General features: G+C 71.6%; 53 protein-coding genes (2 of these 53 only partly in view). 16 read left to right on the top strand and 37 right to left on the bottom strand.

Translation table 11 applies throughout. From position 1 onward, the window contains the following. The 20 genes from ACGFZS_RS25735 to ACGFZS_RS25640 all read right to left on the bottom strand — a co-directional run. Positions 1–761, bottom strand: partial view of a hypothetical protein gene (locus tag ACGFZS_RS25735; protein ID WP_393797133.1) — the 5' portion only. It extends 1,852 nt beyond the left edge of the window; only the first 761 of its 2,613 coding nucleotides appear in the window; it begins with the start codon at positions 759–761; its stop codon lies beyond the left edge, outside the window. A 12-nt stretch (positions 762–773) separates the two neighbouring features. Next, on the bottom strand, positions 774–3,044 hold the full coding sequence (locus ACGFZS_RS25730; protein ID WP_393797132.1) for a DUF6519 domain-containing protein: 2,271 nt from the start codon (positions 3,042–3,044) through the stop codon (positions 774–776). After that, positions 3,037–5,127 (bottom strand): hypothetical protein, encoded by a 2,091-nt coding sequence (locus tag ACGFZS_RS25725; protein ID WP_393797131.1) that lies wholly within the window; start codon positions 5,125–5,127, stop codon positions 3,037–3,039. The genes ACGFZS_RS25730 and ACGFZS_RS25725 overlap by 8 nt, the downstream gene beginning before the upstream one ends. A 2-nt stretch (positions 5,128–5,129) precedes the next feature. Continuing rightward, a complete protein-coding gene (locus ACGFZS_RS25720; RefSeq protein ID WP_393797130.1) occupies positions 5,130–6,692 on the bottom strand; it encodes a baseplate J/gp47 family protein in 1,563 nt (520 codons plus the stop codon). Between the two features lie 10 nt (positions 6,693–6,702). Further along, positions 6,703–7,062, bottom strand: coding sequence for a GPW/gp25 family protein (locus ACGFZS_RS25715; protein ID WP_393659548.1), 360 nt, complete (start codon positions 7,060–7,062; stop codon positions 6,703–6,705). A 12-nt stretch (positions 7,063–7,074) separates the two neighbouring features. After that, positions 7,075–7,584, bottom strand: a complete 510-nt coding sequence (locus tag ACGFZS_RS25710) for a hypothetical protein (protein ID WP_393797129.1) — start codon at positions 7,582–7,584, stop codon at positions 7,075–7,077. Positions 7,585–7,587: 3 nt separating this feature from the next. Continuing rightward, positions 7,588–8,235: a phage baseplate assembly protein V gene (locus ACGFZS_RS25705; protein WP_393797128.1), complete on the bottom strand. Its 648-nt coding sequence runs from the start codon at positions 8,233–8,235 to the stop codon at positions 7,588–7,590. Further along, on the bottom strand, positions 8,232–9,329 hold the full coding sequence (locus ACGFZS_RS25700; protein ID WP_393797127.1) for a phage late control D family protein: 1,098 nt from the start codon (positions 9,327–9,329) through the stop codon (positions 8,232–8,234). The genes ACGFZS_RS25705 and ACGFZS_RS25700 overlap by 4 nt, the downstream gene beginning before the upstream one ends. Positions 9,330–9,340: 11 nt before the next feature. Beyond that, complete coding sequence (locus tag ACGFZS_RS25695) at positions 9,341–9,901, bottom strand: hypothetical protein (RefSeq protein ID WP_393797126.1); 561 nt, start codon at positions 9,899–9,901, stop codon at positions 9,341–9,343. A gap of 6 nt (positions 9,902–9,907) precedes the next feature. Continuing rightward, positions 9,908–10,627 carry a hypothetical protein gene (locus ACGFZS_RS25690; protein ID WP_393659538.1) on the bottom strand — a complete coding sequence of 240 codons (720 nt, stop codon included), beginning with the start codon at positions 10,625–10,627 and terminating at the stop codon, positions 9,908–9,910. Continuing rightward, complete coding sequence (locus ACGFZS_RS25685) at positions 10,624–12,765, bottom strand: ATP-binding protein (RefSeq protein WP_393797125.1); 2,142 nt, start codon at positions 12,763–12,765, stop codon at positions 10,624–10,626. Before ACGFZS_RS25685 ends, ACGFZS_RS25690 begins: the two co-directional genes overlap by 4 nt. After that, positions 12,762–13,601 (bottom strand): DUF4255 domain-containing protein, encoded by an 840-nt coding sequence (locus tag ACGFZS_RS25680; protein ID WP_393797124.1) that lies wholly within the window; start codon positions 13,599–13,601, stop codon positions 12,762–12,764. The genes ACGFZS_RS25685 and ACGFZS_RS25680 overlap by 4 nt, the downstream gene beginning before the upstream one ends. Further along, positions 13,598–15,283 carry a hypothetical protein gene (locus ACGFZS_RS25675; protein WP_393797123.1) on the bottom strand — a complete coding sequence of 562 codons (1,686 nt, stop codon included), beginning with the start codon at positions 15,281–15,283 and terminating at the stop codon, positions 13,598–13,600. Before ACGFZS_RS25675 ends, ACGFZS_RS25680 begins: the two co-directional genes overlap by 4 nt. Further along, the gene (locus ACGFZS_RS25670) at positions 15,273–16,145 is read right to left on the bottom strand and encodes a hypothetical protein (RefSeq protein WP_393797122.1); all 873 of its coding nucleotides are present in this window, start codon (positions 16,143–16,145) and stop codon (positions 15,273–15,275) included. The genes ACGFZS_RS25675 and ACGFZS_RS25670 overlap by 11 nt, the downstream gene beginning before the upstream one ends. 10 nt (positions 16,146–16,155) lie before the next feature. Beyond that, positions 16,156–16,656, bottom strand: coding sequence for a phage tail protein (locus ACGFZS_RS25665; RefSeq protein WP_393659528.1), 501 nt, complete (start codon positions 16,654–16,656; stop codon positions 16,156–16,158). Positions 16,657–16,687: 31 nt separating this feature from the next. Further along, positions 16,688–18,628 (bottom strand): phage tail sheath family protein, encoded by a 1,941-nt coding sequence (locus tag ACGFZS_RS25660; protein ID WP_393797121.1) that lies wholly within the window; start codon positions 18,626–18,628, stop codon positions 16,688–16,690. A gap of 46 nt (positions 18,629–18,674) precedes the next feature. Further along, positions 18,675–18,956 (bottom strand): hypothetical protein, encoded by a 282-nt coding sequence (locus tag ACGFZS_RS25655; protein ID WP_393797120.1) that lies wholly within the window; start codon positions 18,954–18,956, stop codon positions 18,675–18,677. A 39-nt stretch (positions 18,957–18,995) separates the two neighbouring features. Further along, the gene (locus ACGFZS_RS25650) at positions 18,996–19,370 is read right to left on the bottom strand and encodes a hypothetical protein (RefSeq protein ID WP_393797119.1); all 375 of its coding nucleotides are present in this window, start codon (positions 19,368–19,370) and stop codon (positions 18,996–18,998) included. A gap of 161 nt (positions 19,371–19,531) precedes the next feature. Further along, the gene (locus ACGFZS_RS25645; RefSeq protein WP_393797118.1) at positions 19,532–20,926 is read right to left on the bottom strand and encodes a DUF4157 domain-containing protein; all 1,395 of its coding nucleotides are present in this window, start codon (positions 20,924–20,926) and stop codon (positions 19,532–19,534) included. 217 nt (positions 20,927–21,143) lie between these two features. After that, positions 21,144–21,881 (bottom strand): LuxR C-terminal-related transcriptional regulator, encoded by a 738-nt coding sequence (locus tag ACGFZS_RS25640; RefSeq protein WP_393797117.1) that lies wholly within the window; start codon positions 21,879–21,881, stop codon positions 21,144–21,146. Positions 21,882–22,247: 366 nt separating this feature from the next. Here ACGFZS_RS25640 and ACGFZS_RS25635 point away from each other — a divergent pair, with 366 nt between their 5' ends. The 5 genes from ACGFZS_RS25635 to ACGFZS_RS25615 all read left to right on the top strand — a co-directional run bounded on the left by ACGFZS_RS25635 (position 22,248) and on the right by ACGFZS_RS25615 (position 26,465). Continuing rightward, positions 22,248–23,033, top strand: a complete 786-nt coding sequence (locus ACGFZS_RS25635; RefSeq protein WP_393797116.1) for a BTAD domain-containing putative transcriptional regulator — start codon at positions 22,248–22,250, stop codon at positions 23,031–23,033. A 34-nt stretch (positions 23,034–23,067) separates the two neighbouring features. Further along, complete coding sequence (locus tag ACGFZS_RS25630) at positions 23,068–24,156, top strand: glycoside hydrolase family 25 protein (RefSeq protein ID WP_393797115.1); 1,089 nt, start codon at positions 23,068–23,070, stop codon at positions 24,154–24,156. A 142-nt stretch (positions 24,157–24,298) separates the two neighbouring features. After that, the gene (locus tag ACGFZS_RS25625) at positions 24,299–25,363 is read left to right on the top strand and encodes a Rieske 2Fe-2S domain-containing protein (RefSeq protein ID WP_393797114.1); all 1,065 of its coding nucleotides are present in this window, start codon (positions 24,299–24,301) and stop codon (positions 25,361–25,363) included. Continuing rightward, entirely contained in the window at positions 25,360–25,530 is a 171-nt protein-coding gene (locus ACGFZS_RS25620; protein ID WP_165939260.1) for a hypothetical protein, read from the top strand. Before ACGFZS_RS25625 ends, ACGFZS_RS25620 begins: the two co-directional genes overlap by 4 nt. Then, on the top strand, positions 25,527–26,465 hold the full coding sequence (locus ACGFZS_RS25615; protein ID WP_393797113.1) for a PDR/VanB family oxidoreductase: 939 nt from the start codon (positions 25,527–25,529) through the stop codon (positions 26,463–26,465). Before ACGFZS_RS25620 ends, ACGFZS_RS25615 begins: the two co-directional genes overlap by 4 nt. Here the strand turns inward: ACGFZS_RS25615 and ACGFZS_RS25610 are convergent. Further along, a complete protein-coding gene (locus ACGFZS_RS25610; RefSeq protein ID WP_393797112.1) occupies positions 26,416–27,120 on the bottom strand; it encodes a helix-turn-helix domain-containing protein in 705 nt (234 codons plus the stop codon). The two genes, ACGFZS_RS25615 and ACGFZS_RS25610, sit on opposite strands and share 50 nt — an antisense overlap. Positions 27,121–27,319: 199 nt before the next feature. Here ACGFZS_RS25610 and ACGFZS_RS25605 point away from each other — a divergent pair, with 199 nt between their 5' ends. Genes ACGFZS_RS25605 through ACGFZS_RS25590 form a run of 4 tightly spaced genes read left to right on the top strand, consistent with a single transcriptional unit; the run spans position 27,320 to position 30,671 of the window. After that, positions 27,320–28,285 carry an ABC transporter substrate-binding protein gene (locus ACGFZS_RS25605; protein ID WP_393797111.1) on the top strand — a complete coding sequence of 322 codons (966 nt, stop codon included), beginning with the start codon at positions 27,320–27,322 and terminating at the stop codon, positions 28,283–28,285. Next, entirely contained in the window at positions 28,282–29,055 is a 774-nt protein-coding gene (locus ACGFZS_RS25600; RefSeq protein ID WP_393546322.1) for an ABC transporter permease, read from the top strand. Before ACGFZS_RS25605 ends, ACGFZS_RS25600 begins: the two co-directional genes overlap by 4 nt. Further along, on the top strand, positions 29,052–29,828 hold the full coding sequence (locus ACGFZS_RS25595) for an ABC transporter permease (RefSeq protein WP_393797110.1): 777 nt from the start codon (positions 29,052–29,054) through the stop codon (positions 29,826–29,828). Before ACGFZS_RS25600 ends, ACGFZS_RS25595 begins: the two co-directional genes overlap by 4 nt. Positions 29,829–29,852: 24 nt before the next feature. Further along, positions 29,853–30,671 (top strand): ABC transporter ATP-binding protein, encoded by an 819-nt coding sequence (locus ACGFZS_RS25590; protein ID WP_393797109.1) that lies wholly within the window; start codon positions 29,853–29,855, stop codon positions 30,669–30,671. Here ACGFZS_RS25590 and ACGFZS_RS25585 read toward each other — a convergent pair. The 9 genes from ACGFZS_RS25585 to ACGFZS_RS25545 all read right to left on the bottom strand — a co-directional run bounded on the left by ACGFZS_RS25585 (position 30,648) and on the right by ACGFZS_RS25545 (position 40,708). After that, positions 30,648–32,291: a glycoside hydrolase family 13 protein gene (locus ACGFZS_RS25585; protein WP_393797108.1), complete on the bottom strand. Its 1,644-nt coding sequence runs from the start codon at positions 32,289–32,291 to the stop codon at positions 30,648–30,650. The two genes, ACGFZS_RS25590 and ACGFZS_RS25585, sit on opposite strands and share 24 nt — an antisense overlap. 31 nt (positions 32,292–32,322) lie before the next feature. After that, positions 32,323–33,204, bottom strand: coding sequence for a carbohydrate ABC transporter permease (locus tag ACGFZS_RS25580; protein ID WP_393797107.1), 882 nt, complete (start codon positions 33,202–33,204; stop codon positions 32,323–32,325). After that, positions 33,201–34,157: a carbohydrate ABC transporter permease gene (locus ACGFZS_RS25575; RefSeq protein ID WP_393797106.1), complete on the bottom strand. Its 957-nt coding sequence runs from the start codon at positions 34,155–34,157 to the stop codon at positions 33,201–33,203. Before ACGFZS_RS25575 ends, ACGFZS_RS25580 begins: the two co-directional genes overlap by 4 nt. A 5-nt stretch (positions 34,158–34,162) precedes the next feature. Next, positions 34,163–35,512 (bottom strand): ABC transporter substrate-binding protein, encoded by a 1,350-nt coding sequence (locus tag ACGFZS_RS25570; protein ID WP_393797105.1) that lies wholly within the window; start codon positions 35,510–35,512, stop codon positions 34,163–34,165. A 149-nt stretch (positions 35,513–35,661) separates the two neighbouring features. Beyond that, entirely contained in the window at positions 35,662–36,657 is a 996-nt protein-coding gene (locus tag ACGFZS_RS25565; RefSeq protein ID WP_393546336.1) for a LacI family DNA-binding transcriptional regulator, read from the bottom strand. A gap of 76 nt (positions 36,658–36,733) precedes the next feature. After that, positions 36,734–37,549 (bottom strand): ABC transporter permease, encoded by an 816-nt coding sequence (locus tag ACGFZS_RS25560; RefSeq protein WP_393797104.1) that lies wholly within the window; start codon positions 37,547–37,549, stop codon positions 36,734–36,736. Between the two features lie 18 nt (positions 37,550–37,567). Next, the gene (locus ACGFZS_RS25555; RefSeq protein ID WP_393797103.1) at positions 37,568–38,431 is read right to left on the bottom strand and encodes an ABC transporter permease; all 864 of its coding nucleotides are present in this window, start codon (positions 38,429–38,431) and stop codon (positions 37,568–37,570) included. A 3-nt stretch (positions 38,432–38,434) separates the two neighbouring features. Then, positions 38,435–39,625: an ABC transporter substrate-binding protein gene (locus tag ACGFZS_RS25550; protein ID WP_393797102.1), complete on the bottom strand. Its 1,191-nt coding sequence runs from the start codon at positions 39,623–39,625 to the stop codon at positions 38,435–38,437. A 51-nt stretch (positions 39,626–39,676) separates the two neighbouring features. Further along, a complete protein-coding gene (locus tag ACGFZS_RS25545; protein WP_393797101.1) occupies positions 39,677–40,708 on the bottom strand; it encodes an ABC transporter ATP-binding protein in 1,032 nt (343 codons plus the stop codon). 123 nt (positions 40,709–40,831) lie between these two features. Here ACGFZS_RS25545 and ACGFZS_RS25540 point away from each other — a divergent pair, with 123 nt between their 5' ends. Both ACGFZS_RS25540 and ACGFZS_RS25535 read left to right on the top strand, forming a co-directional pair. Further along, positions 40,832–41,572 carry a FadR/GntR family transcriptional regulator gene (locus tag ACGFZS_RS25540; RefSeq protein ID WP_393797100.1) on the top strand — a complete coding sequence of 247 codons (741 nt, stop codon included), beginning with the start codon at positions 40,832–40,834 and terminating at the stop codon, positions 41,570–41,572. A 38-nt stretch (positions 41,573–41,610) separates the two neighbouring features. After that, positions 41,611–42,390 (top strand): cache domain-containing protein, encoded by a 780-nt coding sequence (locus ACGFZS_RS25535; protein ID WP_393797099.1) that lies wholly within the window; start codon positions 41,611–41,613, stop codon positions 42,388–42,390. 75 nt (positions 42,391–42,465) lie between these two features. Here the strand turns inward: ACGFZS_RS25535 and ACGFZS_RS25530 are convergent, their stop codons facing one another. Then, positions 42,466–43,137 carry a hypothetical protein gene (locus ACGFZS_RS25530; protein WP_393797098.1) on the bottom strand — a complete coding sequence of 224 codons (672 nt, stop codon included), beginning with the start codon at positions 43,135–43,137 and terminating at the stop codon, positions 42,466–42,468. A 248-nt stretch (positions 43,138–43,385) separates the two neighbouring features. Between ACGFZS_RS25530 and ACGFZS_RS25525 the strand changes: the two genes are divergently transcribed. Continuing rightward, the gene (locus ACGFZS_RS25525) at positions 43,386–44,042 is read left to right on the top strand and encodes a helix-turn-helix transcriptional regulator (RefSeq protein ID WP_355713835.1); all 657 of its coding nucleotides are present in this window, start codon (positions 43,386–43,388) and stop codon (positions 44,040–44,042) included. A gap of 36 nt (positions 44,043–44,078) precedes the next feature. Further along, positions 44,079–44,669 (top strand): M48 family metalloprotease, encoded by a 591-nt coding sequence (locus ACGFZS_RS25520; RefSeq protein WP_393797370.1) that lies wholly within the window; start codon positions 44,079–44,081, stop codon positions 44,667–44,669. A gap of 35 nt (positions 44,670–44,704) precedes the next feature. Here the strand turns inward: ACGFZS_RS25520 and ACGFZS_RS25515 are convergent, their stop codons facing one another. Next, the gene (locus ACGFZS_RS25515; protein WP_393797369.1) at positions 44,705–45,664 is read right to left on the bottom strand and encodes an alpha/beta fold hydrolase; all 960 of its coding nucleotides are present in this window, start codon (positions 45,662–45,664) and stop codon (positions 44,705–44,707) included. Between the two features lie 313 nt (positions 45,665–45,977). Between ACGFZS_RS25515 and ACGFZS_RS25510 the strand changes: the two genes are divergently transcribed. Continuing rightward, positions 45,978–46,205, top strand: a complete 228-nt coding sequence (locus tag ACGFZS_RS25510; RefSeq protein ID WP_365688046.1) for a hypothetical protein — start codon at positions 45,978–45,980, stop codon at positions 46,203–46,205. 16 nt (positions 46,206–46,221) lie between these two features. Here ACGFZS_RS25510 and ACGFZS_RS25505 read toward each other — a convergent pair whose 3' ends face one another. Together ACGFZS_RS25505 and ACGFZS_RS25500 are read right to left on the bottom strand one after the other, a co-directional pair. After that, positions 46,222–46,902 carry a 4'-phosphopantetheinyl transferase gene (locus ACGFZS_RS25505; protein ID WP_393797097.1) on the bottom strand — a complete coding sequence of 227 codons (681 nt, stop codon included), beginning with the start codon at positions 46,900–46,902 and terminating at the stop codon, positions 46,222–46,224. Further along, the gene (locus ACGFZS_RS25500; protein ID WP_359213859.1) at positions 46,850–47,755 is read right to left on the bottom strand and encodes a metallophosphoesterase; all 906 of its coding nucleotides are present in this window, start codon (positions 47,753–47,755) and stop codon (positions 46,850–46,852) included. The genes ACGFZS_RS25505 and ACGFZS_RS25500 overlap by 53 nt, the downstream gene beginning before the upstream one ends. Positions 47,756–48,109: 354 nt before the next feature. On the opposite strand from ACGFZS_RS25500, the gene ACGFZS_RS25495 reads away from it, so the two are divergent. Next, positions 48,110–49,231, top strand: coding sequence for an ATP-grasp domain-containing protein (locus ACGFZS_RS25495; protein ID WP_393797096.1), 1,122 nt, complete (start codon positions 48,110–48,112; stop codon positions 49,229–49,231). Between the two features lie 199 nt (positions 49,232–49,430). Next, complete coding sequence (locus ACGFZS_RS25490; RefSeq protein WP_393797095.1) at positions 49,431–51,110, top strand: carbohydrate binding domain-containing protein; 1,680 nt, start codon at positions 49,431–49,433, stop codon at positions 51,108–51,110. 30 nt (positions 51,111–51,140) lie between these two features. Here ACGFZS_RS25490 and ACGFZS_RS25485 read toward each other — a convergent pair whose 3' ends face one another. The 3 genes from ACGFZS_RS25485 to ACGFZS_RS25475 all read right to left on the bottom strand — a co-directional run. Beyond that, positions 51,141–52,016, bottom strand: coding sequence for a sulfotransferase family protein (locus tag ACGFZS_RS25485; RefSeq protein WP_393797094.1), 876 nt, complete (start codon positions 52,014–52,016; stop codon positions 51,141–51,143). Positions 52,017–52,208: 192 nt separating this feature from the next. After that, a complete protein-coding gene (locus ACGFZS_RS25480; RefSeq protein ID WP_393797093.1) occupies positions 52,209–53,459 on the bottom strand; it encodes an alpha-L-fucosidase in 1,251 nt (416 codons plus the stop codon). A 4-nt stretch (positions 53,460–53,463) separates the two neighbouring features. Further along, positions 53,464–56,165: the 3' portion of an alpha-mannosidase gene (locus ACGFZS_RS25475; RefSeq protein ID WP_393797092.1), read on the bottom strand. It continues 343 nt past the right edge of the window; 2,702 of the gene's 3,045 nt are visible here — the last part of the coding sequence; its start codon lies beyond the right edge, outside the window; the stop codon is at positions 53,464–53,466.

Here is a 56,165-nt window from a genome sequence, read left to right as displayed (position 1 = left end):
GTCGCGGGGGTGCTCCCGTTGTGCAGGAGACCCGTGTAGAGGCCCGCCGCGTCGGTCAGCCTGGTGGTGACGGTGAAGGCCAGGGGCACCGGCTCGTAGACCCCAGGGGTGTTGATCTTCAGGGACGGGCCGGCGGTCGTGGTGTCGGTGGTGATCTCCAGGATCGGGGCCGCGCCGGTGTACGCCCAGTCGTAGTGAGGTGTGAAGGCGAGCGCGGTCGGGACGGTTCCGGCGAACGTGTTGCCGCTCACGGCGCCGTGCGCGTTGAGTTCGACGTCCTTCTGCAGCTCCAGCGCGTCGGCCGGCACGGTCAGCTCGGCCACCGGGCAGACGGCCAGCCAGTTGACGTCCATGGCGTCGGTGGACCTGCTGATGGACCAGTTCGCCGGGACGTCCGCCGAAGCCCGCAGTTCCCAGCGTTCGTCGGGCGTGGAGCCGGTCCCCAGGTTCTCCGTGACGGTCACGGAGTAGGTGACGACACCGTCCCTGACGTCGGGATCGGAGGTGCTGACGGAGTAGTGGGAGACGTTGCCGCCGGCCGGGAGCGGCACGGGTGCGCTGCGCCCGCCCGCGGGAGCGGAGTCGATGTGGACCAGGGACACGGACAGCCCGGGCAGGCCGTCCGGGTGGCTCAGGGTGAAGAAGCTCTCCGACTCCTGCGCGTTGATGCCCCGTTTGAAGACGGTGACGAACGCCGAGGAGTCGGTGACGGAGTAGGACGGCCGGTTCGCCTCGACCGGCTTGACGCTGGGTGATGGCATGCGGGATTCCCCCTAGATGGCGGTGATGATCTGTTTGGCGTAGATGTCCGAGTCCGCGCCCCGGGTGTTGACCCAGAGCAGCCACAGGCCCAGGTCGGGCACGAGGAAGGGATGCGGACTGAGGTTGGGCTGGGCCTGGGTGGAGGTGACCAGCCGTTGGGCGGCGAGCCAGTTGCCGCCGATCGGGTTCCGGCGGCGCAGCAGCAGATCCGTGCCGCCGCCCACCGCCGACCGGTTGGCGATCAGGTACACCGTGCCGTCCGCGTCGCGTACGGCGGCGGGCTGGCCGTCGCTGCCGTCGGAGTCCGGCACCCGGGTCGAACTCCACGTCCCGTTGTTGGCCGAGTTGCCCGAGACGACGATCAGCCCGGTGTCGTCCTCGTAGAAGACGAGGACCTCGTTGCCGCTGAGCGCGAGGACGAACACGTTCAGCTGGCCCGCGGCCGGGAAGTCCTTCTGGAGGTCGATGACGGGCGGGTCCTGCGGGTTGGCGGTGGCCGGGACGGGGTTGAAGCGCAGGATCTGGAGTTTGGTCCCGTCCGCGTAGGCCACCCACACCTTGCCGTCGGCCGAGGCCGCGTGCAGGTCCCGCTGGGTCAGGCCGGTCGCCGACAGCGCCACCGGAGCGAGGTCGAGGAAGACGTCGTCGGTGTGCCGGTAGCGCCGGTAGTACCACTGTTTGAGACTGGTGTTGCTCTGATGGGTGAAGAACACCACCTGGTCCCCGGCGAGCACGGCGCGCACCCGCTGGTCCGCCGTCTGGTTCGCGGTGGTGGCCACGTCCCGTTGGGGCGCGGCGCCGAGGGTGGCCAGCGGACCGCGTTTCATGAAGACGTCCGTGTTGGGCCCGTCCAGCAACCCGTTCTGGTACGCCACCACGAGGTCACCGCCGGGCAGCGCCACCGCCGCGGGCTCGATGTTCTGGCCGCCCGAGGTGACGGCGGGCGCGAGGTCGAAGCCGAGTTCGGGGTGGGCGGGGTCCAGCCGGGCGGCGAGGATCTGGTTGCTGCCGGAGCGCGCGGACTGCCATACGGCGACCAGTCCGCCGCCCGCGTCGACCACGCTCGCCTTGTTCAGCAGATCCGCCTTGTCCGCCGGGGCCACCGATATCTCGGGGCTGGGCGGGAGTTGGCCGGCCAGCAGCGCGTTGATGGCGTCGCGCAGGCTGGCGCGGGGGCGTTTCTGTCCCCTGCGGTAGGCCGGTGCGATCGAGGTGTCGCCGCCGGTGGTGCCCAGGACGTCGTCGACCAGGGTGCTCGGCGGCACCTGGAGGTTGCGCGGGCGCAGGTCGACGAGCGCCGGCGGCCGGACGGCGGCGACGCCGGACTGCCTCCCGATGCGGGCCAGTTGAAGGTAGGAGTGCCCACTGACGTAGTCGCTGTCGTTGGGCACCGGCGGCTGGGTGGCGCCCGGCCGCACCCGCACCGCCCATTCCCTCCGCACCCGCACGCAGGTCTCGACGCCGATCAGCGGGTCGAGCAGGGCGTCGTCCTCGGCCGAGGTGACCTCGCGGTCCCACAGGTCGAGGTAGACGAGATCCGAGCGGGTGCCCGAGGTGGGCGCGGAGATCTCCTGGACGACGGGCACGCCCCAGGCAGCGGCCAACGCGGCGTTGGCGTACAGCGGTTGGGCGCTGTAGGCGAGCCGGCCCTCGTGGACGGCGTCGCGGCCGTCGGCGAGGCAGCGCCCCGCGCCTTCGGGGGTGCCGTCGCCGCCGGCGACGAAGAAGTCGTTGCCCGTGCCGACCGAGGCGACCACGCGGTTGGCGGCGGCGTTGATCACCGCGACCACCTCGGCGGCGGTGGCGGCGCCGAGGTCGGCGAAGCCGCTCGCCGTGAACGTCACGGTCTGGGGCGGCGCCTCGTTCGCCGAGACCACCAGGGTCATCCCGGCGGTCAGCGCGAACGGCTGGGCGGCGTCGCCGGTCAGCCGGGCGGAGGCAAGACCGCGGGCCGCCTGACGGTTGACCTGGGTGAACCCCAGGGCCGAGGCGGCCGTCGACGCGGTCACGTCCACGCTCACCGAGGAGCCGGCCGTGCTGGTCGGCGCCGGGACGAGCCGGATCGTGCCGACTCCGCCGCCCGCCGCGGCCACGATCCGGAAGCCGTCGTTGCCGGCCGGCACACCGTCGCCGACGAACCACTTGAGGAATGCCTCGACCTCGAACCGCCGGATGTCCTCCAGTTCGTTCCAGTCGGCGTCCACCAGGGGGACGCCCTGCTGGAGCCGTATGCCCACGTAGTGCTTGACGCGGTCGAAGGTGCTGCGGGAAAAGTCACCCACGGTGACCCCCTCCCCGGGACGTGCGGACGGTGCCGCTGGGCGGATGCGTGAGGAAGACCGGTCGGGTGGTCACCGGCATGAAGTCCGCGAGCGCGCCCGCGAGTCGGGTGACCACGGAGTCGATCCGTGCGGGGTCGTCGGTGTCCGGCGTGAGGAACAGGCCGACCGTGTCGCGGGAGATCCGGTCGTCGTCGGTTCGCCGGCCGCCGGACCCGGTGTCGTACGTATAGGTCTGGAAGTCCTCGAAGGTGCCGCGTGCCTCGCGTTTCGCGGTGTCGCGGGTGTCCACCGTGGTGGTGCCCGCGTACCGGTTGTCGAGGGTGTGCGTGGCGCCGAACTCCTCGGCCGCGTACGGGATCGACTCGTTGGACCGGTACGCGAGCAGGGTGCCCCCTGCGGTGGGCACGGCGAGTGGACCGCGGCGCGCGTACGGGGCGCCGACCACCTGCTCGGGTGCGTCCCACGTGTGGGTGGCGGGCGTCAGACCGGCGCGGACGATCGACCATCCGCCGCCGCGGGTCGACGACCAGAACACCTCGATGGTGCCGTCCGGGGTGACCAGGGGTGCGGGTTGCCGGTCGTGGAAGTCGTCGGTCGTCCTGGGCAGCGGGCGGACCTGATCCCAGTCCGTCGCGCCCGGCACGAGCCCCTGCTTGACCTGGTAGAAGACGCTCCAACGGCTCTGGCCGGCCGGGCCGGCCGGCTCGCGCTGGGTCCAGAACAGCCAGAGCCGCCCGGCGGTTCCGTCGGGCCGGAAGGCCACGCAGAGGTCGTCCTCGACCCGGGGTGTCCGTCCGCCGGCCGTCGGGATCGCGGCCGGGGTGGTCAGCTGCCAGTCGGTGCCGTCGTGCCGGTTGTAGCGCAACTGCCAGGCCCCGGACACCCGCTCCAGCCAGAACAGCCAGACACCGCCGCTGTCGTCGGCCACCGCGGCCGGCTGTCGGCGCTCGGTCGCCGGGTCGCCGAACAAGGCAGGCGTGGTCCACTTCGGGCCGGTGGGAGTGGGGGTGCGGACAGCGAAGGAGATCCGCCAGTGGCGGTCTTCCGGCGGCTGCGCGGGATCGTAGGTCTGCCAGAACAGCCAGAGCCTGTCGGCCTGCCCGGCCGCGGTCGGGTTCTTGTCGACCGTCGGACCGTCCGTGACCGGTCGGCTCGGCTCCCATTCCCCGTCGGCGTACCGCTTGGACCAGATGTCCCAGCCGTGCTGACGGCGCGTGTGGTAGACGAACAGTGTCGAGCCGTCGGCCTCCCGCACCGCGGCCGGCCTCCCGTCGTGGGCGAAATCGACCGACGCGAGCGCCGGTGTGCTCCAGTCGCCCGCCGGACTCCGCTGCGTGGACCACAGGTTGAGCCGCTCGGGCCGGTTGCTGCGGGCCACGTTGTGGACGAACTCCTTGGTGCGGTTGGGCCAGCCGGAGACCCTGGCGACCGTCGCGTCCAGCGTGGGGACGCTGCCCGTGCCCCGGTACAGCCGGGGCGCGTAGCGGATCTCGTTGCGCTGCGCGGCGACCGGCAGACGGTGATCGGTGCGCCAGCCGATCCACTGCGCCAGCAGCGGCAGCAGCCCGCCGTCGACCCGCTCCAGGTCGGCCAGCGAGAGCGCGGCGCGGCCCAGGCTGTAGAGCCGGTCCAGTTCGGCGCCGGGCAGGTCCAGGAATCCGCGCAGTTGACCGGGGTCGGTGTCGAGGGGCGGCCCGTCGCCGCTGCGCGCCGGGGGCCGGTCGGCGTCGTAGCGCCGGTAGAGCGCCGGCAGCATGCCGTACAGCCGTTCGGCGAAACCGTAGGGAGTGATGGCCGTCGCGGCGGCCACGTTGTGCGGGTCGGGGTCGTAGACGGGTGGGTCCCCGGTGAAGGGGAACAGGGCGTAGTAGTAGACGTGTTCGCCGTGCAGGCCGGTGTCGGTCGTGCTGACCAGGCCGACGCCCCGCGCGATGGTGACGCCGTCGTCGGGATCCTGCGGGTGGGTGCCTTCGCGGCGCACCACACGGATGCCGGGAGGGTCCACGTCCTTCGGGTAGGCCCAGGTCAGGTCGATGCGGTTGCCGTCGGAGTGGCCGGTGGCGGTGATGTCGAGCAGTCGCATGGTCAGCTCCCCGCCTGGCCGAGGAGGACGACCTTGAGGCCGGCCGCGTAGTCGGCCTCGGTGGGCACGACCGGCACCTCGTTGGGGCCGAGGGTGATCGTGCCGTGCGGTTCGACGGCGGGGGCCGGCCGGTCGCCGCGGCGGAACTCGGTGATGTTGACGAAGACCACGCCCGGCACGCTCTGGCTGTCCTCGTAGAAGCGGCTCAGGTACACGCTCTGGTTGAAACCGACCCGGTCGAAGGCCAGCAGGTCGGCCGCCGCCCGCCGCACCGCGGCGACGACGTCGGCGGGCACGTAGAAGCTCTGTACCGAGATCTCGGCCGTGACGAAGATGGGGACGTAGTCCACGTCGGCGATCTCGACGATCTGGCTGAGCATCCGTTTGTCCTCGAAGTAGGCGGTGAGGCTCGCCGCCAGGACGTCACTCACCTGGCCGCCGCCCTCGGGGGCGACGTAGAGGGTCACCTCGTTCCAGCCGGTGGCGGCGGCGTGCACCTTGCCGACTCCCTGGTGGCTGAGGGCCAGTGCCTCGAAGTCGGGTGCCGTGACCGCGCGTCGCAGGGAGCGGAAGACCGCCGGTGCCTGCCGTACGGCGTGGGTGATGTCCTCGCGTTCGGCGCCGCCGGTGGCGGGCAGCGGGTTGGTGATCTGGGCGCCCAGCAGGGCGAGTCGGGGAGCGTCGGCGATCGTGGCGATGGCTCCGGCGGGCACGTTGCCGGCCGAGCCGCCGCCGACCCGGTAGGTCGCGGTGATCTGCGCGCCCTGGCGGGGCACCGAGCCGAAGGTGCCGTCGCCGAAGACGACCGTGGCCCGGTCGTTCTCGTCGACCTCGATGACGTAGTCGTCCTGGCCCGACTGGCTGAACGCGAGGGTCTCGCGCCGGGTCCACGTGTCCACGGTGGCGGACAGGGTCGTCAGCAACAGGACGTCCTGGCCGCCGAGTCGGGGTGCCGACAGCCGGTCGAGCAGGGCGCCCGGGTGGGCCAGGGGGAATCGCTGGTTCGCGGTTCCGTCGGAGGTGCCGAGCACCTCGTCCGCGATGAGCCGCCCCTCCTGCACGGGCAGCCCCGTGAAGGTCTTGCGGCCGCCGGCCGGGTCGGCCGTCAGCGCACCGAAGTCGATGGTCAGGGGCGCGTCGCCGGCGTACTCGAACCGCACGCTGGGCCGGTCCTTCTGGCTCCTGGTGGCGAACGCGTCGCCCTTGGCGATCGTGACGACCTCGGTGACCGAGCCCGGCACGGACACCGTCAGGGAGGCGGCGGCGGGTGCGGCGGCGCCCAGCTCGTAGCCGATCAGCCGCAGGTGGTCGATGACGCTGCGGCGGGTCTGCGCGGTGCTCAGGAAGCTCTCGTTCGCCACCCGGTCCTGGTAGTAGCTGAGGATGTCGCCGATGTGCGCGAACAGTTGCAGCAGCACGTTCCCGAAGTCGGCCTCGTTGGTGAAGTCCGTCCACTGGGAGAGCTTGCGCGGGATCTGGTCGCGCATGGCCTGGAGCAGGCTCTCGTAGTCGCGGGCCATGTAGTCGATGACCGGCTGGCCGTTCACCTGCGCTATTTCCACCATCACGTCGCCCCTACCTGAAGTGGACCCGGAGTGCCTGCGGAGCCAGGTCCTTGCGTCGTACGTAGGCCACTTCCACGGTCAGCGCCTCGTCGGCGGAGCGGACGTCCACCCCGCCGACCACCAGCAGGTCCCCCAGCCAGCGGGTCAGCGCCGAGCTGACGGAGAACTCCACGGCGGCGGCCATGATCGTGTTCGTGGGATCGAAGACGAGGTTGAACAGCCCGCAGCCGAACTCGGGTTGGTTCACCCGCTCGCCGGGCGCGGTGAACAGCACCTGGAGCACCTTGCCGCGCAGTTCCGCGTCCTCCCCGTCGGGCCGGATCGCCCCCGAGGCGTCGACGCCGAACGGGAAGCCGAATCCCGTCGCCATGTGCTTCCTCCCTCACCCGGAACACGTCACGAAGTCCTGGCCGCGCGCGGTGACCGTCGAGTCGGCGGGCCTGCCGAGGCCGCTGCAGGTGTCGATGGCGTCGCCGTCCAGCAGCACCCGGACGCCGTCGACCGTGAGCAGGGCGTTGCCCGCCGCGCTGTTCGGGACGCCGGTGCCCAGGGGTGTGTCGGTGATCTGGAGGGTGTCGTCCACGTTCGGAGTGAGGGCGACGGTGCCTTTGCCCGGCACGAAGCCGCTGCCCGACTTGCCGACGTGTCCGCCACCCGGCGCGTCCTCGCCGGGGTCGAGTCCGCTGCGGCTGGTCACCAGCGCTACGGGGGTGCCGGCGATGGTGACGAAGGTGCTGAGCGCCTCGGTGACCGAGCCCTTGTAGGCGAAGTCGCCGATGCCGACGTAGAGGGCGGTGGGCGGCGGTGCGCCCGGGTTGGGGCCCAGGCCCTGGACGTTGTGCTGGTCCGTGCCCCGCACCGGGTCGCCCTCGACGACGAGGAGTTGTCCCATGGCTCAGCCCTTCTTGAAGTCGATGCTGTCGCAGACGATCCGGACGGGCTGGCCGGGCGCGTCGATCGTGAACGGCACGGCGGCGTGCAGCGTCATCGCGCTGTCCGTCATCTCGACGCTGTTGCCGGTGGCGTCGGTGATCCTGATGCCGTCCGAGGTCAGGGCGATCAGGTGGCCCTTGCCGCCCTCCCGCACGAGGATCGACTCGGCGCCGTCGCCGTCCTCGAACTGGACGGTGTGTCCCTTGAGCGTCTTGATGATCTTCCGGGTGGGCGGGTTCTGGACCTCGGACCGCTCGGTGCCGTCGTCCTCCTGCGGTCTGGGCACCTGGCTGACCGCGTCCGGTGCCGTCCAGTAGGTGCCGACCCAGACGGGGAACTCCAGGTCGCCCTCCTCGAACTCCACCCACACCCCGGCGTCGACGGACGGGACGAAGAGGAAGCCCTGGCCCGCGGCGCCGCCGAAGGGGGCGCAGGGGGTGGCCCAGCCGGTCACCACGTCCGGGCCCAGCACGCTGGGCACGCTGACCTTGAGCCGGCCGAGCCGCGACGGGTCCTCGTTGTCGCGCACGACGCCCCGGTACTTGCCGTAGTAACGGCGCTCGACCTTGTCCGTCAGGTCGGCGACGATCCGCTCCAGTTCGAGTGTCATGGCGCACCCGCCGGCAGGCCGGGGCCGCCCGCCGCGAGGGCGTTGCGCCTGACGCGGAAGTGCTGGCTGTAGCTGTTGTCCCGGAAGCGGTGGGTGACATGGGCGACGTAGTAGGTGCCGCTGTGGGTCTCTCCCACACCGTTGACGACGACGGTGCGGCGGGGCAGGAGCACGCTGCCGTACTGGTTGGCCGCCACCTCGCCCTCGCCGGTGACGAACCACTCGCCGCGGTCGTGCAGGGACTGGCAGATCGTCTCCATCTCGGGGCCGCCGGTGGCGACGGCCCGGGCGGGACGGACCTGGCCGGCGGTCAGGCCGGCGGGCAGCGTGTCCGCGGGCCGGCGGGCGCCGAGGGCCGGTTCGTGGCCCGGGGCCGAGGTGGCTTCCAGCGGTACGCCGGTGGCGTGGTCGAGCGCGGCCATGGTGACGTCCGCCGGGAGCAGCGCGTTGACCTCGATGCTGAACCGGTTGACGTTCGTACGGGTGCCGGCGTGCACGTTGAGCGGGTCCTGTACGGGATCGCCGAGGTCGGGCGGCCGGAAGTAGCCGGTGTCGCCGTCGACGAAGCACTCGTAGCCGTTGCGCAGGGCGAGCCGTTTGAGGAACCTGATGTCTGTCTCCCGCTGGACGATCGTGGAGATCTCCTCGTGGTGCACGACCGAGGTGTCGGCCACCCGCGGGGTCAGTCCCGCCTGCTGGAAGACCAGTGCGGCGATGTCGCTGTCCTTCATGTTCGGCCAGGCCTTGACCACGTCCGTCCGGTCCATCAGCACGCCGGCGTCCATCCCCCACACCTCCAGCAGGCACTGCTCCAGACCGGGGCCGAACTCCGGCCGGACGTGCGTGATGTGGGCGGTCAGCAGTCTCCGCGTGTCGTCCCCCAGCCCGGCCGTGACGGTGACCTTGTGCCACAGGGCGAACCGCCCGTCGTCCAGGTGGGTCCACGAGCCGTCCGCGTTGAGCCGCAGTGCCACGGTCATCCGGAACATGCCGGCCAGTTCGTCGTCGAGTTCGATGTCGAGGCCGATCAGGTCGGACTTGAGGTCGGAGGCGTCGGCGCCGTCGATCTCGATCAGCAGGTGGTCGTTCCGCACGGCCCGCCCCCTCAGCTCACCGGCGGAGGGACGACGACCGGCCGGCCGAGCCGCCCCTGCTCCACCGGGGGCCCTACGGCGAACCCGGTCGACCTGATCACCCCGGACAGCGCCTCGGTCGCGACGCCGGCCCGCACATGGGTCACCAGGACCGCCAGGTCGGTCCGCTGCACGACCGCGCCGCCCGGCTGCGGTACGGGCGTCACCTCGTCCACCACGGTCACCGCGTCCACGCCCACCGTCCCGGACAGCGCCCTGACCAGCAGGGCCCAGGGCGGGGCGCCCGGTCCCGCAGTGAGCGGGAACCGGTGGGTGACCAGTGGTCCGCCGTCGAGCAGGTCGAGGGGCGAGAGGAACTCCGGGTTGGCGTCGCAGACGCGCCAGTACTGGAGTGGCTGGCGGTAGTACGAGAACGCCAGTTGGTCCAGCCGGTCGCCGCTGTCGACGGTGTGGGTGAACGTGCCGGTCACCGTGGGCAGCGGCCGGACGTCCTTCGCGGCCACCACCCGGCCGCGCGCGTCGGTCACCGCGATGTCGGGCACCTGCCGGTACCGGGAGAGTCTGCCGAACACGCCGCCTCACCCCGGGACCACGACGTTGGCGGCGTCGGTGGCGTTGGCGACGTTGAGCGCCGACATCGCCTCGACCATCGCCTTGGAGTACAGATAGGGCACGTTGTCGCCCTCGATGACGGTCAGGTTCACCGACACCGTGGCCCGCACCGGGTCGAGATCGGCGCTGAACTCCGTCTCGGTGATGTTCATCGCGGTGATGTTCACCGGCAGCACCCGTTTGCGGCCGAAGATGAACAGGATCATCGGCGGGTTGGGGCTCCTGGTGAAGCTGAAGCCGTCGGGCTTGCCCAGCAGCGCGTCGGCGGCCCGGCCGAGCAGGCTCTCGTCCTTGGGGTACACCATCAGTTCGAGGGTGGAGATCTGCGGCCCGACCCCGAACTGCTCGGCCACCGGGTCCCGGTCGTCGAGCTTGTCGGTGGCGTCCAGCCGGAGGTCGAACGCGATCGTCTGGTCCTGTACGTTCACCAGTTGCTCCCGCTGGAGTTCCAGCAGGTCGGAGAAGTCCCCGCGGACCTGGCGCAGGGTGCGCTGGGGTACGGCGGCCGGTACGTCGCCGGCCGCCACGGGGCTCGGCACTCCGGGGAACGCGTACGTCAGCGCGCGGTTGCGGGTCAGCTGTACGGGGTTGAACTGGAACACCACGGCCAGTGGCGGCACGCTCAGCCCGAACTCCACGAAGGCGCCCCGCAGGATCCTGGGCTTGTTCGGAAAACCGTCGGTCATGACTCCCCCGCCTCGGCCCAGAGCTTGCCGATCTTCTCGAACTCCCTGCGGGCTCCCCGCAGGATGTGGGACCGCCCGAGGGCCGTCCCGTCGGCCGCCGCCAGAAACGCGGCCTGGAGCACGATGTTCTTGATGTTCGCGCCGGTCACGGGCAACTCCCGGGCCAGCCGGGCCAGATCGACGTCCTTTGCCAGTGGGGCACCGGGCGGCAGCAGCGCCCGCCAGATCCGGCGGCGGTCGTCCGCGTCGGGAAACGGGAACTCCACGACGAAGCGGATCCGCCGGGTGAAGGCGTCGTCGATGTTCTGCCGCAGGTTCGTGGCGAGGACGACGACGCCCTCGTACTCCTCGATCCGCTGGAGCAGGTAGCTCGTCTCGATGTTGGCGTACCGGTCGTGCGCGTCGGACACCTCGGTGCGCTTGCCGAAGAGCGCGTCGGCCTCGTCGAAGAAGAGGATGGCGTTGCCGGTGCTCGCCTCGGCGAAGATCCGCGCGAGGTTCTTCTCCGTCTCACCGATGTACTTGCTGACCACCCCGGACAGGTCGATCTTGTAGAGGTCGACGTCGAGTTCATGGGCGAGGACCTCCGCGGCCATCGTCTTGCCGGTGCCCGGCGGGCCGCTGAACAGCACGCTGAGGCCGGTCCCGTGGCCGAGCCGCTCCCCGAACCCCCAGTCGTGCAGCACCAGTCGGCGGTAGCGGACCTGGTCGCAGATGTCCCGGAGCCGGGTGATCCGGTCGGCCGGCAGCACCAGGTCGTCCCAGCCGCGCCCGGTGTGCACCCGGCCGGCCGCCGGACCGAGCGTGTGCTGCGACTCGCCGCGGCAGACCGCGGAGACGTCGGACAGGGTGAGCGGCCCGGGGACGGGCTCCATCAGGCGCCGGTCGTCGGCGAGACGGACGGCGACGGCGATGCGCGCGGCCGGCAGCCGGTACCGTCCGGCCAGTTCACCCGCCCAGTCCGCGGCCAGCGGGGTGTGCGCGGCCAGCCGGTCGCGCCAGAGTGCGGTGCTGCGCGGCAGGTCGGGCAGCGGCACCTCGACCGTGTGCACGGGCAGTTCGGCCGACGCGGCCGTCCATCTCGAAGCACCGGTGAGGAACACGGGCAGGCCGTGGTCGGCGACGGTGTCGGCGAGCGCCCCGAGCAGCCTCCTGTGCTCCTCCGTCAACAGCGGGTCCACGTGGGCCAGATGCACGGCCGCCCCCAGCAACAGGCCCTCACGGAAGGCCAGTCGGAGCAGGATCGCGCCGTCGGGACCGGTCAGGGATCCGGCGTCGACAGTGACCAGCGGGAGGCCGAGCCGACTGCTCGTGTGCCGGACCAGGTCGAACCGGCCGCCGTCGTCGGGGCCGTGCAGCTGGCAGACCAGGGGCGGTCCGCCGGCCCGCAGGCGGTGTGCGGCCAGCCGCAGCAGCCGGTCGGCGAGTACCAGGTCCGGCTCGTCGCCCGTCGGGTCGGCGGGACCGTGCACCCCGATGTGGCCCGCCAAGCGGGCGTCGGGCTCGTCGGAGCCCAGCAGGTACTGGCGGATCCGTGGATCCAGCGCCAGGAACCGGGCCAGGCCGGAGGAGCCGGACGGGCTCGCCGGGTCCTCGACGGTGTGCAGGATGCCGTACCGGATCAGGGGCGCGCCGGCCGAGAAGGTGCCGGCGCGGATCCAGCGTTCCCGCTCGCTCGCGCACAGCAGCTCCAGGACCAGGTCGACGCTGGGCCTGCGGCGCGTGATGTCGTCCTGGAGGTAGGCGTACAACCGGTCGTACTTGCGGCGCAGTTCGGGCGCCAGGCACACGACCACCGCGTCCAGCTCCATGGGCGACAGGCCGAAGAGCCGGCCGAGGACGGCCAGGCGCGGCGCCACGCCCTCGCGGACACTGTCGGCGACCCTGGTGTCGATCTCGGTGGAGAGCAGTTTCAGGGCGAGCGCGTTCGCCGCCGTGCCCGCGTCGACCACGGCGTCGAAGCCGTCGGTGAGCAGCCGGTCGACCTCCTGCCGGGTGATGTAGACGGTCCGGTCCAGCTGCGTGTGCGGGAACGCCTCGTTCTGGAGGTCGGCCGTCTTCAGCCGCAGCGCGATCAGCAGGTCGAGCCGGCGCAGTTCGTCCGTGAGGTGCTCGTAGGTGTCCTGGTAGGCGGTCATGGCGTGACCTCGAAGAAGAAGGTGCGCCGGTACAGGCGGGCGATGTCCACCCGCACCTCGTAGAAGCCGGGCAGCAGGTCGTCGGGGACCTCGGCGGTGAAGGTGTCGCCGGTCAGCTGCCCGCCCGGCAGGACCGGCCGGTCGCCGACGAGCACCCTGCCGCGCCGGCCGCCGAGATGGACGCCGGTGAAGGTGAGCGTGGTGCCGGCGGGACCTGACGCCGGGGTCATCGCGGTGACCTCCGGCAGGTCGAGCGGTACACCGACCTCCGGTACGCCCACCTGCCGCACCCGGGCGGCCAGGGGCTGCCGGGCGGCCGGCGACCGGTCGAGCTGCACGGTGGACACCTGGTAGAGCACGGACAGCCGGAACGGCTGGGAGAACGTCGTCCAGATCCGGCTCAGTTCCTCCGGGTCCAGGGCGTTGCCCGCGATCTGGAGCCGCTCGCGGGCGTCGGCGAGACCCGGGTCCAGGTAGACCGGCGGGACGACGGCGTTCTCGTAGAACACCCGCATCGCCTCGCCCAGGAGCTGGTGCGCGGCCGCGTTGCCCTCCTGCGGGTCGTTGGGCGCGTAGGGGGTGAGCAGGTAGGACAGGGTGAGCGACAGGGGCGCGGGCACGAGTTGGTTGGGGCTGCCCGGCTGGACGGTGAAGTCCTGGTTCTTCAGGAACGGGTTCTCGGCCACCTTGTAGAGGAACAGGTTGATCCGTCGGGTGCTGCTCTGCTCGTCCGGCGCGAGGATCGTGACGTCGGGCGCCGGGCTGAGCCTGGTCTCTCCGACGAGGAGGTTGCGCAGCGACGCGCTGACCATGCCCAGGGCGGTGGAGGCGCTCATCGCACGACCCCGTTCAGCAGGCGGCCCAGGTGGCGGCGGTCCCAGAAGGCGGCCCCGCCGGTCGACGCGGCCGGAGCCCGGACCACCACCACCTGCGGCCGGTCCGCGACGGCGGCCGGCGCCGGGGGCGGCGGCGCCACCGGAGCCGCGGCGGGCGCGGGCGCGGGCGCGCTGGTCAGCCGCCGGGCGGTCCCGGCGGGAGGCGGGCCGGCCTTGCGGTACGGCCGGGCCGGGCGGCTGCGGGCGGATTCGGTCGACGGGGTGAACGGGGCGTCGGCGGCGTCCGGTCGAGCTGGGCGGGCCGAGCGGCTGCGGGCGAACTCGGCCGACGGGGTGAACGGGGCGTCGGCGGCGTCCGGTCGGGCTGGGCGGGCCGAGCGGCTGCGGGCGAACTCGGCCGGCGGGGTGAACGGGGCGTCGGGGGCGTCCGGTCCGTCCGAGCGGGTCGGGCGGGTCGGGCGGGTCGGGGTAGCGGGTGCCGGCGCGCCCGTTGCCGGTCGCCGGTCCCGCGGCGCGCGAGAGGGGACGCGCACCGCGGGACCGGGCCGGGGCACGGTCGAAGGCTCGGCGCGAGAACCGCGCGTCGGCTCGCTCCGGGCTGTCCGTGCCGGTTCGCTCCGCGACTCGTTCTCCGGGACGTGAGGGCTCAGGTCCCCTGCGGATACGAACATTTCGGTGGCCGATCGAGGTGTCGGCGCCGTCGCCGACGCCGACGCCTTCGCGGTACGGCCGGGCGCGGCTGGTGCCGATGCCGGTGCCTCGTGGTGGAGCCCGCTGGGCGGGGCAGGGTGCGCCACCGCGTTCTCCTGGGCCGGCGCGGGAACCGCTTCGGGAAGGGAGACGGCCACCGGCGTGTCCTCCTGCGGGGCCGGTCCCGGTGCCCTGTGCCGGGTCCCGGCCGTCATGCCCCGGGGCCGGGTTCCGGGAGCGGCCGGCCGTGAAGGACCGCCGGGTATGACGAGTTCGGTGACGACGGGCGGCTCGGCCACGGCAGTCGTGGCTGTGACCGGAGCGGTCGGCGCGGTCGGCCCGGTCGGCGTCAACGGCCTTGTCGCCGTGTTCGCATTGTCCGGTGCCGGTGCCGGTGCCGGTGCCGAATCCGGAACGCGGGACGGCGCTTCGGTCGTGCCCCCGGACACCCCCTCCCGCTCCGCCTCGCCGACCGCGTGCTCATGGCCGTACCGGAAGGAACGGCCCTGCGCGGTCGGTGTGACACCCCGTCCGGTACCCGTCTCCTCGGGCACGCCGAGCAGCGCGCGCACACCGGCGGGGTAGCGGTAGGGACCGGCTCCGTCGGCCGCCGCCCGCGCGCCCGCCCCGGTCGAGGTGTCCTCCGGTGCCCGCGACGGACGGCCCGTGGGCGGCATGGTGAACGCCGGCCCGTCGGTGGGCCGTGCGTCGGCGGGCCATGTGCCGGCGGGATCCGTCGGGCGGTCGGGGACGCCGTCCGCGATGCCCGGCTGCGCCAGCACGTCCGCCCAGTCCGAGGGGGCCTGCGGGTCGCCACGGTCGCCCCGGTCGCCGCGGAGGTAGTGGAGGGAGCGACCCGCCACTGCCCGGGTGAAGCTCACCGCGACCCCCGTGTCCTCGGCCGCGCCGAGCAGCGCGCGCACACCGGCGCGGTAGCGGTAGGGGCGGGCTCCGTCGGCCAGCACCGCGTACGCGTAGTCGTCAGGTGCCACTGTTCAGCACCTCGATCGCGTCGGCGAGCACGTCGAGATACGTGTGCCGTCTGTCGCGGGTCATGGCCATGATCTCGGTCTCGCTCCAGTGGTAGTGATAGGCCAGGTAGTGGACTTCCTGGTACAGCGCGGCGGCGTCGGTGCGCAGTTCGCCGAAGAAGAAGCGGTGCACGTCGAAGGGGGCGAGGAAGGTCCGGCCGCACTCGGCGCACTCGGCCTCCAACGACTGTTCGACCGAGGGCGCCCGCTCGCGCATGGCCTCCTCGATCTCGGCCCTGGTGACCGCCGGGAGCGCGGCCACCGCCTCGCGGTCCGGCGGGCCGTCCTGCGGGCCGTCCCGCGGGGTGATGCGCAGGACGCACCGGGCCAGCAGGGCGGTCAGTGTCTCGGCCTCGTTGACGGCCAGGTGGTCGGAGAGTTCCTCCTGGTCGGCGCCCGTGGGCAGCCGGAAGACGATCCCGGTGCCGTCGGACGTGGTCACCGTGTGGGTCGGGGCCCGGTCCCGCGCCTCCTCGACCGGCACGCTGTCGAGGGAGAACCGGATCGACACGCGCCGACCGCAGTCGGGCCAGGGACAGACCAGGTTCGCCGCGACCTGGTCGCCGAAGGTGGCCCGGCGCAGTCGCAGCAGCAGGTACTGGCGGTCGGCCACCAGCAACTGCCGGACCACTTCGGGCGGTACGGGACTGATGTCGCCGAGGCGGGCCAGACAGCGGCTGAGCACCTCGGTCACCAGCGCCGCCGGACGCGGCGAGCGGGTGCCGGCGAGCAGTTCCTCCTCGCGGCCGGTCAGCGTCGCCAGTTCGAACTCGCGGTGCAGCCGTCCGGCCGGGTCCCAGTAACCGCCGGGAAGCACGCCCATGGGGAACCTCTCAGGTCTCCTTGAGCTCGGTCACCGAGGTGTCCCGGGCCCAGCCCTCGTTCTCCAGCCGGATCGAGCTGATCATCACGGCGTTGCCGCCCGCGTCGAGTTCGGGCAGTGCCTGGTACTCGGAGACCCAGCAGCGGTAGACGTTGTACGCCAGCACCTTCTGACCGCCGAGGTTGTAGACCTCGATCGCGATGTCCTTGCGGAAGGTGGCCAGGGACATCGCGGCGTCGCCCTGGAAGTTGTTCACCTTGTTCGCCCAGTCCTCGAAGGTGGTGTCATGGGTGACACCGGCCTCCAGCGTGATCTGGGCGTGCTGGGTCTTGCCCGGTATCTGGTGCGGTCCGCTGGCGTCGCCGCCCTCGTACCAGGAGGTGACCTCCGTGGTCCGCTTCAGGGGGCTGCACTTGTTGAGGCCGGCCACGTACTGACCGTCGATCTTGATCTTGAACCTGAATCCCAGGTACGGGTCGAACCGGGTGCTGTTGACCGTGAACTTGGGCATCTGCCCTGCTCCTTCTGTAGTTCGTCCGCCGTTACCCGGAAGCCAGGCCGGCCTGCTGGCTGATCTTCACGACGACGAACTCGGCGGGCTTCAGCGGTGCGAAGCCCACGAGGACGTTGACCACTCCGGCGTCGATGTCGGCCTGGGTGGTCGTCTCCGCGTCGCACTTGACGAAGAAGGCCTGGGAGGGCGTGGCGCCCTGGAACGCCCCCTGCCGGAACAGGGTCGTCATGAAGGAGCCGATGGACAGCCGCAGTTGGGCCCACAGGGGCTCGTCGTTCGGTTCGAACACGGCCCACTGGATGCCGTTGTAGATGCTGACCCGCAGCATGATCGCGGTGCGGCGCACCGGGACGTAGCGCCACTGCGGGTCGGCGGTGACGGTGCGGGCGCCGAAGGCCACCACGCCGACCCCCGGGAAGCGGCGCAGGACGTCGACTCCCCTCGGGTTGAGGTTGCCGTGGTCGACGTCGCTCAGCTCCGCGCCCAGACCGACGACCCCGTTCAGCCCGGCCTCGGTGCCGGCCGGCGCCTTCCAGACCCCGCGTGCGGCGTCGATGCGGGCGTAGAGGCCGGCCACGCAGCCGGAGGGCGGCAGCAGGACCGGGTCGGCCGAGCGGCCGGCGGGGTCGAGTGCCCTGACCCAGGGGAAGTACAGGGCGCCGTAGGAGTTCGACGTGGTCAGCTTGTTGCGGAAGGCCGTCGCGTCGGCGACGCTGTCGTCGCCCCGGCCGGTCTCGGCGATGTAGAAGACGTCCTGGAGCGGCCGGTTCGCGCAGTAGGCCATGCCCAGGTCCGCCATCGCGGGGCTGCTCTCCCCCGGCACGGCGAGCAGGCTGAAGTCCGTGATGTGGTCCAGCCGGGAGAAGGCGTCGGCGAACGACGTCTCGGTGAGCACCGCCACCCCGTCGGAGCCCCGGGTGGCCGCCGTGACGGGCGCGACGATCCCCGAGTCGCCGACCTGGAGCAGCTGGACGGCCGCGGGCCGCCGCACGGCGATGCCGTCCTCGGAGCGGCCGCCCGCGGCCTCCCCGATCCGGAGCAGCGCGGTGGCGTCGTGCGTCGCCGCGGGCTGCACCCGGACGGACGAGGTGGCCGACTTCGTACCGGACTGGAGGACGAGCCGGGACTGCGTACCGACGGTCTCCGTCGTGCAGGTGAACCCGGAGAAGGCCACGGGATCGGTCGACGCCTTCCTCCTGACCAGGGCGTGCACCGCGGTCTCGATGGCGCTCGCCACGTCGGCGAGCGCCGTGGCCGTGCCCGCCGTGGCGAGCGTGACCGTCTGGAAGCCGTCGCCGTCCAGGGAGATCTGGAAGCCGAGGTCGGTGTCCAGGGGCAGGGTCGGCCCCGGGCCGCCGCGGTGCAGCCCGCGCTGGGTGGCGTCGTTGGCGGACGGCACCGCTACGTCGATCAGCCCGGACGCCTGTCCGACGACGTCGACGACGTAGGCGGAGGAGGCGGGGTCGATGCTGAGGTTGTCGAACACTTCGAGCGCGGGCAGGTCCTGCGGGCTGTCGGGCAGTACGGCGGCATCGGTCTGCCGGCGGACCGTCAGCTTGAAGAGATTGCCCGGGTCGAGGGTGGCGTCCTCGATCTGGAGCAGCAGGGTGTTGCCCCAGTCGCCCTTGTTCTTCGCCGAGAAGGTCGCCCCGGCCACCGGGACGGACGCCCGGTTGCTGACGGTGACGCTGGCGACGGCGGCGTCCGGGCGGGTGACCCGCACGACGTAGCACTGCCGGCCGCCGTTGCCGAAGTACTGGAACACGCCGTGGGCGAGGTAGCTGTCCGCGATGAACGAGCCGTAGACGCGCTGGCAGTCCGTCCAGTTGGTGACCAGGCCGGCGCCGGTGTCCGGGCCCGTCTCACTCAGCCCGACGAACGCGGCCGTCGAGGTGCTCGCGGTGTCCAGCGGCCGTACTCCGCCGGCCGTCTCCTGCACGTAGACACCCGGATAGCTCAGGGTCGGCATGGTGGTCTCCTCTGCGATTCTGCGATGCGAAGCCTGGGGTGCGCGCTCATCCGGCGGAGTCGGTACGTTTCCTGGGGCGCTGGGCCCTGCTCGCGCCGGCGCCCTCCTCCCGGGCGTCGGGTGCGTCGGGTGCCTCGGGCGCCTCGCGGCTCTCCGCCACCTCGATGTCGCCGCGCCGGTGCAGCTTGTCGAGGTAGGCGTTGTCCGCCACCTCGGTGTCGCGCAGCTCCGCCGACCACCGCCCGGGCGACAGCCGGACGCTGCGTCCGCTGTTGAGCGGGACCATGATCGGGCCCGATGCGAGCAGACTCCTGATCCGTACGCTCATGTGCTCCTCCTTCCGGGGCCGCCGCCGGACGGACGCCCCTCAGTGCTCCGGTTCCGCGTCCGCCGCCGAGCGGATCGCGGCCAGCAGGTACTCCGGCCACGGAGCCCCCGCCCCGCGCACCCGCTCGGCGAGCCGGCAGACCCGGACCAGACCGATGCGGTCCGCCGGGTCCACGACCACGACGGCGAGCCCCGGGTGGGCTGCCATCAGGGCCAGGTAGGCACCGAGCGGTCCGGTACCGGAGGCGGCCGTCAGCAGGACGTCGGCCCCGTGGGCGTCGAGCACGGTGGCGGCCTCGGCCGCTCCGCGTGCTGTGCCCACGATCGTCATGTCCCGTGGCTGTGCGGCGATGCGCCGCACGATGTCGCGGTCAAGGGCGACCATGTCCGCGACGAGAACGCGAATCGGGTCCATCGGTGTGCACCGCTTCCGGTGAGAACAGTCTGGTGAGGTGCGCGGCCCCCGGCATGAATCCCCCGGATCCGGAAAGGGCCCGGCAGGGGATCCGGATCCCGCCTCGTACCGGATCCGGACCCGGCTCCGGCACCGGCTTCGGTACCGCTACCGGTACCGGATCACTTCGGCAGGGTGAACAGCTCGGGGTGCAGTTGCCGTGCCCGCGCCTCGTCCATCGTGGGCGGCCTGTACCGTTCCTGGCCCGGCAGGTCGCGGGCGGCGGAGTCCAGGACGGCCTGGTCGTCGACCACGTGGACGGACCCGAAGAAGGCGGCCAGCCGGGCTTCGAACGCGGCGGGCCGGGCGGCGGGCGGCAGCGCGTTGATCGCCTCGCCGTGCTCCAGGAAGAACCGGGTGCCGAGCTGGTTGGAGACGATGTCCTCGTAGCTCCAGGCGGATCTGGCGCTGTCGGTCCAGAACTTCGAGCGCTGTACCGGGTCGAGCTGGTCGAAGAGCTCGGACTGCGCGCCGGTCAGGTTCTGCCACGCCATCAGGTCGGCGCCGAGCCGGGTGGCGGTGCCGGCGGCGGCGCGCGGCAGGACGAACAGGCCGGTGTTCGGGCCGCGGACCTGCATCAGCCGGGTCACGTCCGTGGCCGGCGGCGCGCCGAGGATGACCTTGTCCTTCACCCGTTGCTGGTTGCCTTCGATCACCGACCCCTGCGCGGTGGCCCGCTCCAGCCCGCCCTGTCGGCTGCCCGCGGCTCTGACCTGGTTCTCGGCGAAGTCGATGAACGCGAAGAAGTGCTGGCCGTCGATCCAGCCGTAGTCGCGGGAGTAGAGGTAGCGCGGATGGGCGCTCTCCACGCCCGGGCGCTGATCGGGTTCGGTGAAGTGCCGCAGGAAGACCGAGGTCCACACCCGGCGGGCGAGGACACCGCAGGTCACGTCGGGTTCGAAGTTCGAGGGGACGCGGGACCACATGCGCAGTGTCGGATCGGCGGCGTCCTCGTCCCTGCGCTGCCCGAGGACGCGGTCGGCCTCGCGCAGCATCTGGGTCGAGGTGGCCCGCCGGGGATACGTCGGCTCGCGCAGCAACAGCGGCCCGGTGCCGAGCATGCCGGGAACCCCCGCCGCGCCGGCCGCCGTGACCCGGTCCGCGTCCCGCTCCAGGGCCTCGGGGTCGGCGCCGGAGCCGCCGGGACGGCGGTGCTGCAGGGTGTGGGCGATCTCGTGCAGCAGCCTCAGGCGCCCGGCGGAGCTGCCGGTGTCCAGCATGCCCGCGCCGAAGAAGACATGGTCCCCGACCGTGAAGGCGTTGGCCCGGACCAGCGCCGCCGTGTCATGGGCGAAGGCGTCGTCGTGCAGCCGTACCCGGCCCAGCGACACACCGAAGTGCGCGCCGGCCCGGGCCTCGGCCTCGGTGCCGAGCGGACTGCCTGCGGCCCGGGTCTCACCCACGACGGCCGCTGCCGCCGCGGGCCCGTGCCGGTGAAAGGCGGCGGCCACTTCCTGCGCCGGTGACGCGATGGGGGCGGGCGCCTCCTGCGCCGGTGACGCGATGAGGGCGGGCACTTCGTCCGCCGGTGACGCGGTGGGGGCGGGCGGGTGCGCGCCTGCCGCGAGGGCCCTGTTCCCGAGGCTGCGCAGGGTGTGCCCGAGCGGGGAGGGGGGTGCGGGTGCCCGCGTGGGCGGCCCGGGTGCCGGGCCCCCGCCCGCCGGGGCCCGGCCCTTTCCCTGAGCGCCTTTCGCGGCATGACCGGGCACCTGGCACCTCCACGCAGAGGGGGCATCAGGGCGAGTGTGCGGGCGCCCCTTCGAAGGCGAATGAATCCGAGCGATCCGGATAGGGACGGGTGCGGGATCCGGATCCCCCGGGCGGCTCGGGCAGCGTCGTCCGGAAGCCGCGCACCGCCGCCGCCACTTCGGCACGGCTGCCGACGCCCAGTTTCTCCAGGACGTTGTGCACATGGTTCTTCACAGTGGTCAGCTGGATGTGCAGCAGCCGCGCGATCTCCTTGTTGGCGTGCCCGGACTCGATCAGCGCCACGATCTGGAGTTCACGGGAGGTGAGCCTCGGCGCCCGCGCGACCCGGTGGACCCTGGCCAGGGCGGCCAGCCGCCCCACCAGCCCCGCGGCGACACCGGCCTGGCAGCTGAACTCGCCCCGGGTGGCGGACCGCAGCGTGCCGACCAGGTCCGTGAAGGAGTGCTCGTTGGTGACGTATCCGGCGATGCCCGCCTCCGCACAGGCCACCACGTCGTCGGGCCGGTCGGGGATGCCGATCACGACACACGGTACGGCGGTCCGCTCGGCCAGCCGGTGCAGCGCGTCCAGTCCCGGCTCCCCGGCCATCTCCCCCGTCATGTCGAGCAGCACCACGTCGGCGTCGGCCCCCGCGAGCAGCGCCGCCGCGGCGCCCACCCCGGGCGCCGTCCCCACCAGCCGGACGTCCTCCTCGGTCTCCAGGAGGTGCGCGAGGCCCTGGAGGTAGATCCGGACCGGTGAGATCACGGCCACCCGGATCATCTGCGTCTCTGTCGTCCCACTGTTCGCTCTGTCGTCCACACGATCCGTACGGCTCATACGACTGCGTCCCCCGTTGTGTAGCGGCGCTCGCCCCGGGCGATCCGGATCCGGCCTCGACCCGGCGCCCTGGCACCCTGTTGGCCCACCAGGCTGCTCCGCGGGGACCCGGCTGTCACGGCCCGGTCCGGTCACCGGACCACCCACCTGAAACTCCGTCACCACACGTTCCGCTGAGCGGAAAAGCGTATGACAGCCGCCTTCGGCCTGTTCACGCTGGCCGCTTCAGGCACATGTGGAACGGCACGCGGCCTACGGCCTACGGCAGGGCGACGGCATGACACGGACACGGGGGAACGGCAACTGGTGATGGCCGGGAACGAGTTGGCGGCGGAGCCGCGAAGAGACGGTACGGCAGAACACGACCAGCGGGTTCTCACCCTGCGCCTGTTCGGCGCCTTCCGCCTGGAGGGCGCGGACGGGATCGTCGCCGTCCCGGCGAGTGCGCGGCGGCTGCTGGCCTATCTCGGACTGCACAAGCGCGCGCCCCGATCGGTCGTGGCGGGGGCCTTGTGGCCGGACTCGGCCGAGGAGCACGCGCACGGCAGTCTGCGTACGGCGCTCTGGCGGCTGCGCCGGATGCGGCAGCCGGCGGTCCGATGCGACGGCGACAGTCTGTACCTGGCGGACGGCGTGCGCGTCGACGTCGACGACTTCACCCGGGCGGCACTGCGGTTGACCGCGCCCGCACCCGCACCCGCACCCGCACCGGATCACGGGCCGGATCACACGCCGCCCCCGCTCGCCGTTCTGGAGAGCGGCGAGCTGCTGCCCGGATGGGACGAGGAGTGGATCGGCCCGGAACGCGAGCGGCTGCGGCAACTCCGCCTGCACGCCCTCGAATCGCTCAGCGTCCGGCTCACCGTGCGCGGTTGCCACGCGCTCGCGCTGGAGGCGGCTCTCAGGTGCGTCGCGATCGAGCCCCTGCGCGAGAGCGCCCACTGTGCGGTGGTGGCCGTCCATCTGGCCGAGCACAACGTCGTGGAGGCGGTCCGGCACTACGAGGCGTTCCGGCGGCTGCTGCGCGAGGAACTCGGACTGGAACCGTCGGCCCGTATGTCCGGCATGTTCCCGAGGGAGTTGACGCGGTGGTGACGTCCCGGTCACGGGGTGCCTGCCATCGTCTCCGGTGAGCCTGCTCGACAAGGAGACCGGGGACGGGGGGACGGCCGCCATGGCCATATGCCGGGGAATCGATCTGTCGGTGTACCAGGGAGCCCAGGAGTGGAACGCCCGCAAGGCGGAAGGCGTGGTCTTCGCGTTCGCCAAGGCCAGTGAGGGCGAGCACACCCGGGACGCGCACTTCGCCCTGCACATCTCGGGTATCGCGCAGGCGGGGCTCGTCCCCGGCGCCTACCACTTCGGCTGGCCCAACCAGAACGCCGGCACCGAGGCGGCCAACTACATCGCCGCCGTGAAACCGTACGCCGGTCCGGGCTTCGTGCACTGGCTGGACCTGGAACGCCGGGCGGACGGCTCCAACTACGCGGGCGTCACGGCCGCCGGGATCAGGGCCTACGCCACCGCCTGGATCGCCGAGGTGGAAGCCGCGTTCCCGCACCAGCGGGTCGGCCTGTACACGTCGGCGAGCGACCTGGCGGCCGGCCACGCGCCCGCCACCGTCCCGCTGTGGTACCCCGCCTACCCCTGGTCCGGTGCGGCGACCTACGCACAGGCCGAGGGGCACCCGAAGCCCAGCCCGTCCGGCAGGTCCCCGCTGTTCTGGCAGTTCACCTCGACCCCCCTGGACCGATCCATCTGCTATCTGAGCGAGTCGGCGCTGCGCGCCTGGGCCGCCGGAGAGGACACCGAAGACATGCCGCTCACCACGGACGACATCGACAAGGTCGCGAGCGCGGTCGTCGCCAGGCTCGTCGCCGGCGGCGGTGTGCTGGAGACGACGGACATCACGGCGGTCGCGTCCGCCGCGGCGCGGGCCGTCCTGACCATGGACGGAGTGATCAAGGCCCCCGCCGATGCCCCCGACGCGAAGACCAACGCCTACTGGGCCCTCCAGTCGTACATCAAGGACACCAACGCCCGGGTGCGCCTCCTCCAGGCCACGGAGGCGGCCCAGAGCGCGGCCATCACCCAACTCGCCTCCGTCATCGCGACGTTCGACAAGAACATCGACCCCGCCGCCCTCGTCGCCTCCATCACCTCAGCGATCGAGACGGCCGTCGGCAAGATCGTCATCCACCTCGACCCCACGTCCTGACCGGCCCGGATCGCACCTCACCCCGGGAAGTCCTTCCGCCTGGCAGAAGCCGCCTTGCCGAGCCCCCGCGACCGTCACGAACCTGAGTCCAACCACGGCACGCGGGGCGACGACGCCCCGCTCTCTCAGGGACGGGAACGCCATGCCTCACATCACCGCCTTCGCCAGGAACCAGTGGTACGTCGCCGCCTACAGCGAGGAAGTCGGGCGGGAGCTGCTCGGGCGGACGATCCTCGGGGAGCCGCTGGTGTTCTACCGGGCCGAGGAGGACGGTGCGCCGGTGGCGCTCAGCGACCGCTGTGTGCACCGGCGTTACCCGCTGTCGGAGAGCGGGCTGGACGGGGACCGGATCGTGTGCGGGTACCACGGGTTCACCTACGACCGGACCGGCGCGTGTGTGTACGTGCCGGGGCAGAAACGCATACCGCGCACCGCCCGCGTCGCCTCCTACCCGGTGGTCGAGCAGGACTCGCTGGTGTGGGTGTGGATCGGCGACCCGGCGCTCGCGGACGCGGGGACCGTCCCGCGGGCCCGGCACCTGGACTCCCCCGGCTGGCTGACCGTGCGGGGCATGGAGCCCATCGACGCCGACTACGGTCTCCTCGTCGACAACCTCCTCGACCTCTCCCACGAGACCTATCTGCACGGCGGTTACATCGGCACCCCCGAGGTCGCCGAGACGCCCATCACGACCGAGGTCGACGAGGGGGCGGGGATCGTGCGGGTGAGCCGGCACATGGACGACGCCGAGTGCCCGCCGTTCTACGCCCGTTCGACCGGGATCGAGGGCCGGATCACCCGCTGGCAGGACATCGAGTACCACGCCCCGTGCCTGTATCTGCTGCACAGCCGGATCGCACCGGTCGGCGTGGTGCCGGAGGCCGACGGCAGCGACCCGAACGGCTTCCACACCGAGATCACCTACGCGATCACCCCGTCCGGGGACGGCAGGGTGTACGACTTCTGGATGGTCTCCCGGGACTGGGCGACCGACGACGCCGAGGTCACCGAGTTCCTGCGGGGCAACAACCACACGGTGGTCATGCAGGACGTGGACGCGCTCAACCTGCTGCAGCGGACGCTGGGTTCGGAGCGGTCCGGCTACCAGGAGCTGAGCATCAACATCGACACCGGCGGTCTCGCCGCCCGCCGGATCCTCGCCCGGCTGGTCGAGGAGGGCGACAAGCCCGTGGAGAAGGTCCTGTGAGCACGCCGACCGGTGAGGTCTACCGCATCGACTGGCTGCCGGGCACCGACGTGCTGCACGGCACCTGTCACTGCGGCGCCGAGCACACCGCGCAGGACCCGGTCGAGATGTGGGAGTGGATGCTCGGCCACCCCGAAGGCCACCAGCCCCCGGAGCGCACCGCATGAACCTGTACGAGGCCGAACTGGTCGTCAGCGAGCGGGAGTCGGCGGCCGACGGTGTCGTCGCCCTCACGCTGCGGCACCCGCGGGGCGAGGAGCTGCCCGGCTGGGAGCCCGGAGCCCATCTCGACGTGGTCCTGGGTCCTGAGCTGGAACGGCAGTTCTCGCTGTGCGGGGACCCCGGGGACCGTTCGCGGTGGCGGATCGCGGTGCTGCGGGAGCCGGACGGGCGGGGTGGATCCGCCTTCGTCCACGAGCAGCTGGGCGTCGGCGACAAGGTGCGGGTGCGCGGCCCCCGTAACCACTTCCGGCTGGAACCGGCCCCCCGCTACCGGTTCGTGGCGGGCGGTATCGGCATCACCCCGATCCTGCCGATGCTCGCCGCCGCCGAGGCCGCGGGCGCCGAGTGGACGCTGCTGTACGGCGGGCGGACCCGGCGGTCCATGGCGTTCACCGGGGAGTTGGCCCGGTACGGCGACGGCCGGGTCACCGTCGCCCCGCAGGACGAGACGGGGCTGCTGGACCTGGCGGCGGTGCTGGACGACGTCCCGGAGGGCACCCTGGTGTACTGCTGCGGTCCGGGGCCGCTGCTGGACGCGGTGGAGGCGCACTGTCCGGCGGGGGTGCTGCGGGTGGAGCGGTTCCAGCCCAAGGAGCGACCGGCGGGCGAGGAGCGGGAGTTCGAGGTCGTCCTCGCGCGGAGCGGTCGTACCCTCACGGTCGCGCCCGGTGTCTCCGTGCTGGAGACCGTCCGGGGCGCCGGGGTCGAGGTGCTGTACTCGTGCACCGAGGGCACCTGCGGGACGTGCGAGACGGACGTCCTGGAAGGCGAGCCGGAGCACCGGGACTCGGTGCTGACCGAGGCGGAACGGGCGGCCGGCGAGACCATGCTCATCTGCGTGTCGCGGTGCCGAGGGGAGCGTCTGGTGCTCGATCTGTGATCCGCAGGTCCGTCTCGATGCGCTCCACCGCCGCCAGCAGGTGGGGCAGCAGTTCGCGGCGGGCCGTCGCGGCGGACGTCCGGCCGCTGTGCGCCGCGAGCGCCACCCCGGCCACCACCCGGCCGTCCCGGTCCCGCACCGGGGCGGCCAGTGTGCTGACGCCGTCCTCGGGGTCGTCCTCGCACAGGGTGTGTCCCGGTGCGTGGGCCAGTAACGCCCGGCCCGCCGCCGTCCCGTACGCCGGGTAGCGCGCGCCCACCGCGATCGTCGCCGCCATGACCCGCCGGGCCGGGGCGGCGGCGACATGGACGACCGTGTCCCCGTCCAGCACGCAGAGCGTCGCCGACTCCCCGGTCAGCAAGGCGAGTTGCGCCAGATGCGGTCGTGCGAGGTCCGGCAGGTCGAGGCCGGAGAGATAGGCGTAGCCGAGTTCCAGGACGCGTGGGGTGAGGCGGAAGAGCCGGTCGTCCGAGTGAACGTAGCCCAGGTCGGCGAGGGTGAGCAGCAGGCGGCGGGCGGCCGCGCGGGTCAGGTCGCAGGCGCGGGCCACCTCGCTGAGCGTGCGCGCCGGATGGTCGGCGTCGAAGGCGCGGATCACGGCCAGGCCGCGCTCGAAGGACCTCACGAAGTGCGGTGCGCGGGCATCACTCGGCATGGGCGCCTCCCCGATTCGGCGGTTCGACTCGGAGAACACGGTGAGAGCGCGGTTCGATAACTGTCAACAATTTTGTCAGCTAAAACCATTGACCGGGTTGTCCGGCCGGTTCTACCGTCCCGCTGAGCCCCCCAACCGAGCACCATTGTGCGCACAGCGCACAGCCTGTCGGAACACCGTTGTCTGCACAGGAGGAGCCATGCGTCGTCTGCTCGCCGGTCTCGCTGCCGGCACCTTCATGTTCGCCACGGCGGCCTGCGGCTCCTCCGGGAGCTCGTCGTCCACCTCGCCCTCGTCGGGCGGCACCACCACCGTCAAGGTGGGGATCATCCCCATCGTCGACGTGGCCCCCCTCTACCTCGGGCAGAAGGAGGGCTTCTTCGGCAAGCGCGGCCTGAAGCTGTCCATGACGCTCGCGCAGGGCGGCGCGGCCATCGTCCCCGGCGTGACGAGTGGTCAGTTCCAGTTCGGCTTCAGCAACATGACCTCGCTGATGATCGCCCAGTCCAACGGCGTGCCTGTGCAGGCGATCGCCAACGGCGTGGCCTCGACCGGCGTCGAGGGCAAGGACTTCGGCGGGCTCGTGGTGAAGAAGGGCAGCAGCATCACCTCGGCGAAGCAGCTGGAGAGCAAGAAGGTCGCCGTCAACACGCTCAAGAACATCAACGAGACCGCGGTGCGCGAGTCGGTGCGCAAGGCGGGCGGCGACCCGGACAAGGTGAACTTCGTCGAGCTCGCCTTCGACCAGATGCCGGCCGCGCTGGACAAGGGCCAGATCGACGCGGCGATGGCCGTCGAGCCGGCCCTCGCCACCATGAAGGGCCAGGGCGCCACGGAGATCGCCTCGCCACTGGTCGACGTGGCGAAGAACCTCACCGTGGCGATGTACTTCACCTCGACGTCGTACGCGCAGAAGAACCCGGCCGTCGTCAAGGAGTTCCAGGAGGCCATCGCCGAGTCGCTGACCTACGCCGACGCGCACCCGGACGAGGTCCGGCAGATCGTCACCACGTACACCAAGACCCCGGCCGATGTGCTGGCCCAGGTGACGCTGCCCAAGTGGCCCGCCGCCGCGAACCGTTCCTCGATCGAGGCGCTGGAGAAGCTGAGCGAGCAGGACAGCCTCTTCAAGACCGCCCCCGACCTGGACAAGCTGCTGCCGTGAAGGGTCTGAACACCGTGCTCGGCGCGGCCGGGCTCGCGGCCTTCCTCGCCCTCGGCGAGGCGGTGCCGCGGCTCGGCCTGGTCAAGGCGGACTACTTCCCGCCGACCAGCCGCATCGCCCGCGCCCTCGGCACCGAACTCGCCGACCAGGCCTTCTGGTCGGCGCTCGGCGACACCCTCACCGGCTGGGCGGTGGGCCTGGCCGTCGCGGTCGGCGCGGGCATCGCGGCGGGCGTCGTCCTCTCGGTCGTCCCGCACCTGCGCCGGGCGACCGCCTCCACCATCGAGTTCCTCCGCCCGATCCCCTCGGTCGCCCTCATCCCCCTCGCCATCCTCCTCTACGGCACCGAACTCCGCTCCGTCCTCCTGCTCGTCGTGTACGCCTCCTTCTGGCAGGTGCTGATCCAGGTGATGTACGGCGTCCAGGACGTCGACCCGGTCGCCGAGGAGACGGCACGGTCGTACGGTCTCGGCACCTGGGCCCGGGTCCGCCATGTGCTGTGGCCGACCGCGCTGCCGTATGTGATGACCGGCGTCCGGCTGGCCGCCGCGGTCGCGCTGATCCTCACCATCACCGCCGAACTGGTCATCGGCGCCCCGGGGCTGGGACAGCAGATCGCGGTCGCCCAGGCCTCGCAGGCGGTGCCGGACATGTACGCCCTGATCGTGGTCACCGGGCTGCTCGGGCTGGTCATCAACGTGGGCGCCCGCTCGGTGGAGCGACGGGCGCTGGCCTGGCACCAGTCGGTGCGCGGGGAGGTGGCGGTGTGAGGCGGCTGCTGCTCGGCGCGGTGTACGTGCTGGCCCTGCCCGCGGTGCTGGTCGCGCTGTGGTGGGTGGCCTCGGACGGCAGCACGAACGTCTACTGGCCGCCGCTGCGCACGATCCTGAGGACCTTCCCGGACGTCTGGACCGGTCAGCGGCTCCGCGACGACCTGCTGCGCAGTGTGCTGCGGCTGCTCGCCGGGTACGCGACGGCGGCCGTCGCGGGGGTGGCCCTCGGCACGGTCATCGGCTCCTACCGGCGGGTGCGGGCGGTGTGCGAACCGGTCCTGGAGTTCCTGCGGGCGGTGCCGCCGCCGGTGCTGGTCCCGGTCATCATGCTGTTCGCGGGCATCGGCGACACCATGAAGATCGTGGTGATCGCCAGCGGCTGCGTCTGGCCGATCCTGCTCAACACGGTCGAGGGCGTACGGGCGGTGGACCCGGTGATGGCGGAGACGGCCCGGTCCTACGGCATCACAGGCGTGGCCCGGCTGCGTACGCTGGTACTGCGTTCGGCGAGCCCGCAGATCTTCGCGGGCCTGCGGCAGGCGCTGTCCATCGGGATCATCCTGATGGTCATCAGCGAGATGTTCGCGGCCAGCAACGGGCTCGGTTTCACCATCGTGCAGTTCCAGCGCGGTTTCGCGATCCCCGACATGTGGACCGGGATCCTGCTGCTGGGTCTGCTCGGCTTCGCGCTGTCGGCGGTCTTCCAGGTGGTCGAGCGGCGGGTGCTCGGCTGGTACCACGGTCTGCGCGCGACAACCCGGCGGCCTTGAATGAACCTCGTGAAGGGGCGGTCCATGCTCGACGTACGCGGCCTGCGGAAGGTCTACGACGGATCCGGCCGCCGTATCGAGGCGGTGCGGGACCTCACCTTCACCGTGGAGGCGGGCGAACTGGTGTGTCTGGTCGGCCCGTCGGGCTGCGGCAAGACCACCCTGCTGAAATGCATGGGCGGGCTGCTCACCCCGACCGGCGGCGAAGTCCTCCTGGAGGGGCGGAAGGTGACCGGGCCACCCCCCGGGATGGCCTTCGTCTTCCAGGAGTACGGCCGCAGCCTGTTCCCCTGGATGCGGGTCGCCGCCAACGTCGAACTCCCGCTGAAGCAGAAGAACCTGCCCCGGGAGCGGCGTAGGGAGCTGGTCGCCGACGCGCTGCGCTCGGTCGGCCTCGCGGACGCCGCCGACGCGTACCCCTGGCAGCTCTCGGGCGGTATGCAGCAGCGGGTCGCGATCGCCCGCGCCCTCGCCTACGAACCCCGGGTGCTGCTCATGGACGAGCCGTTCGCGGCCGTCGACGCCCAGACCCGGGCCGATCTGGAGGACCTGGTCCGGGGGCTGTGGCGGGAGCGCGGCATCACCATCCTGTTCGTCACCCACGACATCGACGAGGCGGTCTACCTGGGCCAGCGGGTGATCGTCCTGTCCGCGTCCCCGACCGTCGTCCGGGAGCAGCTGAAGGTCGATCTGCCGGACGAGCGCGACCAGTTGCACACCCGGGTCGCCCCGCGCTTCGCCGAACTGCGGACCCATGTGTACGAGCAGATCCAGGCGGCGAAGCGCGGGGCACCCCGGGGGGAGGACCCGGTCACGACGTCAGACACGCCCCCGCTCCACTGAACCCAGCCAGGCCGCGGTGTCCCGCGGCAGCCGGCCCTCGTCGTCCAACGGGCCGCTGGTGAGCAGGAGTTCGGTGTGGGCGGGGAGTTCGGCGGGGGCGGCGCCCAGGTTGACCACGCATGTCACGCCCTCGGAGCGGCTGAAGGCGAGCACGCCCTCGGGGGCGGGCAGCCAGGTCGGCGGGCCGTCGCCGAAGCGCGGGCGCAGCGCGATCGCGCTTCGGTAGAGCGCGAGCATGGACTCGGGGTCGTCCTGCTGGCGGTCGACCGCGTACGACTCCCAGCCGGCCGGCTGCGGCAGCCACGGCTCCTCCCGCGAGCCGAAGCCCGCGTACGGCGCCCCGGCCGCCCAGGGCAGCGGCACCCGGCAGCCGTCGCGGCCCGGGTCGGTACCGCCGGACCGGAAGTACATCGGGTCCTGGACGCGGTCGCGCGGGATGTCGGCCTCGGGCAGCCCCAGTTCCTCGCCCTGGTAGACGTACACCGCGCCGGGCAGGGCCAGGGAGAGCAGGGCGGCGGCGCGGGCCCGGCGCGTCCCCCGTCCCAGGTCGGTCGGGACGCCGAAGGCCTTGGCCGCGAAGTCGAAGCCGGTGTCCTCCCGGCCGTACCGGGTGGCCGTGCGGGTCACGTCGTGGTTGCACAGCACCCAGGTGGCGGGGGCGCCGACGGGCGCGTGCTCGGCGAGGGTGGTGTCGATCGACGTCCGCAGCCGGTCCGCGTCCCAGGGGCAGGACAGGAAGGAGAAGTTGAAGGCGGTGTGGAGTTCGTCCGGGCGCAGGTAGCGGGCGAAGCGTTCGGCGTCGGGCAGCCAGACCTCGCCGACGAAGACACCGCCGTAGACGTCGGCGACCGCGCGCCAGGAGCGGTAGATGTCGTGGAGTTCGTCGCGGTCCACGAAGGGGTGGGGGTGCGGGCGGGTGGCCAGGTCGGGCAGGGCCGGGTCCTTGGCGAGCAGGGCCGCCGAGTCGATGCGGACGCCCGCGACGCCCCGCTCGAACCAGAACCGCAGGATGTCCTCGTGCTCCTGGCGGACGGCCGGGTGCGCCCAGTTGAGGTCGGGCTGCTCGGGGGTGAAGAGGTGCAGGTACCACTCGCCGTCGGGGAGCCGGGTCCAGACCGGTTCGGTGGAGCCGACGAACTGCGAGGGCCAGTCGTTGGGCGGCAGGTCGCCGTTCGGGCCGCGGCCGGGGCGGAAGTGGAACAGGTCGCGTTCCGCGCTGCCCGGGCCGGCCGCCAGCGCCGCCCGGAACCAGGGGTGCTGGTCGGAGACGTGGTTGGGGACGATGTCGACGATCGTCCGGATGCCCAGCTCCCGTGCCTCCGCGATGAGTTTCTCGGCCTCGGCGAGGGTGCCGAAGGCCGGGTCGATGGCCCGGTAGTCGGCGACGTCGTAACCGCCGTCCTTCATGGGTGACGGGTACCAGGGGCTGAACCACAGGGCGTCCACGCCGAGTTCGGCGAGGTACGGCAGCCGGGCGCGGACGCCCGCGAGGTCGCCGGTGCCGTCGCCGTCGCTGTCGGCGAAGCTGCGGACGTACACCTGGTAGATGACGGCGGAACGCCACCAGTCGCGGTCCGCGTGGTCTTCGTGGTCCTTCGGGGCATGGCTGGGCTGTCCCACTGGGCGAACCTTTCTGTCGGAGGAAGGGCCGTCAGCCCTTGGTGCTGCCCGCGCTGATCCCGGCGATGATGTGCCGCTGGAAGACGAGGAACAGCGCGACCATCGGGATGCTGGCGATCACCATCGCGGCGATGAGCACGGTGAGCTGGATGTTCTGCGACAGCTGGACCAGGGCCACGCTGATGGGCTGCTTGTCGGTGTCGGAGAAGACCATCAGCGGCCACAGGAAGTCCTGCCAGACCGCGACCAGCGCGAAGATCGACACCACCCCGAGCACCGGGCGGGACATGGGCAGGACCACGGACCACAGGATGCGCAGCTTTCCGGCGCCGTCGATCTCGGCGGCCTCCAGCACGTCGCGGGGCAGCTGGTCGAAGAACCGCTTGAGGAGGTACAGGTTGAAGGCGTTGGCGACGGCCGGCAGCCAGATGCCGAGCGGGTCGTTGAGCAGGCTGGTGTGGAGGAAGGGCAGGTCGGCGACGGTCAGGTACTTGGGGACGACCAGTGCCTGGGCCGGGACCATCAGGGTGGCCAGGATGCCGCCTAGGAGCACCTTGCCGAAGGCGGGCCTCAGCTTCGACAGGGCGTAGGCGGCGGCCGTGCAGAACACCAGCTGGAAGGCCCAGGCGCCGGCCGCCTGCACCACCGTGTTCCACAGGTGCTCGGGAAGCTGCATCAGGTCCCAGGCGTCGGTGTAGCCGGACAGGTGCCAGTGCTCCGGGACGAGCGTGGGCGGGGTCCGGGCGACCTCGTCCGGGGACTTCATCGCGCCGGTCACCATCCAGTACACGGGGAAGAGGAAGGCGAGCGCGAAGAGCAGGACGACGCCGGTGAAGACCGTCCAGTAGACCGCCCTGCCGCGCGGGCGGGCCAGGGTCGCGGGCGAGATCAGGGTGCGGGTCGCGCTGCTCATCCGTCCTCCCCGGAGCGGGTCAGCCGCAGGTACACGGCGGAGAAGATGCCGAGCAGCACCAGGAGCATCACGCTGAGCGCGCAGGCGCCGCCGAAGTCGTTGTAGAGGAAGGCGTACTTGTAGATCAGGTAGAGGACCGTGACCGTGGCGTTCTCCGGGCCGCCTCCGGTGATGACGAACGGTTCGGTGAACACCTGCATGGTGGCGATGATCTGAAGGAGCATCAGCATGAGGATGACGAACCGGGTCTGAGGGATCGTCACATACCGGATGCGCTGGAGGAGGCCCGCGCCGTCGAGTTCGGCGGCCTCGTACAGCTCGCCGGGGATGGACTGGAGGGCGGCCAGGTAGATCAGGACGGTGCCGCCCATGTTCGCCCAGGTGGCCACGATCACCAGGGAGACCAGCGCGGTGTCGGCGCCGTTGGACCAGTTCGAGGTCGGCAGGTGCAGGAAGCGCAGGGTCTCGTTGGCGAGGCCGGCGCCCGGGTCGTAGAACCACTTCCACAGCAGGGCGCTGACCACCGGCGGGATCATCACCGGGAGGTAGACCACGACCCGGAAGAACGCCTTGGCGTGCCGCAGTTCGTTGAGGACCAGGGCGAGCACGAACGGGATCGCGAAGCCGATGAGCAGGGCCAGCAGGGTGAAGGTGAGGGTGTTGCGCCAGGCCGCCGCGAACTCGGGGTCGTGCAGGACCCGGGTGAAGTTGGCGGTGCCGACCCATTCGGGGGACGAGCCGGGCGTGTACTTCTGGAAGGAGATCACGATCGCGCGGATCGCGGGGTACCAGGAGAACAGGGCGAAGCAGACCAGTCCGCCGAGCAGGAAGCCGTAGGCCCGGGCCTGGTCGATGATCCGGCGCCGCCTCCGGTCCCCTGCCGGGGGCGGCGCCGGGGCCTGTCGGGCGCCGGCCGCCACGGGGGCGGGCCGGCGCTCGGCCGTCTTGGTCATCGCGGTCAGCCCCGGGCCAGGATGCCGTCGATCTTGTCGTTGGCGTCCTTGAGGAGCTGGTCGATGTCGGCGTCCTTCTTGGTGAGGACGGCGGAGACGGCTCCGTCGAGGACGGAGTAGATCTGCTGGGCGTCCGGCGGCTCGATCTTCATCTGCAGGGACTGGTTGCCGTCCAGGAACGCCTGGTAGTTCTCCACCGGCACGTTGGCGTTGGCCTTCTTGACCGCCTGGTCCTTGGCGTCGGCGGCGCCGGTGAACAGGCGCGGCTCGGGCAGGCCGACGGGCGCGTCGTTCTTCTTGGCGCGGGCGTAGTCGCCGAGGAAGCCGTCACCGGGGGTGAGGAACATGGAGTCGAGCCACTTGAGGCCGGCGCGGATCTGGGCCGGGGTGTCCTTCTTGTTGAACATGTAGCCGTCGCCGCCGATGAGCGTGCCCTGGCCGCCGGGCATCGGGCCGAGGGCGAGGTCCTTGTAGTTGCCGCCCTTCTCCTTCACCAGGATTGGGATGTTGTCCGGCGCCGAGAGGTACATGCCGAGCTTGCCCGAACCCATCATCTGCTGGACGTCGTTGATGATCAGGAGCTGCTTGCTGCCCATGGAGTTGTCGGTCCAGCGCATGTCGTGCAGGTTCCGCAGGACCGCGTGGCCCTCGGGGGTGTCGACGGTCGCCGACCTGCCGTCGGCGGAGACGACGTCGCCGCCCTGCGCGTACATCTCGGCGGTGAAGTGCCAGCCGCCCTGGTTCTGGGCGCTGTAGTCGGCGTATCCGACGGTTCCGTTGCCGAGCGCGGCGATCTTCTTGGCGTCGGCACGGACCTCTTCCCAGGTCGTCGGCGGCTGGTCGGGGTCGAGGCCGGCCTGCTGGAAGAGCTTGCGGTTGTAGATCAGGCCCATCGAGTAGCCGGTGCGCGGGATGCCGTAGACCTTGCCGTCGACGGTGTAGATGTCCCGCAGCTGCTGCTGGATGGTGTCGTAGCTCTTCAACTCCTTGAGATACGGCGTGAGATCGGCCGCCTGGTTGATGTCCACGACGTGCTTGGCGTCGGTGAAGTACGTGTAGAACACGTCCTCCATCTGGCCGCCGGCCAGCTTGGCGTCGAAGGTCTTCGGGTCCTGGCAGGGGAACGCGTCGTGCGCGACGACGTCGATGTCCGGGTTCTGCTTCTCGAAGGCGGCGATGTCCTGGTCGAAGAAGGAGCGGTCGACCTTGGCGCTCTTGGGCGGCTGGCAGTTGACGGTGATGCGCGTCTTGCCGCTGCCCGCGTCGTCGCTCGACCCGCAGGCGGAGGCGGAGAGCGCGAGCGAGGAACAGACGCCTATCGCGACGAGAGCACGGCGGAACCCGGTGCTGGACATCGGTGGACCCCCCAGACAGGAGCGGTGGGCGCCGCACCGGGACCGGTGGGCGCCGCACACTCAAGCACCGGGAGCAAGAGTCCGCAATATGTCGCGCAGAATCTGTAATTATTCGACAGTGGATGGGATCTCCTGGATAACTCCCTGTCTCAGTCGCGAGGTGCTTGCGCGGTGGAACCGCGGACCACCAGCTCGGGCTCGAAGAGCAGCTCCTCGGGGGCCACGGCGCTGCCGTTGACCTGTGCGTTCAGCAGCTCCACGGCCGCCCTGCCCATGGCCTCGATGGGCTGGCGGACGGTGGTGAGCGGGGGTTCGGTGCAGTTCATGAACGCGGAGTCGTCGTAGCCGACGACCGAGACCCGGGAGGGGACGTCCAGGCCCTTGCGGCGGGCCGCCCGGATCGCGCCGAGCGCAAGCGGATCACTGGCGCAGATGATCCCGGTGACACCCTGGTCGATGAGCCGGGTGGCGGCCGCGTGACCGCCCTCGATGGAGAACATGGCGCGGGCGACACGCTCCTCGGGAAGCTCCCCCAGGGCCCGCGCCGCGGCCAGCTTGCGGGCCGAGGGGACATGGTCGGCCGGGCCGAGGACGAGACCGATCCGCTCGTGGCCGAGGGAGGCCAGGTGCCGCCAGGCCTGCTCCACCGCCACCGCGTCGTCGCAGGACACGGCGGGGAAACCGAGGTGCTCGATGGCCGCGTTGACCAGCACCACCGGAATGTTGCGTTCGGCGAGCAGCCGGTAGTGGTCGTGCGGGGCGTCGGCCTGGGCGTACAGCCCGCCGGCGAACACCACGCCCGAGACCTGCTGCTGCAGCAGCAACTCGACGTAGTCCGCCTCGGAGACCCCGCCCTTGGTCTGGGTGCACAGCACCGGGGTCAGCCCGAGCTGCGCCAGCGCGCCGCCGATGACCTCGGCGAAGGCCGGGAAGATGGGGTTCTGCAGCTCGGGCAGGACCAGGCCGACGAGCCGGGCGCGCTCGCCGCGCAGCTGGGTGGGCCGCTCGTAGCCGAGGACGTCCAGGGCCGAGAGCACCGCCTGCCGGGTGGCCTCGGAGACCCCGGGCTTGCCGTTGAGCACCCGGCTGACCGTGGCCTCGCTGACCCCGACCTTCTTGGCCACTTCCGCAAGTCGTCGCGTCATGCACGCAAGGGTAGCGCAAGTTACGCAAGCTGCTTGCGTAACCGTCGAAAGTCGGCCCTCCTCGGCCGGCCGGGGATCAGACGCGGCTGGCGGTCGCGGTGTCCGCCGACAGCCGCTGCGCGACGTAGATCGGGACGACGGACAGCAGGACGAGGACGGCCGCCACCACGTTCACGACCGGCGCCTGCTGGGGCCGGGTCATGTTGTCGAAGATCCACAGGGGCAGGGTCTGGACGCCGGGACCGGCGGTGAAGGTGGTGACGACGATCTCGTCGAAGGAGAGGGCGAAGGCGAGCAGCCCGCCCGCCAGCAGCGCCGAGCGCACCAGCGGGAAGGTGACGTCGACGAAGGCGCGGAAGGTGTCGGCGCCCAGGTCGGCCGCCGCTTCCTCGTAGCTGCCGGAGGTGCGGCGGAGCCTTGCGACGACGTTGTTGAAGACGATCACCACACAGAAGGTGGCGTGTCCGACGACCACGGTGAACAGGCCGAGCCCGACGCCGAGCGGCTGGAGGACCGTGCTGAAGGCCGAGTTGAGGGCGATACCGGTGACGATGCCGGGCAGCGCGATCGGCAGGACGACCACGAAGGACAGGGCGTCCCGGCCGAAGAAGCGGTACCGGGCGACGGCGAAGGCGACGAGCGTGCCGAGCACCAGCGCGATCGCGGTGGCGCCGAGCCCGGCCTTCACCGAGGTCCACAGGGCCTCGCGGGCGCCGGAGCTGTGCCAGGCGGCCGACCACCAGCGGGTGGTCAGGCCGGGCGGGGGCCAGCTCGCGCTGCGGTCGGGGTTGAGGGAGTTGACGAGGACAAGGAGCAGCGGCACGTAGATGACCGCGAAGCCGAGGCCGGCGGCGGCACGGAGGGCGATACGGGCGTTTCGGGAGAGTGGCATGTGACATATCACCCGTCGTCAGAGGCTGCTCAACGCGCCCGTCCGCCGCATCGCCAGCAGATACAGCACGATGACGACGACCGGGACGGTGGCGAGGGCTGCGGCCATGGGCAGGTTGAGTTCGATGTTGGCGTAGACGAGGTTGCCGATGAGCTGGGTCTTGCCGCCGACGATCTGCACGGTGATGTAGTCGCCGAGGCTGAGCGAGAAGGTGAACACCGACCCGGCGGCGACGGACGGCAGCACCATCGGCAGCACCACGGACCGGAAGGTCCGCCCGGCCCGCGCGCCCAGGTCCGCCGAGGCGTCCAGCAGGTTGTCGGGCAGCTGCTCCAGCGCGGTGTGGATCGGCAGGATCATGTACGGCAGCCACAGGTACGTCAGGGTGAGCACGGTGGCCGGCAGGCCGAAGCCGGGCCCGCTCAGCCCGAACGGCTTCAGCGCCCAGTCGGCGAGTCCGCCCTCGGAGAGGATCAGCCGCCAGGCGTACACCTTGACCAGGTAACTCGCCCACAGCGGGGTGAGGATGGCGACGACCAGCAGCGGGCGCCGGCTCGGTTTGGCCACCCGCGCCGTGTAGAAGGCGACCGGGAAGGCGATCACCGCGCACAGGGCGGTCACCGCGAGGGCCACGCCGACGCTGCGCAGGATCACCTGCCGGAACACCGGCGTGGTGAACAGCTCGTGGAAGTTGTCGGTCGACCAGACCTTCACCACCTCGGAGGTGAAGGAGTCCGTCGTCCAGAACGCGGAGACGAACAGGACCGCAAGGGAGCCGAGGTAGAGCACCGCCAGCCACAGCAGCGGGGCGGTCAGCAGCAGGGCCAGGCGGAGCCGGGGGCGCCGGTGCAGCGCCCCCGCGGTCCGGGTGAGCACGGTCATCGCTCAGCCCTTGATCTCGGTCCAGGCCTGCACCCACTTGGCGTAGGGCACGCACGTGACGTCGGTGCGGCCGTCCAGGCACTGCTCGATCGGGGTGTTCCAGAAGGCGATGTTCTTCCAGTAGCTCTCGTCGGCCGCGTGGTAGGTCGCGCAGAAGTTCTTGTCGCTGGTCAGGTCGCAGGCCTTGGCGTTGGCGGGGGCTTCGCCGAAGTACTCGGCGACCTCGGCGTTGACCTTCGGGGAGACGATCCAGTCGAGCCATTTGTAGGCGCAGTTGGGGTGCTTGGCCTTGGCGGAGACCATCCAGGTGTCGGACCAGCCGGTGGAACCCTCCTTGGGTACGAAGGCCTTGACCTTCGCGCCCTCGTCGGCGGCCAGGTTGGCGATGACCTGCCAGGTCGTACCCACCACCGAGTCGCCGCTCTTGAAGGCGGAGATCTCCTTGAGGTAGTCGCTCCAGTACTCGCCGATGTCCGCGTTCTGCTGCTTCAGCAGGGCGACGGCCGCGTCGAACTGCTTCTGGTCGAGCGCGTAGGGGTCCTTGATCTTCAGCTCGGGCTTGGTGGCCTTGAGGTACAGGGCCGCGTCGGCGATGTAGATCGGCGAGTCGTAGGCCGTCACATGGCCCTTGTACGTGCCCGCGTCGTCGAAGACGGCCGCCCAGGAGGTGGGCGCGGGGCTGACCTTCTGGGTGTTGTACATGAGCAGGTTGGCGCCGCGGCCGTGCGGGATGCCGTACATCTGGCCCTTGACGGAGTTCCAGGCGCCGTTCTTCAGGCCGCTGAAGATGTCCTGGTAGTTCGGTACGAGCTTGGTGTTGACGGGGGCCGCGTCGCCGGAGGCGATCAGCCGCAGCGAGGCGTCGCCGGAGGCGGAGACGGCGTCGTACTCCCCCGTCTTCATCAGTTTGACCATCTCGTCGGAGCTGGCGGCGACCTTGGAGTGGACCTGGCAGCCGGTCTGCTGCTCGAAGTCGGTGACCCAGTCGACCTTGGGGTCGTCGGAGCCGTCCTCGACATAGCCCGCCCAGGCGATCAGGTTCACCTCACCCTCGGTCTTGCCGAGCTTGGCGAGGGGCTTGAGGTCGGGCGGGTTGAGGCCGGTCGAGGAGCCGGAGCCGGAGGAGCCGCAGGCGGTGGCGGCGAGCAGCAGGGCGGCCACGGCCGCCGAGGCGAGGGGACGGGTGAGGCGCACGACGTACTCCAGACGTGAGGGACGGCGGATCCGGACGTGAGGGACGGCGGATCAGTCGGGGACGTGGACGGTGTGCCGGCGCTGCCAGCGCAGCCGGACGCGGGTGCCGCGGTAGGCGGCGACGTCCTCGGCCGAGGTGTCGAGGTTCTGCTGGAGCGCGGTGAGCCGGCCGCCGCCGTCCAGGTCGACCAGGAAGCGGGTGGCGTCGCCGAGGTAGACGACCTCGGCGACGGTGCCGACGGCGGTGGCCTCTTCCGGGGCGTCCGCGTCGTCGGTCTCCTTGAGGACCCGGATCTTCTCGGGCCGGATGCTGTGGGTGCCGTCCGCGCCGAGCACCCGCCGGGCGGTGTCGCCGGTGAGCAGGTTGGAGGTGCCGACGAAGGAGGCGACGAACGAGGTGGCGGGGCGTTCGTAGATCTCCGCGGGGGTGCCGACCTGTTCGATACGGCCCTGGTGGAAGACGGCGACGCGGTCGCTCATCGTCAGGGCCTCCTCCTGGTCGTGGGTGACGAAGACGAAGGTGATGCCCACCTCGCGCTGCAGGGCCTTGAGTTCGATCTGCATCTGCTCGCGGAGCTTGAGGTCGAGGGCGCCGAGGGGTTCGTCGAGGAGCAGCACACGGGGGCGGCCGACGAGGGCGCGGGCGAGGGCCACGCGCTGGCGCTGGCCGCCGGAGAGCTGCGAGGGGCGGCGGCCGCCGTAGCCCTCCAGGCGGACCTCGGTGAGCGCCTTGCGGGCGCGGACCAGGCGTTCGGACTTGGGGACGCCGCGGACCTTGAGGGAGTAGGCGACGTTCTGCTCGACGGTCATGTGCGGGAACAGGGCGTAGTCCTGGAAGACCGTGTGCACGTCCCGTTCGAAGGGGGCGCGCCGGGTGACGTCCTGGCCGGCGAGTTCGATCACGCCCGCGGTGGGGGTCTCGAACCCGGCGATCAGGCGCAGGACGGTGGTCTTGCCGGAGCCGGAGGGGCCGAGCATCGAGAAGAACTCGCCGTCGCGGATCTCCAGGTCGACCCCGGCCACGGCACTGGTCTCGCCGAACGACTTCCGCAGATCCCGCAACCGGATCGCGCTGGCCTCCATGGGCGGGAACCTTTCTGGCGCTCTCTTGCGTTGAACGTGATGATCGGAAAGATATGAAGTCATAGTTCAAAGCTCAAGACCCTTCTGAGGTAAAGCTTGGGTCAACGCATAGGGTGGTGGGCCGTGGAACAGCAGCAGACGGACGGCGGCGCCCGAAAGGCCGTCTTCGCCCCGGTGGACAGCCGGGCCCGGGTGGACGCCGTGGTGCGCCGGATCGGCGACGCCATCGAACTCGGCCTGCTCGCCGACGGGGAGCAGCTGCCCGGCGAGACGGAGCTGGCCGGACAGCTCGGGGTGTCCACGGTGACCCTGCGGGAGGCGCTGATGGCGCTGCGCCAGCAGGGGCTGGTCGTCACCCGCAGGGGCCGCGGCGGCGGCAGCTTCGTCGCGCTCCCCGACCTGCCCGGCGAGGAGCGGCTCAGGGAACGGCTGCGCGGCTGGAGCCCCGAGGAGCTGCGCGACCTCGGCGACCACTGGGCGGCCCTGTCCGGCACCGCCGCCCACCTCGCCGCACAGCGCACCGAGGACCACGACCTGGACCAGCTCCGCCGGACCACCGAGGAACTGCGCAAGGCACCGGACGCGGCCGCCCGCAGCCGGGTCTACGGCCGCTTCCACGTCGAGCTGGCCGCCGCCGCCCAGTCCGCCCGGCTCACCCGTGAACAGGTCGCCCTCCAGACGGAGGTGGGGGCGCTGCTCTGCCTTGTGCTCGGTGACGACGAATATCGTGAAGAGGTGGCGGACCGTCACCGGTCCGTAATCTCGGCCGTGCAGGATGGGGCGCACACATCGGCCAGGGAGCTGGCCGAGCGGTGCGTACGGGACTCGACGGCACGGCTCATCGCCCTGCGTCTGGCCCTCTAGCCGCGCCGCGCCCGCTCCCCCGTCCGCTGGAGGGCAGCATGAGCCGCAGCACCGCCCCCTCCGGTGCCCTGACCGCCACGCTCGACGCCGCCGCCGAACACGTGGCCGCACGGGTCGGCGACGCCCTGGAGACGGTGTTCGACGCCGTCGCGCAGACCCGCGCCGACACCGCCGCGCTGCTGGCCCGGGTGGCCGCCGAGGGCCGCCGGCCGGTCACCGCGGACCTGGCCGCGCTCCGCCCCGGCCTCCATCTCCGGCTGACCCGGCAGGAGTTGGTCTCCGGTGTCGGTTTCGTGGCCGCGCCCGGGCTGCTGGCCGACGTCCCGGCCTGGCTGGAGTGGTGGCAGACCGACGCCCAGGGAGACGTACGGCCACTCCTCCTCGACCTCGACCCGCGGACGTCGGCGTACTCGGACTACACGCACTGGGACTGGTTCGCGCTGCCCCGGGACACCGGGCGGCGGGCGGTGGCCGGGCCGTACGTCGACTACCTCTGCTCGGACGAGTACAGCCTCACCCTGTCCGCGCCGGTGGAGCTGGCCGGCCGCTTCCTGGGCGTGGCCGCGGCCGACGTGTATCTACGGCACTTCGAGGCGGCCGCGCTGCCCCTGCTGCGCGAACTGCCCGGGCCCGCCCGGCTGGTCAACGCGCGCGGGCGGGTGGCGGCGTCGGCGGACCCGGCACGGCTGGCCGGCTCGCTGACCAAGGGCCCGGACTTCGCGGCCGTGCTGGAGAGCGGGCGGGCGGGTGTGTTCGACGGGGCGCGGCTGGTGCCGTGCCAGGGGGTGCCGCTCGTCCTGGTGGTGGCCCCGGCCTGAGGCGGTCGCCGCGGCGCACCGGGGGCGGACGGCCGGCCCGGCGCCGTCGGCGACCTGAACGCCGGCGGTGCCGGGTCAGGCTTCGGTGACGGGGACCACGGTGAGATGGGCGCCCAGGCCGCCGGGCCGGCGGGAGCGGCGCGGGGCGGCGGCGGGGCGGGGGGAGTCGCGCAGCACCAGGGTGTAACGCGCGTAGCCCATGTCGCAGAGGGTCTTGGGGGTTTCGCCGACGACCCGGCACTCGGTGACGCCGAGCAGCGGATCGGGGTGCAGCAGCAGCCGGACGGCGCCGTCGAGCTGGGCGCCCTGCTCGCCGACGGCGCGCAGCCAGTGCGGCAGACCGTGCCGGAAGGCGGCCTCCATGATGGGGTCCTGGGCGATCTCCCGGCGGATCGACTGGAGTTCGTGGTCGTGGCCGTACCGTTCCAGGGTGGTCTTGAACTGGGCCAGCATCGGCAGGCACCAGCCGGCCTCGTGCGCGCCGAGCACCGAGCCGACTTCCGGATGGAACAGGACGAACCGGAGGAAGTTGTCCCCGGGCATGGCCGTGGGGTGCGGGGCGATCCCGCGGAAAAGTGTCTCGAACGCGCTGTTGGCGAGCACCACGTCCCAGCGGTGGTCGACCACCAGGGACGGGAAGGGGACCGCGTCCAGCAGCAACGCGTAGTCCTGGAGATAGGCCTGGGCCTCAAGACTCTCGGGGACGGGCCGCGGCACCGGCCGCCGCCCACCTGCCTGATATGCCATCGGGAGGTCACCCCTCTTGCCTATGCGGCCTTCTCGCGGCGTTGTGATCCTGCTGCCCCACCCGGAGTCATGTCAACTATCGTGGCATTTCATGCCTGTTGACGTCCGAAACTGGCCACAGTTGTGGCGAGACCTGGATGCGAGTTCGAACCACCCGCTAATCTCCGGGAGGTTCACGGCAACGGCTGTTCACGGCAACGGCTTGTGAGAAGCCCCTGATTCCTCTGAGAGACGTAGGAGTTCTGTCGGTGACGGATGGCTACGAGGATCCGGGCGCCTCGGCGACCGCCCAGCTGCCGGCCGTCGTCGCCCGGGTCACCGCGCTCGCCGACCGGCTCGGCGTGCCGCACGCCGAGGTCTTCGACGTCGGACGGCTCTCCTACGCCTGCGGCGCCCCCGAGTCCGTGGTCAAGGCCCTGCTGAGCGGCCGGCCCGCGGGCGAGCCCGACGTCCAGGCCCGCTTCCTGCAACGCCTCGACCTGCTGCGCCGCACCCGGCTCAAGCCGGGCGGCCGCAAGCACACCCAGCAGGAGATCGCCGACGGCGCCGGCATGTCCCGGCAGCAGGCCGGTGCCCTCATCAACGGCGACCGGCGCCCGACCATGGAGCACTGCGACGCCCTCCAGCGGTTCTTCCGCGTGCACGCCGGTTTCCTGACCGCGGAGGATCCCGAGGCGCTCGCCGGGGCCCTGCAGCGCGTCGAGCAGGAATTGCTGCAGAAGCTGGCCGACCGGGAGCGGGCCGCGGCCGAGGCCGCCGAGGACCCGTTGCAGCGGCTGCTCCAGGACCACGGCGTGCGCGGCATCGCCTGGCGGGCCGCCCAGCTGCCCACGGACCAGCACCGGGACAAGGTCGCGCAGTGGCTGGACATGCTGCTGGAGAGCGTCCGGCGGCCGGAGTCGTGAGCTGAGGGAGCGCGGACAGTGGGCATCGGCAGGGACATGCGCCGGCTCAGCGGTGAGCTGGTCGGGGAACTGACGCTGCCCGCGCCCGCCCCGCCGCACGAGCTGTACCGGGCCCTGTGCGACGCGACGAGCCGCCGCCGGGGCCGCCCCGTCCTGTTCCGTACGGCCGTCTTCCCGCCCGGCACCGCCAGCGGACTCTGGCTCGACCTGACCGACCGCGACCTCGTCGTGGTCGAGGAGGGCACCGCGCCCGACCACCAGTTGGTGATCCTCGGCCACGAACTGTGGCACCTGTACGCCGGGCACCACGGCCATGACGTCGAGGGGATCGGCGCGGCGGCACGGCTCCTGGACAAGGCCACGGGCAGGGGCAGGGGCAGCGGTACGGGTGCCACCGGGCCGGACGCCGACCGGGCCGCGGTCCAGGCCGCCGTGCGGGCCGCCGTCCAGGGGGTGGCCGCCCGCACCCGCTTCGACCGGGACGAGGAACGGGACGCGGAGACCTTCGGCCTGCTGCTGGCCAGCAAGTGCCGTACCTGGCTGGCGGGTTCGACCCTGCGCGGGCCGGTACGACGGCACGACGTGGCCGGGCGCATCGAGGCGTCGCTGGGGTATCCGGGGAAGTGACACGCGGCGGATGAGGCGCGGCAAGGTACGTGCCGTCAGGTGGCGCTGCGCTCGCTGGCCTCGCGCAGGTCGTGGGGTGCGGCGAGGCCGGGGGCGGTGCCGGAGTCCGGACGGCCGTCCCGCAGCAGCGCCCGCCAGTGCTCGCGGCTCCAGTGCGCCGGGGCCGTGGCCGCGGTGAACTCCTCCACCAGGGCGACGAACCGGGCCGGGGCGGTGTGGAAGGGGAAGTGGCCGGCGCCCTCGAAGATCTCCAGCCGGGCGCCGGGCATCGCGGCCAGGGCGCGGTGGGCGTGCCGTACCGGGACCACGCTGTCGCGGTCGCCCCACAGCAGCATCGTCGGCATGCCCTCGGTGAGATAGCAGCGGTCGAGCATCGTGACGACCTGGCCGCGCCAGTCGACGACCGCGCGCAGGGTGCGGATGAAGGCGTTGCGGGAGGTCTCGTCGGGGAGGGCGTCGACCAGGGTGAGCAGTTCGGGGGCGTCCTGGCCGAGGTCGGTGTCCAGAAGCCTCAGCAGCCGTGCCGCGAGGCCGACCTGGAGCCGCATGCCGGGCAGCCGCAGCGCGGACAGCAGCAGATGGGCGCCGGGCAGCGAGACGAGCCGGAGCACGGGGTTGACCTCACGGCCGACACCGCCCGCGCTGACCAGGACGAGCCGCTCGGTGCGCTCGGGGAACTGGTAGGCGAACTGCATCGCCACGCCCCCGCCCAGCGAGTGCCCGACCAGGGTCGCGGACTCGACGCCCAGCGTGGTCAGCAGGTCCCGCACGCCGTTGGCGTAGGCGGCGACCGAGTAGTCGGCGCGGGGCTTGTCGGACTCGCCGTGGCCGAGCAGGTCGGGAGCGATCACGGTGTGGGTGCGGGCGAGGTCGGGGATGAGTTCGGCCCAGGTCGCCGAGGAGTCCCCGATGCCGTGCACCAGCACGAGGGCGGGCCCCTCGCCGGCCATCCGGAAGGCGCGCCGGTAGCCGTGCACGACCCGGTGGTGTGTCATCAGTTCCCGGTCGCCCACCGGCCGCAGCCGCGTGGTGCGTCCCGGGCGGCCCTGCGTCACGTCCTCCACGGCTCGGCCTCCCCCGCTCTCCAGGGCGCGTGTACCGCCGCCCGATCTCCCTTCCTTCCAGGGTAGGGAGACATTCCCTCAGGGAATTTCGGCGAGGTTTCGCCTCCGCTAAGCGGGCGAACCGGGAGCGGGCTCGGGGGCGTTGTCAGTGGCGGACGGCAAGCTGGGGGGTGCGCACCGCACACGCGGTGTGCCCGCGCCGCGCGGGCGCGTGACCGTGACGACCGACGGGGAGAGCCGACCGATGCCCACCGCCGTACTGACCGACCGTGAGCGCACCGCCGTCCAGGCCTATCTGCGGCTGCTGCACACCGTGCGCGCCGCCTTCGACGGACCACCCGACGGGGGCCGTCCCCTCGTGGTCCCACCGGCCGTGCTCGCCGAGGCCGAGGAGGCCCTGGCCCGGGCCGGACTCATGGGCAACGAGGAGGCGTTCTTCCGGCTGCTGCACGACTGGTGCCCGCCCACCTGAGCCGGCGCCGGGGCGGTCAGGGGTGCGGCACGACCACGGCCGAGGTCAGCATGCCGTGCCCCACGCTCCAGCGGCCCTCGAAGAGCTGCAGCCGCTCCGCGCCGACCTGCGGGCCGGGGACGAGGAGGCGGGCGCGCAGGGTGCCGTGCGGCCGTGCGCCGGGCTCCGGGACGAGCTCGATGTCGGCCTCCATGAAGTCCAGCCACCTGCCGGTGAGGGGGAACCACGCCTTGTAGACGGACTCCTTGGCGCTGAACAGCAGCCGGTCCCAGTGCACGCCGGGCCGCTCGGCCGTGAGCCGGGCGAGCCGCTCCCGCTCGGCGGGCAGCAGCACGGACTCGCCGACGCCCTCGGGGAGCGCCGCGTGCGGTTCGGCGTCGATGCCGAGGGAGGCCAGGTCGCCGGCGCGGGCCAGGGCGGCGGCGCAGTAGCCCTCGCAGTGGGTCATGCTGCCGACCAGCCCGTCCGGCCAGCGCGGGGCGCCGCGCTCGCCGCTCACGACGGGCTGCGGCTCCACTCCGAGCTTCTCCATGGCGCTCCGGGCGCAGGCGCGCACGGCGGCGAACTCACGGCGCCGCTTGGGCACGGCGCGGGCCACGAGCGCGGCCTCCTCGGGGTAGAGGGGGGCCTCGCGGACCGCCTCCTCACCGTGCATCTCCACGGCCACCACCGACTCCGGGAGCAGCTCCTCGATCACCGGTTCCGACCTCCATCGGCAGAATGCGGCGCAGCTCGCCCGGCGGACGGGAGCGCTTGCGCCACTCGCGGGGGTATCCCACGGAGACCTCTTCGAAGCGGACGCCGTCCAGCCAGGTGGTCCGTGGGATGTGCAGATGACCGTAGACCATGGTGTCGACGCGGAACCGGCGGTGCCAGTCGGCGGTGCGGGTGGTGCCGCACCACATGGCGAACTCCGGGTACCAGAGTACGTCCGTGGGGTGCCGGTCCAGCGGGTAGTGGCCCGCGAGCACGGTCGGCAGGTCCTCGGGCAGCTCGGCGAGCCGGCGTTCGGTGGCCTCGACCCGGGCCCGGCACCAGGCCTCGCGGGTCGGGTAGGGGTCGGGGTGCAGCAGGTACTCGTCGTTGCAGACGATGCCGGTGCCGTGCGCGTAGGCGAGGCCCTCCTCCTTGGTGGCGGAGCCGGCCGGGAGGAAGGAGTAGTCGTACAGCAGGAACAGCGGGGCCACGACGACGGGGCCGCCCGCGCCCTCCCAGACCGGGTAGGGGTCCTCGGGGCTGACCACGCCCAGCTCACGGCAGAGGTCGACGAGATGCTCGTAGCGGGCGACTCCGCGCAGGGTGACCGGGTCCTTGGGGTGGGTCCACAGGTCGTGGTTGCCGGGCGCCCACAGCACCTTGCGGAAGCGGTTCGCCAGGGTCTCCAGCGTCCAGCGGATGTCGGCGACGGTCTCCGCGACGTCACCGGCGACGATCAGCCAGTCGTCGTCCGTCTCCGGACGCATCCTCTCGACGAGCTCGCGGTTCTCCGGGTACGAGATGTGCAGATCGCTGATGGCCAGCAACCGCCCGGCACCGGCCGTGGACTCCACACCGTACCCCTTCCGATCATGTCGTCGTCCCCCCACCACAACACATGACGGGGGCGCGGAACAAGGGTCCCTGTCGGCCTGTCGCCGACCGGTTGCCGCCGTGCGCCGGCCGGCCCGGGGCGATCGGCCGCCGTCAAGGAAACCGGCGCGGACGGTGCAGGAAAACGCGCGTGGACAGTCCGAGGAAATCCGTAACACTCGCGTTGCACGCGGGGCCCCTCGCAAGCCGTATGATCCCTCCAACACCACCGCCACGAACGCCCCTTCGCCCAGGGCGGTTTGGTGTCCCTCCAACCACCCTGCCCGGGCACGGGCCCGCTGAGCCCTGCCCGAAAACCCCGAAAGGCGGCATTAATGCGCTCTCGCGTACGCGTCTGGCTCAACCGCACGTACGCGGAGAACGTGTTCTTCATGGATCAGCTGCGGAGAAATCCCAGCGACCGGGCGGTCGACATCCATGCGACGCACGGTGACGCCGACTCTCCCGTGCTGGCCGCCGCCGACACCGCCGAACTGGAGCCGGAGGGCCTGTCCCCGGCCGCCTACGTCGAGTACGCGCTCGACCAGTGCCAGCGCCGTGGCATCGATGTCTTCGTGCCCCGGCTGCACCAGTCGGCGATCGTCGCCCACCGCGCGGACTTCGAGGCGGTCGGTACGGCCCTGCTGGCGCCGACGCCGGAGGGGACCGCGGTCTTCGAGGACAAGGCGACCGCGTACGAGGCGGTGGCCTCGGTCGGGGTCCCGGTGCCGCCGTGGTGGCGGGTCCGCACGGCGGACGAACTGGCCGTCGCGGTCGAGGAGTTGGAGGCCGGCGGGCACAAGGCCTGCTTCAAGCCGGCCGCCGGTGCGGGCGGTGTGGGCTTCCGGGTGATCACACGCGCCCCCTTCTCGCTCTTTCACCTCAACGGGTTCCCGGGGCCGTACGTCCAGTTCGACCTGGTCCTGGACGCGCTGCGGCGCGCCGACCAGCCGGTGGACTGGCTGGTGATGCCCCGTCTGGAGGAGCCCGAGGTGTCCGTCGACTGCCTCACCGGGCCCGACAACCTGCTGCGGATGGCCGTCGGCCGGACCAAGAAGGGGCGTCGGCGCGGCTTCACGCTCGACGAGCGGTGGCTGAAGCCGGCCCGGATCATCGCCGAGGGCTTCGGGCTGCACTACCTGTCCAACATCCAGTTCCGGATGTACGGCGACGAGCCGGTGCTGCTCGATGTCAACACGCGGCCCGCCGGGGGGCTCCACCAGCTGTCGCTCTGCGGGGTCAACGCGCCTTGGGCGGCTGTGCAGTTGGCGCTGGGCGAGGACCCGGGGGTGATCGAGCCGCCGTTCCTGGGGCAGGACTACGCGGTGGTGTCGGGGCCGAAGCCTGTACTGCCGTCCGTGCCGGTGGCACGGGAGGAGGCCGACGAGGTGGTGCTGCCGTCGCCGGTGACTTCGCCTGTTGCCGTGCGGGCGGCGGCCGAGGTGCTGCCGCTTTAGGTACATCGCCGACCGCAGGTCCGGTGGGGGCCGGTCGCGCAGTTCCCCGCGCCCCTTTCGGGGCGCTGTAGCTCACCGGTATGGACCAATTCACGCCTCTCTCCTTGACAGGTGGATTGGTCCATACCAACTTGATTGCGCACTCCCCTTGCACCTTGGTGCAACTCCCCGAACACCCCCATTCCATCAGGGAGATCGTGTGCGTAACTCGCTCAGACGTTCCAGACGTCGGATACTCGCACTGCTCGGGTCGGCGGCTCTCGCGCTGGCCGGGGCCATCGCGCTGCCCGGTACCGCGCAGGCGGCCAACATTCTGACCAACCCCGGCTTCGAGTCGGGGAGCCTGTCGCCCTGGTCCTGCTCCGGGAACCTCGGCTCGGTGGTGTCGTCGCCCGTGCACGGGGGCTCCAAGGCCCTCGCGGGGGCGGCCGGTTCCAGTGACAACGCCCAGTGCACGCAGACCGTCGCCGTGCAGCCCAACACGACGTACTCGCTCAGCGGCTGGGTCCGCGGGTCGTACGTCTATCTCGGGGTGACCGGCGGCGCCTCGACCTGGACGACGTCGGCGTCCCAGTACAGCCAGTTGACGGTCTCCTTCACCACCGGTGCCGCGCAGACCAGCGCGCAGATCTATGTGCACGGGTGGTACGCGCAGGGCACGTACTACGCCGACGACATCAGTCTCGACGGGCCGGGCGGGAGTTCGGACACGCAGGCGCCCAGCGCGCCCTCGAACCTGACCTCCACCGGGAAGACCTCGTCGAGCGTCTCGCTGTCGTGGTCGGCCGCGACGGACAACGTCGGGGTGGCGGCGTACGACATCTACAGCGGGTCGAGCCAGGTGCTGAGCGTCTCGGGGACCTCCGCGACGGTGAGCGGGCTTTCGGCCAGCACGGCGTACACGTTCACCGTGAAGGCCCGGGACGCGGCCGGGAACGTGTCGGCCGCCTCCAACGCGGTGAGTGTCACGACCGACGCGGGCAGCGGCGGCGGGACCGGCTTCAAGCAGGCCGCGCCCTATCTGTACGAGGGCTGGGGCGATCCGCCCAGCCCGACCACGGTGATGAGCGCGACCGGCGTCAAGTGGTTCACGATGGCCTTCATGCTGGACTCGGGCGGCTGCACACCGGCCTGGGACGGCAGCCGGGCACTGACCGGCGGGGTCGACCAGACCGCGATCAACCAGATCCGGGCGGCCGGCGGTGACATCGTGCCCTCGTTCGGCGGCTGGCAGGGCAGCAAGCTCGGCGCCAACTGCTCGTCCGCGAGCGCGCTGGCCGGGGCGATCCAGAAGGTGATCGACGCCTATGGCCTGAAGGCCGTCGACATGGACATCGAGAACACGGACGAGTTCGAGAACGAGGCCGTGCAGGCGAGGATCCTGACCGCCCTGAAGACGGTCAAGGCCAACAACCCCGGGCTGAGGACGATCGTCACCTTCGGCACGTCCACCACCGGACCGACGTACTACGGCAACCGGCTGATCGAGCAGGCTCAGTCGATCGGCGCCAACATCGACGTCTTCACGATCATGCCGTTCGACTTCGGCGGCGGCTCCGACATGTACGGCAGCACCGTGAACGCGGCCGAGGGGCTGAAGACCAAGCTGAAGTCCACCTTCGGCTGGGACGACGCCACGGCCTACGCGCACATCGGCATCTCCGGCATGAACGGTCTCTCGGACCAGCAGGAGACCACCACCCCGGCGATCTGGACGCAGATCCGTGACTGGGCGAACTCGCACCACATCGCCCGGCTCGCCTTCTGGTCCGTCAACCGGGACCGCGGCTGCACGGGCGGCGGAGTGGTGAGCAACTGCTCCGGCATCAGCCAGAACAACTGGCAGTTCACCGGGATCACGGCCGGCTTCACCGGCTGACCGGGGAGCGGTGGACCGGCGTGGGGGTGCCTAGACCGGGTACCCCCACGCCTTCGCTATCTCGGCGAGGCGGGGCGGGAGTTCGGCGGTGGGGTCGGCCTGCCGGGCGGCCTGGATCCTGCCCGACTTGATCTCCTTGGACCAGTCGCCGAGCTTCGGCTTGAAGGTGCCGTGGTTCTGCTTGCCGTAGTCGAGCATGCCGCTCTCCCACGGGACCCCGATGTACTCGCACAGGCCGCGGGTGACCCGCTCGGGCTCGGCGGTGAGGTCCTCGTAGGTGATCACATGGGCGCCGGGCAGCGACTGCCGGGCCTCTTCCAGCTTCTCGGCGTAGCTCAGCACCTCGGCGCGGATCGCCTCGTGGTTGGGCTCGGCACGGCGGTTGGTCAGGGACTGGATGACGGCGCCGGGGTGGCGCAGCAGCAGGACGAACTTGGCCTCGGGCCAACATCGCTCCAGGCGCGGCCAGATGAGGGTGTTCGGCGGGGTCTTGTCGACGATGACGTCCTTGCCGCTGCGGCTGAGCTCCAGGTGCAGCACCCGGTCCCACAGGACGTGCTCCAGCTCGTCCCGGTCCAGGGCCAGCTCCTTCATGGCGTCGGCCGTGAAGTCGCGGGACATGCGGACGTGGACCGTGCGCAGATGCATCTCGTGCGGGGCGCGGATGCGGCTGTGGCTGTTCAGCAGGACGCGCAGCAGGGTGGAGCCGGAGCGCACCGAGGACAGGACGAAGACCGGGGACGCCACGAGGCGCGGGGCGATCGGGGCCACGTAGTCGCTGGTGGGGGCCGGCTTGCGCTCGACCGGACGCTGGGTCGGGATCGCGTCCAGGGTCTTGCGCGGCGGACTCACGGCCTGCGCCATGAGCCGTCCCCGGCGCTTCAGCCCCTTGGCGATCGCTGACATTCGCGGGTCTCGCACGGTGATGCCTCTCTCTCGTCCCTGCCGTCACGCATCCCAGGGGTGCCAGGCGAACTCAAGGTGTCCAAGAGGCAAACCACCAGGGTCACGGCGGCCCGAAAAGCCGCCGTGACCAGCCAACTTACCGTTCTCTTAATTCTTCATATGAGAATTCTGGGCTTTTGCCTTCAAACCCACTCAGAACCGACCGGAGCCCCGGTACAGCTCCAGCTCGCCGTCCAGTTCGACGGCGAGGACGGTGGCGTACGGGTCGAGGTCGGCCGCGGCCGGCGGGTCGATCCACAGCACGCCGACCGCTTCGTGCAGCCCGCCGACCACCCGGTGGCCGAGTTCGGTGCCGGTGCCGAGGACGGTGACCCTGTTCACCTTGGTCGCCAGCCCCCGGACGCCGATCTCGGCGCGCGGGGCGTCGAACAGGGTGAGGTAGAGGGTGCGCCGGTCCGCGGAGAGGGTGCTGGGCCCGTAGTGGTGCCCGGCCGGCAGGCCGCGCCCGGTGCCGTACACCGCGTCCGCGTGCCCGCGGATCCACTCCCCCAGCCCTTCGAGGCGCTCCACCTGCGGCTGCGGGATGGTGCCGTCCTCCATGGGGCCGACGTCGAGCAGCAGGTTGCCGCCGCCACCGATGGTCTCGGTGAAGTAGCGGATCAGCTGCGCGAGCGACTTGTGGTTGTGGTCCTGGTGCTGGTAGCCCCACGAGTCGTTGATCGTCAGGCACAGCTCCCAGGGGCCGTCCGGGGGCACGACGGGGGCGCCCTGCTCGGGCGTCGCGTAGTCGCCCTCGCTGAGCATGCGCGCGTTGAAGACGACGTGCGGGACGTACGAGCGGATCAGCGCGGCGAGTTCGGGGATCCGCCACTGCTCCTCGCTGCGGTCCCACTCCCCGTCGAACCACATCAGGTCCGGCCGGACGCGGGAGGCCAGCTCCGTTATCTGGCCGTCCCGGTAGGCGATGAAGCGTTCCCAGGCGGCGAGGTCCTCGTGCTCGGCGGCCACCTCCGAGTACCGGTTGTCCTCCAGCTCCGGCGGCCGGCCCGGCTTGCGGGTGGAGGCGTAGTCGGGGTGGTTCCAGTCGGAGTGCGAGTAGTAGAGGCCGACCTTGAGCCCCTTCTCGCGCAGGGCCTCGGCGTAGGGGCCGAGGTAGTCCTTGCCGAGGTTGAGGTCGCCGTACGCGGTGTCCCACAGGGCGACGCCGTCGTGGTGGCGGCTGGTGAGGACGGCGTACCTGGCGCCGGCGCGGGCGAACAGGTCCGCCCACGCCTCCGGGTCGTACTTCGCGCCGGTGAAGCGGTCCAGCTGGGACATGTACCGGTCGTGCGGCACGATGTCGTCGTAGAAGGACCAGGACTCCTGGACCCCGTCGACGGCGTAGATGCCCCAGTGGACGAAGATCCCCAGTTTGGCGTCGGTGAACCAGGGTTGCATGGCCATCCGGTCAGCTCCTGCGCAGGCGGAGGGTGAGGATCTGGAAGGGGCGGAGTTCGACGGAGACGCTGTCGCCGTCGGTGGCCGCGTCCTCCAGCGGGCGCTCCAGCAGGTCGGTCACCTGGGCGCCGGCCAGCGGGAAGCCGGTGCGCAGGACGCCCTGGGCACGGCCGCCGCGGGACTCGTAGAGGCGGACGACGACATCGCCGGAGGCGTCGTCGGCGAGCTTGACCGCCTCGACGGTCACGCCCGCGCCGTCCACCGAGACCACCGGCTGCGGCTCGCCCGCCGCGTCGGCCACCCGGAGCGGCAGGTTGAGGGCGTAGCCCTCGGCGACGGCGTCCCCGATGGTGGCGCCCGGCAGCAGCGCGTACGTGATGCGGTGCCGGCCCTGGTCGGCGCCCGGGTCCGGGATGCGCGGGGCGCGCACCAGGGAGAGCCGGACCGTGGTGGTCGTACCGCCGTCCTCGCGGACCGTGCGGGAGACGTCGTGGCCGTACGTCGAGTCGTTGATCACGGCGACGCCGTAGCCGGGCTCGGCGAGGTGCACCCAGCGGTGGCCGGAGACCTCGAAGCGGGCCGCCTCCCAGCTGGTGTTGGTGTGCGTGGGCCGCTGGATGTGGCCGAACTGGATCTCGGCGGAGGAGTGCGCGGCGCGGATGTCCACCGGGAAGCCGGCCTTGAGGAACTTCTCGGCCTCGTGCCAGTCGATGTCGGTCTCGAAGTCGATCCGGGGGCTGCCGGCGCGCACGGTGATCGTCTGTACGATCGTCGAGCCGTTGCCGAACGGGCGGGTGACCCGGACCGAGCCGACCAGCGGGTCCTCGTCGGCGACCGTGATCTCCGAGGGGTCCAGGAGGTCCGTGTAGCGGTTCTTGTAGTGCTTGTCGACGTCCCAGGCGTCCCAGTAGTTGGGGAGGTCGGTGTGCAGGCGCAGCAGGTTGCCCTGGCCCGCGAGGACCTCGCGCCCGGCCCGGTGGTCGTACACGGACGACAGGGTGCCGTCCTCGGCGATCTCCACCCGGACGAGTCCGTTGTCGAGGACCCGGCCCTGGACGGTCACGGGCTGCGGGGCCTCGGCGGCGGCCGTCAGCGGCGCGCTGCCGCCCGCGGGGACCTCGACGTACACCGGGGTGCCCGCGGCGTCCCGGACGACCTCTGCGCGGTCGTAGGGGCTGGTGTTGAAGACGCGGGCCGTGCCGCCGCCCAGGGCGGCGACCGCCTCGCCGGTGAGCGCCTCCAGTTCCTCGGCGACGCGGGCGTACTCGGCCTCGGCCTCGCGGTGCACCCAGGCGATCGAGGAGCCCGGCAGGATGTCGTGGAACTGGTGGAGCAGGACCGTCTTCCAGAGCCGGTCGAGCTTCTCCTGGGGGTAGCTGTAGCCGGGCGCGTGCAGGGCGGCCGTGGTCGCCCACAGCTCGGCCTCGCGCAGCTTGTGCTCGCTGCGCCGGTTGCCCTGCTTGGTGCGGGCCTGCGAGGTGTAGGTGGCGCGGTGCAGCTCCAGGTACAGCTCGCCGACCCAGACCGGGGCGTCCTCGTACTCGGCGCGGGCCTTGGCGAAGAACGCGTCCGGGTGCTCGACCTCGACCTTCGCGGAGCCCTCCAGGTCCTTCAGCCGGCGGGCCCGCTCCATGATCTCGCGGGTGGGGCCGCCACCGCCGTCGCCCCAGCCGAAGGGGGCAAGCGAGCGGGTGGCGGCGCCCTTCTCGGCGTAGTTGCGGACCGCGCGGGACATCTCCTCGCCGCTGAAGCGGGCGTTGTAGGTGTCGACCGGCGGGAAGTGCGTGAAGATGCGGGTGCCGTCGATGCCCTCCCACCAGAAGGTGTGGTGGGGGAAGGTGTTGGTCTGGTTCCAGGAGATCTTCTGGGTGAGGAACCAGTCGTTGCCGGCCAGCTTGGCGAGCTGCGGGTAGGCCGCGTTGTAGCCGAAGGAGTCCGGCAGCCAGACGCCCTTGGTCTCGATGCCGAAGTGCTCGATGAAGAACCGCTTGCCGTGCACGAGCTGGCGGGCGATCGCCTCGCCGCCGGGGAGGTTGCCGTCGGACTCGACCCACATGCCGCCGACCGGCGCCCACTGGCCCTTCTTCACCGACTCCTGGATGCGGGCCCAGACCTGCGGGTAGTTGTCGCGCACCCACTCGTACTGCTGGGCCTGCGAGCAGGCGAAGACGAACTCCTCGTACTCGTCCGCGAGCGAGGTCACGTTGGAGAAGGTGCGGGAGGTCTTGCGCTTGGTCTCGCGGATCGGCCAGAGCCAGGCCGAGTCGATGTGGGCGTGGCCGACGCCGGAGACGATGTGGGCGCTGGCGTGCGCGGGCTTCGACAGCGCGGGCTTCAGGGCCTCGCGGACGGCGGCGGCGGAGCCGGAGATGTCGTCCAGGTCCAGCAGGTCCATCGCGTGGTCGAGGGCGTGCGCGATCTCGTGCCGGCGCGGGTCGTGCTCACCGAGCTCCAGCATCAGCTCGCGCAGCACCTGGATGTCGAGGTCGAGGTGCCAGACGTTCTCGTCGAGGACGGCGATGTCGGCGCGCTTGAAGGTGTAGAGAGGCTTGTCGCCGGCGGTCAGGACGTCGCCGAGGGGCGTGGGCTCGCGGAAGTCGTTGGCGAGGATGTCGGGGTTGGAGGCGGCCTCGACCAGGTAGTCGATCACCTCGCCGCCGGTCGCCGGGTTCGCGATCGCCACGTACTGGTTGAGCGGGTTGACCGCCTTGA

Origin of the sequence: Streptomyces sp. NPDC048288 (genome assembly GCF_043201555.1) — a bacterium.
Taxonomy (GTDB): Bacteria; Actinomycetota; Actinomycetes; order Streptomycetales; family Streptomycetaceae; genus Streptomyces.
The sequence above is the reverse complement of the archived record's forward strand: the minus strand, read 5'-3'. Positions and strand labels throughout refer to the sequence as shown.

Bases quoted from the DNA above. Each gene is read 5' to 3' on its own strand.
- ACGFZS_RS25715 (WP_393659548.1), bottom strand. From the start codon at position 7,062: ATGGCGACGGGATTCGGCTTCCCGTTCGGCGTCGACGCCTCGGGGGCG.
- ACGFZS_RS25555 (WP_393797103.1), bottom strand. From the start codon at position 38,431: ATGACCGTGCTCACCCGGACCGCGGGGGCGCTGCACCGGCGCCCCCGG.
- ACGFZS_RS25520 (WP_393797370.1), top strand. From the start codon at position 44,079: ATGCGCCGGCTCAGCGGTGAGCTGGTCGGGGAACTGACGCTGCCCGCG.
- ACGFZS_RS25535 (WP_393797099.1), top strand. From the start codon at position 41,611: ATGAGCCGCAGCACCGCCCCCTCCGGTGCCCTGACCGCCACGCTCGAC.
- ACGFZS_RS25710 (WP_393797129.1), bottom strand. From the start codon at position 7,584: ATGGGACAACTCCTCGTCGTCGAGGGCGACCCGGTGCGGGGCACGGAC.
- ACGFZS_RS25625 (WP_393797114.1), top strand. From the start codon at position 24,299: ATGCCTCACATCACCGCCTTCGCCAGGAACCAGTGGTACGTCGCCGCC.
- ACGFZS_RS25580 (WP_393797107.1), bottom strand. From the start codon at position 33,204: ATGAGCAGCGCGACCCGCACCCTGATCTCGCCCGCGACCCTGGCCCGC.
- ACGFZS_RS25705 (WP_393797128.1), bottom strand. From the start codon at position 8,235: ATGACACTCGAACTGGAGCGGATCGTCGCCGACCTGACGGACAAGGTC.
- ACGFZS_RS25670 (WP_393797122.1), bottom strand. From the start codon at position 16,145: ATGGGCGTGCTTCCCGGCGGTTACTGGGACCCGGCCGGACGGCTGCAC.
- ACGFZS_RS25560 (WP_393797104.1), bottom strand. From the start codon at position 37,549: ATGCCACTCTCCCGAAACGCCCGTATCGCCCTCCGTGCCGCCGCCGGC.
- ACGFZS_RS25570 (WP_393797105.1), bottom strand. From the start codon at position 35,512: ATGTCCAGCACCGGGTTCCGCCGTGCTCTCGTCGCGATAGGCGTCTGT.
- ACGFZS_RS25690 (WP_393659538.1), bottom strand. From the start codon at position 10,627: ATGACCGACGGTTTTCCGAACAAGCCCAGGATCCTGCGGGGCGCCTTC.
- ACGFZS_RS25515 (WP_393797369.1), bottom strand. From the start codon at position 45,664: ATGACACACCACCGGGTCGTGCACGGCTACCGGCGCGCCTTCCGGATG.
- ACGFZS_RS25660 (WP_393797121.1), bottom strand. From the start codon at position 18,628: ATGCCGACCCTGAGCTATCCGGGTGTCTACGTGCAGGAGACGGCCGGC.
- ACGFZS_RS25605 (WP_393797111.1), top strand. From the start codon at position 27,320: ATGCGTCGTCTGCTCGCCGGTCTCGCTGCCGGCACCTTCATGTTCGCC.
- ACGFZS_RS25665 (WP_393659528.1), bottom strand. From the start codon at position 16,656: ATGCCCAAGTTCACGGTCAACAGCACCCGGTTCGACCCGTACCTGGGA.
- ACGFZS_RS25590 (WP_393797109.1), top strand. From the start codon at position 29,853: ATGCTCGACGTACGCGGCCTGCGGAAGGTCTACGACGGATCCGGCCGC.
- ACGFZS_RS25480 (WP_393797093.1), bottom strand. From the start codon at position 53,459: ATGGCCATGCAACCCTGGTTCACCGACGCCAAACTGGGGATCTTCGTC.
- ACGFZS_RS25510 (WP_365688046.1), top strand. From the start codon at position 45,978: ATGCCCACCGCCGTACTGACCGACCGTGAGCGCACCGCCGTCCAGGCC.
- ACGFZS_RS25485 (WP_393797094.1), bottom strand. From the start codon at position 52,016: ATGTCAGCGATCGCCAAGGGGCTGAAGCGCCGGGGACGGCTCATGGCG.
- ACGFZS_RS25545 (WP_393797101.1), bottom strand. From the start codon at position 40,708: ATGGAGGCCAGCGCGATCCGGTTGCGGGATCTGCGGAAGTCGTTCGGC.
- ACGFZS_RS25650 (WP_393797119.1), bottom strand. From the start codon at position 19,370: ATGGACCCGATTCGCGTTCTCGTCGCGGACATGGTCGCCCTTGACCGC.
- ACGFZS_RS25635 (WP_393797116.1), top strand. From the start codon at position 22,248: ATGGCCGGGAACGAGTTGGCGGCGGAGCCGCGAAGAGACGGTACGGCA.
- ACGFZS_RS25495 (WP_393797096.1), top strand. From the start codon at position 48,110: ATGCGCTCTCGCGTACGCGTCTGGCTCAACCGCACGTACGCGGAGAAC.
- ACGFZS_RS25615 (WP_393797113.1), top strand. From the start codon at position 25,527: ATGAACCTGTACGAGGCCGAACTGGTCGTCAGCGAGCGGGAGTCGGCG.
- ACGFZS_RS25680 (WP_393797124.1), bottom strand. From the start codon at position 13,601: ATGAGCGCCTCCACCGCCCTGGGCATGGTCAGCGCGTCGCTGCGCAAC.
- ACGFZS_RS25685 (WP_393797125.1), bottom strand. From the start codon at position 12,765: ATGACCGCCTACCAGGACACCTACGAGCACCTCACGGACGAACTGCGC.
- ACGFZS_RS25720 (WP_393797130.1), bottom strand. From the start codon at position 6,692: ATGGTGGAAATAGCGCAGGTGAACGGCCAGCCGGTCATCGACTACATG.
- ACGFZS_RS25725 (WP_393797131.1), bottom strand. From the start codon at position 5,127: ATGCGACTGCTCGACATCACCGCCACCGGCCACTCCGACGGCAACCGC.
- ACGFZS_RS25655 (WP_393797120.1), bottom strand. From the start codon at position 18,956: ATGAGCGTACGGATCAGGAGTCTGCTCGCATCGGGCCCGATCATGGTC.
- ACGFZS_RS25575 (WP_393797106.1), bottom strand. From the start codon at position 34,157: ATGACCAAGACGGCCGAGCGCCGGCCCGCCCCCGTGGCGGCCGGCGCC.
- ACGFZS_RS25610 (WP_393797112.1), bottom strand. From the start codon at position 27,120: ATGCCGAGTGATGCCCGCGCACCGCACTTCGTGAGGTCCTTCGAGCGC.
- ACGFZS_RS25640 (WP_393797117.1), bottom strand. From the start codon at position 21,881: ATGATCCGGGTGGCCGTGATCTCACCGGTCCGGATCTACCTCCAGGGC.
- ACGFZS_RS25565 (WP_393546336.1), bottom strand. From the start codon at position 36,657: ATGACGCGACGACTTGCGGAAGTGGCCAAGAAGGTCGGGGTCAGCGAG.
- ACGFZS_RS25530 (WP_393797098.1), bottom strand. From the start codon at position 43,137: ATGGCATATCAGGCAGGTGGGCGGCGGCCGGTGCCGCGGCCCGTCCCC.